This is a genomic window from Pannonibacter phragmitetus DSM 14782 (assembly GCF_000382365.1).
GTDB lineage: Bacteria > Pseudomonadota > Alphaproteobacteria > Rhizobiales > Stappiaceae > Pannonibacter > Pannonibacter phragmitetus.
Genome location: NZ_KB908216.1, coordinates 1 through 57,671, shown reverse-complemented (window position 1 = coordinate 57,671; position 57,671 = coordinate 1). Strand labels below are relative to the sequence as shown.

The 57,671-nt window shown below is 63.8% G+C and carries 45 protein-coding genes and 1 tRNA gene (1 of these 46 running past the window's edge); 26 read left to right on the top strand and 20 right to left on the bottom strand.

Annotated elements, in window-relative coordinates; all coding sequences use genetic code 11:
• Together cas9 and H163_RS0105145 are read right to left on the bottom strand one after the other, a co-directional pair.
• Positions 1-1,513, bottom strand: partial view of a type II CRISPR RNA-guided endonuclease Cas9 gene (cas9, locus tag H163_RS0105155; protein WP_019963486.1) — the beginning only. It extends 1,775 nt beyond the left edge of the window; 1,513 of the gene's 3,288 nt are visible here — the first part of the coding sequence; it begins with the start codon at positions 1,511-1,513; its stop codon lies off the left edge, out of view.
• 459 nt (positions 1,514-1,972) lie between these two features.
• Positions 1,973-3,013: a LacI family DNA-binding transcriptional regulator gene (locus H163_RS0105145; protein WP_019963484.1), complete on the bottom strand. Its 1,041-nt coding sequence runs from the start codon at positions 3,011-3,013 to the stop codon at positions 1,973-1,975.
• A 148-nt stretch (positions 3,014-3,161) separates the two neighbouring features.
• On the opposite strand from H163_RS0105145, the gene H163_RS0105140 reads away from it, so the two are divergent.
• From H163_RS0105140 to H163_RS0105130, 3 genes are all read left to right on the top strand, one after another.
• Positions 3,162-4,112: a dihydrodipicolinate synthase family protein gene (locus tag H163_RS0105140; protein ID WP_019963483.1), complete on the top strand. Its 951-nt coding sequence runs from the start codon at positions 3,162-3,164 to the stop codon at positions 4,110-4,112.
• A gap of 63 nt (positions 4,113-4,175) precedes the next feature.
• Positions 4,176-5,174 (top strand): TAXI family TRAP transporter solute-binding subunit, encoded by a 999-nt coding sequence (locus H163_RS0105135; protein ID WP_019963482.1) that lies wholly within the window; start codon positions 4,176-4,178, stop codon positions 5,172-5,174.
• A 72-nt stretch (positions 5,175-5,246) separates the two neighbouring features.
• Positions 5,247-7,148 (top strand): TRAP transporter permease, encoded by a 1,902-nt coding sequence (locus H163_RS0105130; protein ID WP_019963481.1) that lies wholly within the window; start codon positions 5,247-5,249, stop codon positions 7,146-7,148.
• 51 nt (positions 7,149-7,199) lie between these two features.
• Here H163_RS0105130 and H163_RS0105125 read toward each other — a convergent pair whose 3' ends face one another.
• Together H163_RS0105125 and H163_RS0105120 are read right to left on the bottom strand one after the other, a co-directional pair.
• Positions 7,200-7,964, bottom strand: coding sequence for a DeoR/GlpR family DNA-binding transcription regulator (locus H163_RS0105125; protein WP_019963480.1), 765 nt, complete (start codon positions 7,962-7,964; stop codon positions 7,200-7,202).
• A 150-nt stretch (positions 7,965-8,114) separates the two neighbouring features.
• A complete protein-coding gene (locus tag H163_RS0105120) occupies positions 8,115-11,327 on the bottom strand; it encodes an autotransporter domain-containing protein (RefSeq protein WP_019963479.1) in 3,213 nt (1,070 codons plus the stop codon).
• 416 nt (positions 11,328-11,743) lie between these two features.
• Between H163_RS0105120 and H163_RS0105115 the strand changes: the two genes are divergently transcribed.
• Entirely contained in the window at positions 11,744-12,745 is a 1,002-nt protein-coding gene (locus H163_RS0105115; RefSeq protein WP_019963478.1) for a GNAT family N-acetyltransferase, read from the top strand.
• A gap of 20 nt (positions 12,746-12,765) precedes the next feature.
• The gene (locus H163_RS0105110) at positions 12,766-13,065 is read left to right on the top strand and encodes a hypothetical protein (protein WP_019963477.1); all 300 of its coding nucleotides are present in this window, start codon (positions 12,766-12,768) and stop codon (positions 13,063-13,065) included.
• Between the two features lie 206 nt (positions 13,066-13,271).
• Here the strand turns inward: H163_RS0105110 and H163_RS0105105 are convergent.
• Positions 13,272-13,361 (bottom strand) — tRNA-Ser (locus tag H163_RS0105105).
• A 357-nt stretch (positions 13,362-13,718) separates the two neighbouring features.
• Between H163_RS0105105 and H163_RS0105100 the strand changes: the two genes are divergently transcribed.
• The 6 genes from H163_RS0105100 (at position 13,719) to pabB (ending at position 20,171) form a co-directional block, all read left to right on the top strand.
• Positions 13,719-14,039: a hypothetical protein gene (locus tag H163_RS0105100; protein WP_019963476.1), complete on the top strand. Its 321-nt coding sequence runs from the start codon at positions 13,719-13,721 to the stop codon at positions 14,037-14,039.
• A gap of 64 nt (positions 14,040-14,103) precedes the next feature.
• The gene (gene msrA / locus H163_RS0105095; protein ID WP_019963475.1) at positions 14,104-14,790 is read left to right on the top strand and encodes a peptide-methionine (S)-S-oxide reductase MsrA; all 687 of its coding nucleotides are present in this window, start codon (positions 14,104-14,106) and stop codon (positions 14,788-14,790) included.
• A complete protein-coding gene (locus H163_RS0105090) occupies positions 14,790-15,434 on the top strand; it encodes a hypothetical protein (RefSeq protein WP_019963474.1) in 645 nt (214 codons plus the stop codon). The genes msrA and H163_RS0105090 overlap by 1 nt, the downstream gene beginning before the upstream one ends.
• Before the next feature lie 242 nt (positions 15,435-15,676).
• Positions 15,677-17,191: a methyl-accepting chemotaxis protein gene (locus H163_RS0105085; protein ID WP_019963473.1), complete on the top strand. Its 1,515-nt coding sequence runs from the start codon at positions 15,677-15,679 to the stop codon at positions 17,189-17,191.
• A 70-nt stretch (positions 17,192-17,261) separates the two neighbouring features.
• Positions 17,262-18,236, top strand: coding sequence for a zinc metalloprotease HtpX (locus tag H163_RS0105080; protein WP_019963472.1), 975 nt, complete (start codon positions 17,262-17,264; stop codon positions 18,234-18,236).
• Positions 18,237-18,374: 138 nt separating this feature from the next.
• Positions 18,375-20,171 carry an aminodeoxychorismate synthase component I gene (pabB, locus tag H163_RS0105075; RefSeq protein ID WP_019963471.1) on the top strand — a complete coding sequence of 599 codons (1,797 nt, stop codon included), beginning with the start codon at positions 18,375-18,377 and terminating at the stop codon, positions 20,169-20,171.
• A gap of 122 nt (positions 20,172-20,293) precedes the next feature.
• Here pabB and pheT read toward each other — a convergent pair whose 3' ends face one another.
• The 5 genes from pheT to H163_RS0105050 form a co-directional block, all read right to left on the bottom strand.
• Positions 20,294-22,711, bottom strand: a complete 2,418-nt coding sequence (pheT, locus tag H163_RS0105070) for a phenylalanine--tRNA ligase subunit beta (protein ID WP_019963470.1) — start codon at positions 22,709-22,711, stop codon at positions 20,294-20,296.
• A gap of 72 nt (positions 22,712-22,783) precedes the next feature.
• Entirely contained in the window at positions 22,784-23,866 is a 1,083-nt protein-coding gene (gene pheS, locus H163_RS0105065) for a phenylalanine--tRNA ligase subunit alpha (protein ID WP_019963469.1), read from the bottom strand.
• A gap of 545 nt (positions 23,867-24,411) precedes the next feature.
• Positions 24,412-25,449, bottom strand: coding sequence for a M42 family metallopeptidase (locus tag H163_RS0105060; protein WP_019963468.1), 1,038 nt, complete (start codon positions 25,447-25,449; stop codon positions 24,412-24,414).
• Between the two features lie 188 nt (positions 25,450-25,637).
• Entirely contained in the window at positions 25,638-26,123 is a 486-nt protein-coding gene (gene bfr / locus H163_RS0105055) for a bacterioferritin (RefSeq protein WP_019963467.1), read from the bottom strand.
• 32 nt (positions 26,124-26,155) lie between these two features.
• On the bottom strand, positions 26,156-26,392 hold the full coding sequence (locus H163_RS0105050; protein WP_019963466.1) for a (2Fe-2S)-binding protein: 237 nt from the start codon (positions 26,390-26,392) through the stop codon (positions 26,156-26,158).
• Positions 26,393-26,531: 139 nt separating this feature from the next.
• Between H163_RS0105050 and H163_RS0105045 the strand changes: the two genes are divergently transcribed.
• Complete coding sequence (locus H163_RS0105045) at positions 26,532-27,296, top strand: SDR family NAD(P)-dependent oxidoreductase (RefSeq protein ID WP_019963465.1); 765 nt, start codon at positions 26,532-26,534, stop codon at positions 27,294-27,296.
• A 195-nt stretch (positions 27,297-27,491) separates the two neighbouring features.
• Complete coding sequence (locus H163_RS0105040; protein WP_019963464.1) at positions 27,492-29,207, top strand: methyl-accepting chemotaxis protein; 1,716 nt, start codon at positions 27,492-27,494, stop codon at positions 29,205-29,207.
• A gap of 57 nt (positions 29,208-29,264) precedes the next feature.
• Here the strand turns inward: H163_RS0105040 and H163_RS0105035 are convergent, their stop codons facing one another.
• On the bottom strand, positions 29,265-32,363 hold the full coding sequence (locus H163_RS0105035) for a multidrug efflux RND transporter permease subunit (protein ID WP_019963463.1): 3,099 nt from the start codon (positions 32,361-32,363) through the stop codon (positions 29,265-29,267).
• A gap of 11 nt (positions 32,364-32,374) precedes the next feature.
• Positions 32,375-33,562, bottom strand: a complete 1,188-nt coding sequence (locus H163_RS0105030; protein WP_115336522.1) for an efflux RND transporter periplasmic adaptor subunit — start codon at positions 33,560-33,562, stop codon at positions 32,375-32,377.
• 167 nt (positions 33,563-33,729) lie between these two features.
• On the opposite strand from H163_RS0105030, the gene H163_RS0105025 reads away from it, so the two are divergent.
• The 3 genes from H163_RS0105025 to H163_RS23605 all read left to right on the top strand — a co-directional run bounded on the left by H163_RS0105025 (position 33,730) and on the right by H163_RS23605 (position 38,395).
• On the top strand, positions 33,730-34,413 hold the full coding sequence (locus H163_RS0105025; RefSeq protein WP_019963461.1) for a response regulator: 684 nt from the start codon (positions 33,730-33,732) through the stop codon (positions 34,411-34,413).
• Positions 34,414-34,417: 4 nt separating this feature from the next.
• A complete protein-coding gene (locus tag H163_RS0105020) occupies positions 34,418-35,503 on the top strand; it encodes an ATP-binding protein (protein WP_026355479.1) in 1,086 nt (361 codons plus the stop codon).
• Positions 35,504-35,959: 456 nt separating this feature from the next.
• Positions 35,960-38,395, top strand: coding sequence for a methyl-accepting chemotaxis protein (locus tag H163_RS23605; protein ID WP_019963459.1), 2,436 nt, complete (start codon positions 35,960-35,962; stop codon positions 38,393-38,395).
• A gap of 187 nt (positions 38,396-38,582) precedes the next feature.
• Here the strand turns inward: H163_RS23605 and H163_RS0105010 are convergent, their stop codons facing one another.
• The 5 genes from H163_RS0105010 to H163_RS0104990 form a co-directional block, all read right to left on the bottom strand.
• Entirely contained in the window at positions 38,583-39,380 is a 798-nt protein-coding gene (locus tag H163_RS0105010; protein WP_019963458.1) for an FAD binding domain-containing protein, read from the bottom strand.
• An 86-nt stretch (positions 39,381-39,466) separates the two neighbouring features.
• Positions 39,467-41,830 carry a xanthine dehydrogenase family protein molybdopterin-binding subunit gene (locus H163_RS0105005; RefSeq protein WP_019963457.1) on the bottom strand — a complete coding sequence of 788 codons (2,364 nt, stop codon included), beginning with the start codon at positions 41,828-41,830 and terminating at the stop codon, positions 39,467-39,469.
• 196 nt (positions 41,831-42,026) lie between these two features.
• Positions 42,027-42,515, bottom strand: a complete 489-nt coding sequence (locus tag H163_RS0105000; protein WP_026355478.1) for a (2Fe-2S)-binding protein — start codon at positions 42,513-42,515, stop codon at positions 42,027-42,029.
• A 67-nt stretch (positions 42,516-42,582) separates the two neighbouring features.
• The gene (locus tag H163_RS0104995) at positions 42,583-43,284 is read right to left on the bottom strand and encodes an SRPBCC family protein (protein ID WP_019963455.1); all 702 of its coding nucleotides are present in this window, start codon (positions 43,282-43,284) and stop codon (positions 42,583-42,585) included.
• 365 nt (positions 43,285-43,649) lie between these two features.
• Positions 43,650-44,618, bottom strand: a complete 969-nt coding sequence (locus H163_RS0104990) for a helix-turn-helix domain-containing protein (protein WP_026355477.1) — start codon at positions 44,616-44,618, stop codon at positions 43,650-43,652.
• Between the two features lie 238 nt (positions 44,619-44,856).
• Here H163_RS0104990 and H163_RS0104985 point away from each other — a divergent pair, with 238 nt between their 5' ends.
• Genes H163_RS0104985 through H163_RS0104975 form a run of 3 tightly spaced genes read left to right on the top strand, consistent with a single transcriptional unit; the run spans position 44,857 to position 47,578 of the window.
• Positions 44,857-45,876, top strand: coding sequence for a class I SAM-dependent rRNA methyltransferase (locus H163_RS0104985; protein WP_019963453.1), 1,020 nt, complete (start codon positions 44,857-44,859; stop codon positions 45,874-45,876).
• Positions 45,873-46,706, top strand: coding sequence for a TrmH family RNA methyltransferase (locus H163_RS0104980; protein ID WP_026355476.1), 834 nt, complete (start codon positions 45,873-45,875; stop codon positions 46,704-46,706). The genes H163_RS0104985 and H163_RS0104980 overlap by 4 nt, the downstream gene beginning before the upstream one ends.
• 17 nt (positions 46,707-46,723) lie before the next feature.
• Positions 46,724-47,578: an SDR family oxidoreductase gene (locus H163_RS0104975; protein WP_019963451.1), complete on the top strand. Its 855-nt coding sequence runs from the start codon at positions 46,724-46,726 to the stop codon at positions 47,576-47,578.
• Between the two features lie 26 nt (positions 47,579-47,604).
• Here H163_RS0104975 and H163_RS24775 read toward each other — a convergent pair whose 3' ends face one another.
• Positions 47,605-47,916, bottom strand: coding sequence for a hypothetical protein (locus H163_RS24775; protein WP_169445919.1), 312 nt, complete (start codon positions 47,914-47,916; stop codon positions 47,605-47,607).
• A 1-nt stretch (position 47,917) separates the two neighbouring features.
• Between H163_RS24775 and H163_RS0104970 the strand changes: the two genes are divergently transcribed.
• From H163_RS0104970 to H163_RS23915, 4 genes are all read left to right on the top strand, one after another.
• Positions 47,918-48,382 carry a hypothetical protein gene (locus H163_RS0104970; protein WP_244296035.1) on the top strand — a complete coding sequence of 155 codons (465 nt, stop codon included), beginning with the start codon at positions 47,918-47,920 and terminating at the stop codon, positions 48,380-48,382.
• Between the two features lie 13 nt (positions 48,383-48,395).
• Positions 48,396-50,081: a methyl-accepting chemotaxis protein gene (locus H163_RS0104965; protein ID WP_019963449.1), complete on the top strand. Its 1,686-nt coding sequence runs from the start codon at positions 48,396-48,398 to the stop codon at positions 50,079-50,081.
• A gap of 304 nt (positions 50,082-50,385) precedes the next feature.
• Positions 50,386-51,684 (top strand): putative bifunctional diguanylate cyclase/phosphodiesterase, encoded by a 1,299-nt coding sequence (locus H163_RS22240; RefSeq protein ID WP_208975328.1) that lies wholly within the window; start codon positions 50,386-50,388, stop codon positions 51,682-51,684.
• A 244-nt stretch (positions 51,685-51,928) separates the two neighbouring features.
• Positions 51,929-52,129, top strand: a complete 201-nt coding sequence (locus H163_RS23915) for a cold-shock protein (RefSeq protein ID WP_019963447.1) — start codon at positions 51,929-51,931, stop codon at positions 52,127-52,129.
• Positions 52,130-52,311: 182 nt separating this feature from the next.
• Here H163_RS23915 and H163_RS0104950 read toward each other — a convergent pair whose 3' ends face one another.
• Complete coding sequence (locus tag H163_RS0104950) at positions 52,312-52,782, bottom strand: Lrp/AsnC ligand binding domain-containing protein (RefSeq protein WP_019963446.1); 471 nt, start codon at positions 52,780-52,782, stop codon at positions 52,312-52,314.
• Between the two features lie 123 nt (positions 52,783-52,905).
• On the opposite strand from H163_RS0104950, the gene putA reads away from it, so the two are divergent.
• The 3 genes from putA (at position 52,906) to H163_RS0104935 (ending at position 56,776) form a co-directional block, all read left to right on the top strand.
• Positions 52,906-56,037 carry a bifunctional proline dehydrogenase/L-glutamate gamma-semialdehyde dehydrogenase PutA gene (gene putA / locus H163_RS0104945; protein ID WP_019963445.1) on the top strand — a complete coding sequence of 1,044 codons (3,132 nt, stop codon included), beginning with the start codon at positions 52,906-52,908 and terminating at the stop codon, positions 56,035-56,037.
• A gap of 182 nt (positions 56,038-56,219) precedes the next feature.
• The gene (locus H163_RS0104940) at positions 56,220-56,483 is read left to right on the top strand and encodes a type II toxin-antitoxin system ParD family antitoxin (RefSeq protein ID WP_026355472.1); all 264 of its coding nucleotides are present in this window, start codon (positions 56,220-56,222) and stop codon (positions 56,481-56,483) included.
• Positions 56,465-56,776 carry a type II toxin-antitoxin system RelE/ParE family toxin gene (locus tag H163_RS0104935; protein WP_345702296.1) on the top strand — a complete coding sequence of 104 codons (312 nt, stop codon included), beginning with the start codon at positions 56,465-56,467 and terminating at the stop codon, positions 56,774-56,776. Before H163_RS0104940 ends, H163_RS0104935 begins: the two co-directional genes overlap by 19 nt.
• Before the next feature lie 95 nt (positions 56,777-56,871).
• Here H163_RS0104935 and H163_RS24565 read toward each other — a convergent pair.
• Positions 56,872-57,671, bottom strand: an 800-nt coding sequence (locus H163_RS24565) for a hypothetical protein (RefSeq protein WP_019963442.1), incomplete at its 5' end; no start/stop codon positions are given.

Sequence of the window (57,671 nt, the reverse complement as noted above, 5' to 3'; positions counted from 1 at the left end):
CATGGCGCAACTGGTTCAGGGCGATATGCACCGTGGGATTGGTGAAGCGGCCTTTTTCGATGTCATAGGGATCATCCGGGTTGTTGGTTCCCGGCGGAATGCGGTGCTGCAGGATCTCCTGATAGGGCGGCAGCTCGTCCTCGCCTTCGTCGCTGCCGCCGCCAAGACGGGCATGATCATAGCCGCAGCGCTTCGCCGCCTCGGCCTCGGGGATGACCTCCTCCTTCAGCTCCTCCAGCATGGCCTCCAGTGCCGCCTTGCCCAGCCGCCCGTGGCCTTCCGGCAGGTGGACATTGGCAATGGCCGCCGCCTGTTCACCTTCAATGCCGAACTCACCGCGCAGCCAAGCAAACAGGCGGATGGGGTCTTCCTCCTCCTTCAGCCGCTCGATGATGGCCCATTGCTCCGCCTGGCTGAAGGTGCCCCAGCGCGGGCCGAAGCAGGTCTTGCCGCTCAGCACGGCATAGACTTCATTGCCCTTCAGCTTCGTCCGGCTTTCGCTTTCCTTGTTGAGGCGCTGGTCGGGGCGCAGCTTCAGTACCTTGCGCAGCGCGGCAAAGCTCGCCTCGCGGCTGACCTGCAGCTTCTTCACCAGTGCATTGCGCTGATCCAGCGTCAGCTTCTTGTGCGTCAGGTCCGGCTCGACGATCTCAAGCTCGTTGACCTCCTTGTAGAGGCGGAACTCCTGAAACAGCGGATGCGCCTTCGGCACGCGCTCTTCTTGATTGTTGAAGGAGCATTTGCCCACCTGCGGCTTTTTCAGCGGGCGCTGGAAGAACATGACCGTGAACAGGTGATCGCGCCGTTCGGGCGTCAGAATGTCCGGATAATGGCTGGCCTGCGCCTCCCAGATTCGGTGGAACTCGTCCTCCAGCAGCTGCCGCTCAGGGTAAAAGGCATAGCCCTCCCCCTCCAGATCCAGCGCGCCGGAGCGCAGCCGCACGGTCTGCCCCAGCGCATGGCGCCGGGCGAGCCACTGGCCATAGGTCTGTGCCCCGTCCTGCCGCATGGCGGTGCGCAGCTCCTCGATGCCAAGGGCGATCTTGCCCTTGTTGTTGTCCTTGCGGTCCGTCTTGCGGTTGGACTTGAAGCCCCGCCGCTGGCCAAGGTGATACAGCGCACGGCCAATGTGGAAGAGCGGCAGCTTCTCCTCAAGCGCAAGGGCGCGCAGCGCATAGGGGTTGCGGGTGGGCTGGCCGGAATCGCTGCGGGGGTCAGAGGTTTCCCGCAGCAGCGCCTGCCGTGCAGAGGATGTGTCCGGCATAAGGCCAATCTCGGCCAGTGTGCGCAGCGTTGCCCGCTTGCGCCGCAAGGTCCGGTCCCGCCGCCGCGACATGGCCCGCGCCATCCGCCGCGCTTCCGCCAGCGAAGCATTGGACTTCGGGTCGCGCCCGTCCGAGAAGATCCGCACCCCGGCACCTATAATCCGCACCGGATCGCCATTGCCATCGAGAGCCAGAACGGCCCAGCCGATCGAATTTGTGCCGATGTCGAAGGAGAAGAGGTTCTTCATATGGATATGTTGGGGGTTTTTCAGATTGACAGACAAGCGAAGAGCTCGCTAAGTTTGGTTGTGCTTGCGGCAGTCGATTCCACTCACAGCCGCAAGCACAACTTCTAACCCCAGCGCAAGCCGGTTCAGCCCAGGCGGGAGGTGGAACATGAGATTATATGCCGTATAGTTATACACGGCAGACTTGCATCCTATTGGTTTGAGTTTTCAAGTCAATGGATATGTTGTTCCGGCTGGATTGACGGACGGCTGGTTATGCTGCAATCTATGCGTATATCAGTTCAGAAATCGCGGTCTGGTCGATAACACGCTCTAGACAGCACCAAATAAGGCGGCTCCTCCGGGGGCCGCTTTTTCATTTGCGCAGCAGCCTGCCCCGGGCGGTCTGCAAGCATGGGTGCAGAGCATCGCAGCGCGGCCTGAACTGCGGCGGCTTCCGCCGCCGGTGCTGACGGCGGTTCATTTGCCGCTTTGCGGCGCCGGTGCGGTTGACTTGCGGGGGATCAGGGTGGGGGTGGCCATGCGGATGAGGTCTTGCGGCTTCAGGTCTTCGGCGGCCAGAAGCTCGAAGGCGACGGTGGCTATCTGGTCGAAGGGAACCTTGACCGATGTCAGCGGCGTCGGCAGGTGGCTGACGATGGGTATGTCGTTGTAGCCCGCAAGAGAGACATCGCCGGGCACGGACAGGCCCATGCGGCTGAGGGCTGACATGGCGCCGATGGCCGTGTTGTCATTGATCGCAAAGATGGCAGTCGGGCAGTCGCTCAGCTGCATCAGCGCACGGGCCGCTTCTCCGCCTGATTCGATGCCGAAGGTCGATTCCCGCACCCAGCCGGGGTTCACCTCAAGGCCCGCCTCCGCCATGGCGCTGCGGTAGCCTTCGGTGCGGCCTCTTGCACTGGAGGCGAAGGCCGGACCGGCGATCAGGCCGATCCGCCGGTGGCCGAGGTCGATCAGGTGGCGCGTGGCCAGGTATCCGCCAAGGGCGTCATCGCCAACGGAGGACCGGCACAGCCCGTTGGTGCGCAGGGTGAGCACAAAGGGCACGTTCCGGTCCATCAACTCGCCGGTCAGCTCCTCGCCATCGCGCGCTGTCGCCAGGATCAGGCCATCCACCCCCCGCCGCAGCAGCGCATCGGCGGCGCGTTTGTCGGCTCCGGGCTCGTCTTCGGTTGTTGCCACGATGGTGAAAAGGCCGGCTCTTGCCGCAGCACGGGACAGGGCCTCGTAGACCATCGCCATCACCGTATCCGTCAGCCGCGGAACAATCACACCCACCATGCCGGTCTTGCCGCGCCGCAGCGATGAGGCGGAAACATCCCGCACATAGCCAAGGTCTGCCGCCACCTGCCGGACCCTTCGGGCCGTCTCGCTGTCCGACTTCGGCATGCGCTCATCCAGGAACCGGGAGACGCTGGATTTCGACACACCAGCGGCCTTCGCCACGTCCAGAATCGTGACGCGCGCAGGGGAAGTCACATCACGTTTGTCACTTTTCATCGAATCGCCCTCTGTCCCTCGCGCCAGGATTTTGAGGTTCTACCACTTGACAGCACCAGCGATCAAACAGATATTGGGAACGTTCCCAATATCGTTCCCTTTGCTGATGGACGGCTGTCTGCGGCAAAGTTTGAGGAGGAGAAACTCAATGAACCCGATGGATCTGCGCGGCCTCAGCCCCGCCCCCGTGACCGTGTTTGACCGCGATGGCAACGTCGACTATGCCGCCAATGCCCGTGTTGCCCGTTGGCTGGCCTCAATCAACGGCGTCAAGAGCCTCGTGATCCTTGGCCATGCAGGTGAAGGCACCTTCCTCACCGAGGAAGAGCGCCTGAAGCTCATCGAAGTCTATGTGGAAGCGGTGAACGGCCAGATCCCCATCATTGCCGGCATCACTGGTGAGGGCACCAAGGTGGCAGCAACCGAGGCCCGCAAGTGCAAGGCGGCCGGAGCAACTGGCGCGCTGGTGTATCCGAACCATGGCTGGCTGCGCTTCGGCTACCAGAAGGGCGCTCCGCAGAGCCGGTACAAGGCCATCTGGGAGGAGTCCGGCCTGCAGGAAATCCTGTTCCAGTATCCCGATGCCACCAAGGCCAGCTATGATCTGGACACCCAGCTGGACATCGCCACGCAGGAAGGCGTTGTCGCCACAAAGAACGGCGTGCGTAACATGAAGCGCTGGTACGTCGAAATTCCGCAGCTGAAGAAAGCCAATCCGGATCTGCAGATCCTGTCCTGCCATGACGAATGGCTGCTGCCGACGATGTTTGACGTGGACGGCCTGCTGGTCGGCTACGGCAACATTGCCCCGGAACTGCTCATCGATCTGATCGAGGCCGGCAAGGCGCAGAATTACCCCGAAGCCCGCAAGATCTTCGAGCAGCTTCTGCCCGTCACCCGTGCCGTCTATCACCGCGGTTCGCATATGGAAGGCACCGTGGCGCTGAAGCTCGGCCTTGTCCATCGCGGCGTTCTGGATCATGCCACGATCCGCGAGCCGCTCAAGGACCTCGGCGAAAAGGCAGAGCAGGAAATCTTCGCAGCCTTCGAGGCGGCCGGCATCGGCCGCGTCGATCAGCAGCTTCTGGCCGCAGAATAAGGTACAAAGCCCCCGCAGTGAGGCGCGGGGGCTTTGCCACAGGGGAGCAAGGGAGGAGGAAACATGATCAAGTTTATCAGCGGGCACCTGAAGGCCGGTGCCGGAGCACTCGCCGCAGCGGTTCTTTTCGGGTCGCTGGCTCAGGCCCAGGACATCCGCATCGGCGCCATGCGCGAGGGCACCTCGTGGTATGTCTTTGCTGCCACTCTCGAACAGATGATCGAACCGGTGCTGGGCCCGAATTCCGTCGAGGTGCTGGCGCGCGGCGGCGGTGTGGCCAATCCCATGGTCGTGCAGTCAGGCAAGGCCGAGATCGCCCTGTCCAACGTGGCCTCCGCTGTCTGGGCGCGTGACGGAAATCCGGTTTATGAGGGCGCCTCCGCACCGGATATCCGGGCGCTGGTGGGCGGGCTCAACGATGTCTATATCGGCGTGATTGCACGCAAGGCCTTTGTGGACCAGATGGGCACCAGTGACCTGGAGGCCATTCTCGCCTCCGGCAAACCGGTCCGCATTCTCATCAAGCCGGCAGGCTCAAGTGCTGTGCCCGCCGCACATATGATCCTGGAGGCGCTGGGCTCCAGTGCGCAGAAGATCAAGGCGGACGGCGGCGGCATTGTTCAGCTCGATACGCCGCAGATCCCCGATGTGCTGCGCAACGGCGGTGCCGACATCTACATCGACACCGTGGTCAAGGGGCATCCGACCATTTCCGAAGTGGCCCTGACCACGCCGATGGCCTTCCTCGACATCCCGCAAAAGGCACTGGAGGTGATGGCGGCCAGCGGCATGACGGCGGGCACCTATGGGCCGTGGTTCGATGGCCAGACCGGCGCAACGGCGGGCGCCAATCTGGGCACCATGCTGGTCGCCCATGCCTCGCTCGACGAGGAGAAGGCCTATCTGATCACCAAGACCCTCTGCGAAAATGCCGAGGCTCTGGCGAAATCCCACGCAGCCTGGGCGCAGTTCAAGCCGGAGACGGCCTGGAAGCCCGAGGCGGTCGGGATCGAGCTTCATCCCGGTGCCGTCCGCTACTTCAAGGAACGCGGCTGGATGTAACTCCGCCGCAGCCGGTGCCGTTCCCCGGCACCGGCCACCTGTCTGTTCGCGCCCTGGGAGGAGGTCCGAAAAATGCAAACCCTGTCTGTCCGCTCGGTTGTGAGTTCAACCCGGTTCGTTCTGGGTGTCTTCTTCATCCTGTTTCAGCTCTGGATCATTCTTGTGCCGCAGCAGCCGCTGTTCGAGCGGCCGGCCCATGTCTGCATTGCGCTGATCCTCCTGTTCCTCTGGTCGCCCTTGCAGAGGGATGGCCGCAGCACCTTTCCAAGGGCGCTTGTGGATGCAGCGCTGATCCTGGCAACGCTGGGCGTTGGCGCCTACTACCTCGCCGAATATGACCGGCTGACCACCCGCATGGAAAATGTGTCACCGGTGCTGCCGCAGGACATTGCGGCCGGCTGCGTCTTCGTGCTGCTGCTTCTGGAAGGGGCGCGGCGTGCGGTCGGCATGGTGCTGGTCTGGGTTCTGCTCGCCTTCATCGCCTATGCCTTTTGGGGCAATCTTCTGCCGGGCTGGCTGTCCTTCCGGGGCTTTGACCTGGACGCGGCCATCGAAATCACCACCATGACGACAGCCGGTGTTCTGGGCATCACCACGTCGACATCGGTCAACTTCATCTTCTATTTCATCATGTTCGGCGCGGCCTATGCAGTTGTCGGCGGCGGTCAGCTGTTCATTGATCTGGCGATCCGCATGGCAGGCCGGGCCAATGGCGGCACCGCGAAGGCCGCGATCATTTCCTCCTCCCTGATGGGGTCGATCTCCGGCAGCGCGGTGGCAAACGTGGTCTCGACGGGCGTCCTCACCATTCCGCTCATGAAGAAGACAGGCTTTCCGGACCACCGCGCTGCGGGCATCGAAGCCATCGCGTCAACAGGCGGGCAGATCATGCCGCCGGTCATGGGCGTTGCGGCCTTCATCATGGCCGAGATGCTGAATGTGCCCTATGCACAGGTGGCTCTGGCTGCGCTCATTCCGGCCCTGGCCTTCTATGTTGCATTGCTTCTGGTGGTGGATCTGATGGCGCGCCGTGATGGCCTGCGGGCGATGACGGCGGATGAGGTTGCGGCAACCAAGGCCATCGGCCCGCGCCTGCATCTGCTGCTGCCGCCGCTGATCCTCATCGGGGCGCTGATGAGCGGTTTTTCCGCTGCCTATTCGGCGGTGGTTGCTGCAGCATCCTGCTTCGTGGTGCCGTTCCTGCGCAAAAACACGCGCTACAGCTGGAAGGCCGTGGCCGAAGCGCTCAAGGAAGCGCCGCGCCAGGCTGCGGAGGTTGCCGTGCCGATTGCGGTCATCGGCGTGGTCATTGCTGTGGCCGTACAGTCCAATCTGGCGCTGAAGTTCGCCGGTTCCCTCGCATCCGTCGCTGAGGGCTCCCTGTTTGCTTCCCTGCTGCTGGCCATGGTGGGCTGCATCATCATGGGCATGGGCCTGCCGACGGTTGCCGCCTATATCATCGGTGCGGTGCTGTTCGTCCCGGCCATCAAGGATCTGGGCATTCCGCCCCTCGCGGCGCATATGTTCATCTTCTACTACTGTGTGCTGTCGATGGTGACGCCGCCCGTCGCCCTTGCCTCCTTCGCCGCCGCTGCCGTGGGCAAGGCGCCAGTGATGAAGACCAGCTTCTCTGCCTTCGGCCTGTCGCTGGTGGCCTTCTTCGTGCCCTTCAGCTTCATCTTTGATCCGGCAATCCTGTGGCAGGGCACTGCGGCTGAGATCATTCTGGGCGGTCTGGCGCTCTTTGCATCCACCGCGCTATGGGCCATTGCCTTCGGCGGCTGGTGCGGACGGCCGCTGTCGCTTCAGTCACGGGCGGTCATCGGCGCGCTGGGCCTCACAGCCGTCATCGCGCCCTCCGGCTCACTCTGGTGGATTGGGGCGATTACTGCGGGATGGCTGCTGGTCGCGGCTCTGGCCTTTGCTGCCCGCTCCAGCTCCTCCGGCCTGCTCTTCTCGGCACCTGCCGAATGAACCGGCGAGCCCGCTGTCGAGCGGCGGGCTCAGCGCTGCGGGCCAGGCCCTTTACGTGGCGACAGTGACCTGAACGGCCGCCTTGTCGAGGAGGGCTCGCAAGGGGGGCTCCGGCTCGGCGTCGCAGACGAGTTCGTGGATGCCGTTGAGGCCGGAGAGCTTGACGAGGGCACGGCGGCCGAACTTGCTGTTGTCCACGGCCAGCACGATACGCTCCGACTGGCGCATGGCGGCCTGCACGGCGGCGACTTCCGCGTGGTCGTCGTCGCCGATATCGCCCGCAGAATCGATGCCGCTGACGGAGATCACGGCGCAGTCGAACTTGAACCTGCCGATGAACTCGGGCGTCTCGGCGCGGAACACTCCGGCATCCACCTGCCGCACGAAGCCGCCCGGCACGGCCACGGTGAAATCCGTGCCTTCGCTGAGCAGGGTTGCCACACGCAGGGAATAGGTGACGACCCTGAGGCCCTTGTGGCCGAGCAGGGCGCGGGCCACGGCCTCACAGGTGGTCCCGGCGTCAATGAAAATGGCCGACCCATCCGCAATGCCGCGCGCCACGGCCTCACCGATACGCGCTTTCGCAGCCGCATTTTCCACACGCCGGGCACGCAGCACCAGAGGGTCGACCGGCTGGGCCAGCGCCGCACCGCCATGCAGCCGGCGCACCTTTCCAGCCAGCTCCAGATCCTGCACATCCCGGCGCGCGGTCTGCGTGGTGACATTGAATGCCTGGCTGATGTCTTCCAGGGACAGGTAACGCAGCTTTTCGAGTTGCAGCAGAATTTCCGACTGCCGCCGGGTCTTTTTATCCATTGCCGACCTTCAAGACATAATTCCGGGCTCAGCTGCGTTCCGGCGAAAGCTAACCTTCTGTCCAGGGACAGGCAATGGCAGATGGTGTGAAAAATCAAAACAAACAGGGCGGATTGCTCCGCCCTGCACTGACGTCTGGCCGATGGATGCTTAGAAGCGGATCTTCACACCGGCATTAATGCCATGGGTGCCGCCTTCGGAGGAGAAGCCGCCCGTGTACTTGAGCGACAGGGACGCATTCTCCCGCAGGTTCACATCCACACCGGTCCGGATGAAGGCGGTGTCGCGTGCAACACCTGCGCCCTCGATGCTGAAGGCGCTGCCCCGGTCGAAAGCCAGGGTGGCCTGCGGCTCGCTGCCGAAGGCGTGACGCCAGCCGGCTTCTGCGGAGACACGCGCCAGCGTTTCCCCCAGCTTCAGGTCGGTGAAGGCCCGCAGCCCCAGCGTGGTGAAGGTGGCATCGTAGCCGGATGCCGAACCGGACAGGGCCGCTGCACCGCCGCTTTCGGCAAAGGAGCCGCTGCGCACATGCACATGGGCCAGTCCTGCCAGAGGCTCGAGCGTGACCTTTTCCAGATCGAAGGCATAGGCGGCTTCACCGAACACCTGTGCGGTGGTGCCATTCACCTTGGCCCGCAGGCCGTTGGCGAAGTTGCCGAAGGCAACGGTGCGCTCCGCATCGGCGCGGGAGAAGGAGACGGTGGAGCCGTAGGTGAAGCGCAGCTTGTCGATTGCGGTCGCGCCATAAAGGCCGATGAGCCCGCTGTTGGCATCTGCCGAAGCCGCCACACCCTTGCTTGCGAGGTGGGTGTAGCCATAGCCACCCATGACGCCAAGGCGCGTGGTGCTGTCCACCGCGATGTCCGTGCCGAAGAACACGCCGCCGCTCGTCCGCTTCAGCGTGTCGAGGCCATCACCTCCAGTGCGGCCGACAGCGCCGTAGCTCTGCATCCACGGCTGCCAGCGCCCGTCCGTGAAGCCGGAGGCCGGGGCCCGCATGCGGGACGTGACGGCATCGCGGCTGAACTGGCTTTCCTCTGCCAGCGCTCCTGCCATGGAGGCATAGAATTCGCCCGAAAGCTGCTGGAAGCCATCACGTGCCGTTGTGGCATAGAGAGGCAGCAGGGCATTGAACAGCGGATCGCTGGCGCGCATGCCGTCGATGGCCCCTGCAACCGCCCGGCCGTTGGCGCTGGCCGCCACATCGGCAAAGCGCACGTCATTGCGCAGCAGCTGCAGGCTGATGCTGTTGCCGGTGTAGGTCAGATAGGGGTTGAGGAACGCATAGCTCGAGGTGACGGAGCCGAATGTGCCCGAGATGCCGCCTGCAGCCGAGAAGATGGTGTAGGCAGTCTGCGGCACGATGCTGGTGTTGACCGGCACGAAGTCGAGCGTGCTGTTGTTGATGGTGATCGTGCCTGTGGCTGCCAGCCTGTCGCTGTTGCCGCTCTGGTCCACTTCCACCCGGTAGACCGAGCCCGGATCGAATGTCACGTCACCATTGACGTTCAGCGTGCCGATGGAGTTGCCGGGCGCCAGGACGCCGCCCCGTGCAATCCGCAGTGCACCCGTTGTGCCGGTGCCGCCAAGCGTGCCGCCGTCCAGAACCGTGACCATGGATGAGCTGGCGATGGAGCCATTCACCGACAAGGTGCCGCCGGCGACGGTGGTTCCGCCCGTGTAGGTGTTGACACCGGTGAGGTTCAGCCGTCCTGCGCCTTCCTTGGTCAGCGAGCCCGAGCCGGAAACCGTCCGGGCGATGGTGAGCGAATGGCCGGCGGCTTCCACATCGATGGCACCGCCGGTGCCTTCCAGAACCACGGCGCGGTTCAGCTCGCCCATGCTGGTGCCGGCAACGCGCAGGCGGCCATCGGCAAGGCGCAGCTGGGCGTTTGAGCCGCCAAGGGCTGCATCCTCATCAACGATGACGGTGCCGCCATTCTTGACCAGGGTTTCGCCGATGAAGCTGTGATCGTCGATGCAGTAATCCTGGATGGCCTGCTGGAAGCGCGGATCCTTGCTCATGCAATCGAGCAGCGTCTTCTTTTCGGCCAGCGTCAGACTGGTGAGAAGCGGCATGCCGTCCTCATCGGCAATCTGGCCGAGATAGAGGTCGGTGCGCATGTTGTTGCGCGTCAGGTAGAAGACCTTGTTCTTCTCGTTGAACACGGCAGCTTCCGTGCCCCAGACCAGCCGGGTCTTGTCGGCTGAGCCCTGACCTGCGGCGTATTTCTGCAGGGCCGGGCCAACCCACCTCATGTCATGGGCCGTCAGTTCGTGGTCACTCAGCGGCGTGGTGCCGTTGTTGGCAAAGCCCGTCTGATCAAGGACGCCCACATAGGGGTTGCTGGCGTCACTGGACAGGTCCCACCATTTGCCGAAGGGACGGGAGACAAGGATGTGGTCAATCTTGGCGCGGTCCCAGCTGGGCCAGGTGTTGGTGGCATCCTCGCCGGCGCTGGGCCAGGTGGTGCTGCCGTCGCGCAGGTCATGCGGGGCAAACTGCTCGCGCTCGCCCGGCTTCTGCAGAAGGATGAACTGCTTCTTCAGCAGGTTCATCGTCTGCGGCGTGTTGCTTTGCACCGCATAGGTCTCGGGCACGAACATCGTGTCCGGAATGTCCGAATTGCTCAGCGTGCGGCCGTTGTTGGTGCTGATGAAGCTGTCCAGCTGCGTGCGGTCCACCGCATACTGGGTCAGCAGGTCATAGTAGAAGCTGTTGTTGGAGCGCAGATAGCTGCGCAGCAGAAGCTTCTGCTGGTCGACGTGATGCAGGCCGCGCTCGGAGACATCACCGGCGTTGAAGTCGCCCGTCACGATCAGCGGGCCATCCACGGTTCTGGCCCAGTCGAGCAGGTTGCGCGCTTCCTGAACGCGGCGCACGGATTCGTCCGCATAGTCGAAGTGAACGGAGGCCACGGTCGTCTGCGGCAGCATGTTCTGCGCGTCGAGCTGGATGAAGCTGAAGCGGTTGCCCTGGGTGCCGCTGCCGTTGACACCGCCCGCCGTGCCGCTGAGCCGCGACGTGATGCCGGTGTCACCCGTCTGGGTGCTGGTGTAGGTGCCAAGGCCAAGGCCCTGCAGCATCGGGGGGACCTGCGCTGCATAGGGGCTGTTTGCACGCAGCTCCTGCCAGGCGATGATGTCATACTGACCGTTGGCGAAGAAATTTGACATCTGCGACACATCATTGCGGAATCGTTCGTTCCACGTGTTGAAGGTCAGCAGCCGGAAGGTGCCATCTGCAGCCAGTGCCGGTCCGGCAAGGCTTGCAACCGTGGCACTGCAAATCGCAAGGGTCAGACGCGAAACACTGGCCAGCCGCGCAAGACGGCGCGTGCCAGAAAGTAAACTTTGCGACATTTTTGAATCCTGAGATGACGAAACTTATCAAAAGCGAGGAGATGCTCACCTGATGCTGCCGTTATCTCAGCCAAAAATGTAACTTTGATGACATTTTGCGGGCTGGCCGCTCTCATTGCACGGTTGATGGCTGCTTAAATCATAATCAGGCCGGCAGTCCGGCCGTGCCGGTCTTCCGGCTTCACACCTTGCAACGACCGGAGCTGCCCTGCCGCTGAGGCCTGCCGGAACGGGTGAAAGCACAGGGCGAGCCTCAAGCCCCACCATCCGGCGTTCTTCGGTAATTCTACCCAAAATGTTTCCTTGCCAATGGTGCTGCCGCCGCAAATAGTGCGCCCTCGCACGGGGAGAAATGGCCCCTCGGCATGGTGCTGTTGCAGCGCTGCGCCTTGCGCAGGGCCAGGAGAACATAAGCTGTGCTGGCTGTTCTTGAGAATGAACCAGATGCGCCCGTTGTGCCGGTCTGCGGCGGGGTGCAGATCGAGCGCCTGACGGGCGGGGCGGCGGCTTTCGCGGCTTTCGGTTATCTACGCCTTGCATGCCATCTGTCACCGGTCAGGCCGCCCTGGATTGCCATGGGCGCCCGTGCCGCAGGCGTTCCTGCGGGGCTCGCATTCGGCATTCTGATCCCATCCGGTACGGGTCATCCGCCACAGGCGCAGATGCTGTCGCTTGCCGTGTCCCCGGCGGCCCGGCGCAAGGGAATCGGCTCGGCTCTGGCCCGGGCGTTCATGGAAGAAACACGGAAGGACGGAGCCGCGGAGGTTTGCGTGCGCTACACATCCCGCCTGCAGCGCAGGGCCGCGCTGGAAGGGTGCCTGCGATCGGCCGGGTTCGATGTACCGCAACTTTCGGAACTGATCACCTTCGGCGAGGCCGGGCCGCTGCTTGCGGCGGGGGACGCATGGCCTGCGGTTCAGCGCCGGTTGCGTCAGACCGCATTCCTGACCTTTGACCCCTGGGCGCCCCTGACGGAGGCTGACCGGGCTGCAGTCGGGGACTTGCGGCGGCAGCCGGGCTATGACCCCGGCTTTGATCCTGTACCGGAGGCCGGGCGTTTCGAGCCCGCTTGTTCCATCGTGATCCGCAGAGCGGGTCAGCTTGCCGGCTGGGTTACGGCGGAGACCGGGACCGCCGTACCCCTTGCGGGCTACCGTGACCGGCCGGTCATCGTTTACCGCTCCGCATACATCTCCCGGGAGCTGTGGCAGGGCGGCTGGCTTCTGGGCGGCTACCGGGCGGTCCTTGCGGCGCAGATCGCGCATCACGGCCCTGCCTCGATTGCCCAGTTCTACACCAGCACGCCCCGGAAAATGCAGCTGGTGCGCCGGCGTTTTGGCCCGATCGCCCTGCAGGTTGACGAGCACTGGGTCATGCGCTCAGCCGCCGGCAGGCAGCAAGACCCCTCTCACATTTAACGCAGACGGAAGGCAATCAGATGAAGCCGATTGATCTCTATGAAATGTTCGGTGCCGGTCAGGTGACGCAGGTGCAGAGCCGGCTGAGCGAGGACGCGGCATTCCGGGCGGAGGCCCTTGCAGACCTGAATGATGCGGTCTCGCGCCACTACGGCATCACCCTGCCGCTGCGCCTCGCCGTGGTCGAGACAGAAGAGGGTTTTCAGGTTCTGGCCCCCGTCGAGGATGATGTGCTGAGCGAGGACGAACTGGATCTGGTCGCCGGTGGTGGTGCACAGCAGTGCGCCATCAGTCTGGTTGGCAGCAAACTCAGGACCTGAGCAGCCGCACGCTGCCGGTCTTGGCGGTGCTCCGCCAGTCTGCCAGCTGCGGCGCGGGCTGATGCCGTTTCAGTGAAGACCGAGGGGCGGGGAGAGCGCCTGCTTTTACCGCCCCCAACGCAATGGGCCGGCATGCCAGATGCCGTGAACCCAAGACCGCAGCATCTTTGCTGCGTCCAAACTCATCAGCACTGTCTGGAAGAAAATGGCGGACAGAGAGGGATTCGAACCCTCGATACGGTTTCCCGTATACACGCGTTCCAGGCGTGCGCCTTCAACCACTCGGCCACCTGTCCGTCCGCAGCGGGCTTGCCGCTTGGAGTGGGCGGAATATACCCAGATGGACGCGGAGTGCAAGGACCGGCGGCAAATTTTTTCCGGCTTTTCAGGGCGTTGCTGCTTCGGGGCTGCGATGGGTCGCGGGTTGCTGCAGGAAATGGCGGAAAGCTGCGGTCTTTTGAAGGTGTGCAGGCAGGCTTCGGGCCGTTCAGGGCCGGGGAAAACTTTGCCGTGGCGGCTTCATCCTCTTTGCGGGATGGTCTTTTGGGGCAAAATCTGAAAAAAGCAGTGAGACTGGACTGTGAGGATCAGATGAGGTCCTGGCGGACCGGTGGCCGCAGTGCCCGGCCGTGGAAATGGGAGGCTCTGGACGCATGTATGCCCTCTTGCGCCTGGTGTTGCGACTGGCCGGGTTCTTTCTGCTTGGTGTTGCCGTGGTCGCGGCGGTGGTGGATGGAAGCCGCTCTGTGGCGGCGTCCGGTTTCTCCTTCACGCCGCTGGCGGAAGTCTGGGCCGAGTTCTCTGCCGAAAGCCTCGCCCTTGCCGGCAAGGCTATCGTGACCCATGTGGGGTCCTGGGCGTGGGACTGGGTGATCGGCGCCGTCCTGTCGCTGCCGGTCTGGGCGGTGGCCATGCCTGCGGCCTTTCTGCTGCTGGCGGCGGGATCGGCCCGCACGCGCCGCGAGATCATCTGATGCCGTGAAAGGCTGTCCTGTTCCGGCTGGGCCGCCGCCATCTGTCTCACAGGGAGTGCAAGACATGTCCTTCATGACCATGCTGAGCCGGAAATTCGTTCTGCCAACGGCGGCTGAGGCCCTGCCGGGCCGGGCAGAACCTGTCCGCCTGACGCAGCCGCATGCGGTGCTGGGCCGTCCGCTGACGCCGCCATGGCCGGAAGGCATGCAGGCCGTGTGCTTCGGCATGGGCTGTTTCTGGGGGGCTGAACGGGCTTTCTGGAGCCTTGAAGGAGTCCATGTCACGGCGGCAGGTTATGCCGGCGGGCACACGCCGAACCCGACCTACAACGAGGTCTGCACGGGCCGCACGGCCCATGCGGAGGTGGTGCTGGTGGTGCATGATCCCAGGGTTCTGCCGCTGGCCGCGCTGCTGAAGCTCTTCTGGGAGCGGCATGACCCCACCGAGGGCATGCGCCAGGGCAATGATGTGGGCACGCAATACCGTTCGGTGATCTATCTGCCGGACGAGACCACGCTGGCCGAGGCGGAGGCCTCGCGCGCGGCCTATGCGGGCGATCTGCGGGTGGCCGGGCACACGCGCGCCATCACCACGGAACTGGCCACCGGCGTTCCGTTCTATTTTGCCGAGGACTATCACCAGCAGTATCTGGCGAAAAATCCGAACGGCTACTGCAGCCTGCGCGGCACGGGCGTAGTCTGTTCCCCTGCACCGGCCTTGCCGGAAAGCGCAGAGGAGAGCGGGGCCTGATGCTGGACCGCACCCGGGATATTGCAGCTGGAACTTATCTTTTGACCGGCTGCCCGCAGAACGGGCTGGCAGCGCCCCATGGCGCGCCGCCAGGCGTCATTCTGCGGGCGATGATCCTTGACGGGGTGATCACGGCACGTGCGGCGCTGAAGGGGCAGCCGGACCGGGCGGCCATCGCTGCCGCACGCCGGGAACTCAGGGAAGCGCGCTGGTGCTTCAAGGTGTTCCGCAAGGCCATGGGCCCAGCCTATCCGGCCCGGGCAGCCCGGCTGCAGGCCGCCTCCCGCGCCATGAAGCATCTGGCACGCCTTCTGGCCGCCGAAACGGCACCCGACCCTGCGGTTCTGGCGGAGCTTTCGGCGGCGGCAGACGCGCTGCTGCGCCGCTGCGAGGGGGATGCGGTGTCTTTGGCGCCGTTTCAGGCGGATGGGGCCCGCTGCAAGGCCTATCTGCGCAAGCTGCGGCGCAAGGCTGCTGACGAGACGAAAAGGCCGGATGCCCATTTGCTGCAGGAAGGTGAGGCGGCAGCCCGCTGGCAGCGGCGGCAGGCGCAGATCGCGCTCATCCAGCATGTGCTGGCCTGGGCCGGGCTCCTGCCCGAGGCAGAGGCCGTGGCCACGGCCGAGGCGGTGCAGGGTCCTTGAGGAAATAGTATAAAGGCCGGGCGCAGCGCCCGGCCGGCAAATACTGCCTCCATATGCTTGCAGTTTGCCTCGCATTCACACATCGTTAAGCATGATCAGCCTAGCGTTACCTTGGCTGGGGTGTGTCTTTCGTCCGGCTGGCGGTGCCGTCAGCCTTTCCCCGTCTGAACCTTGTGAAAACCGCTGCCGGATGACGGCTGCTGCGAGCGCGCCCCGGAGGGTGTGCTGAAGGCGAGAACGGCATGATCCGCTACGACAGCCTGCGTGCTGCAGGCTTCAGGCTGCTGATGTTCTTCCTCTGGGCCAATGTTCTGGCCGTGACGGCGGCTGGCTGGTTCAATCCGCAGACCTCTGCCTCCATGGTCTCGGGCGCAGCGCTCATTCTGGGGGCCTGCGCCACGGCCCTGTGGCTGCGGGCAGAGCAGGGCACGGCGGCCCGCATGGCTGCGGCCATCGTCATGGCCTGCCTGTCGCTTCTCCTCATGGCCTCTTTGACGGATGATCCGGCCTTCACGGCCTGGCAGCACCTTGCGCAGCTTTACGGGCTGCTGCTGCTGGCTGTGCTCGCCGCTGCGCTGGACTGGCGCATGACGGCCGCCTATGGCACTGCTACCGCCGCCCTGCATGTTCTGGCTGCGGCCTTTTACCCCTGGGCCATCCCGCCGGAAGGCAGCGGCTGGCCGCAGGTGCTGGCCTATGTGGCTGTGACGGGCCTTTTCACGGGCGCCCTTTGCCGCTTCCTTGCGCATCTTCAGCATCTGGAGCAGGCGGACAACGCCGAACTGGTTGACGCTCAGCGGCGCATCAGTGCGCTTGAGGCGGAGCTGGCAATGACGCGCCGGCCAGAGCCTTCCGTACTCGCCATGCCTCTGCCCGTCCCGGCTTCTCCTGAGCCGCTGCACGAGAGGGGGCTGTCGGCTGCCTCTGCCCTGAAACGGGCCGAGCTGGAAACAGGCCTTGCGCTGATCTCGGGCCAGATCTCGGATCTGCGCCGTCAGGCGGCAGCACTGGCCTCACGCATCGGAGACGGGGCGCAAGGCAGCGCCGGGCTGGGCGGCACCGGCAGCGCCACATCCGGCCGGATCGAGAAGATTGCCAATGCCTCGGGCGAACTGGCCGCCTCTGCCGGCGATATTGCCCGCAAGGTCGCCGGGGCGTCGGGCGCCATCTCCGAGGCGGCACGGGGCACGGAAGTCTCCAGCCAGCGCATCACCAGCCTTGCCGGTTCTGTGGGCCGCATCGGCGAAGTGGTGGGCATGATCCAGGCGATCGCCGGGCAGACCAATCTTCTGGCGCTCAATGCCACCATCGAGGCAGCCCGTGCGGGGGCTGCCGGGCGCGGCTTTGCCGTTGTTGCCTCGGAGGTGAAGGATCTCGCCACCCAGACAGCCAAGGCCACGAGCGACATCACCGCCCAGATCAACGCCATTGCGGCAGAGACAAAGGGCGCGGTCGAGGCCATCGGCGGGATCACGTCCGTCATGGGCACGCTGGATGAAAGCACGGCGGAGATCGCCCGTGCCATCGCCGCACAGGAAGAAACGGCCACCCGCCTTGAGGCAACCGCCCGCGATGTGCTGGATGGCAACAGCCGCCTTGCCGGAGAGACCGGCGCCCTTTTCGCGCTGACGGCCAGCCTCGGCGCGTCGGCCACCTCTTTGCAGCAGGGACTGGCGGAGCTGGAAGCGCAGGCGGCAAAGCTGCGCGATGCGCTGGAAACCGAGGACGGCAGAACCCACGGCGCCTTCGCCGCATGAGGCAAGGCCTCCGCGCAGGTGATTGGCGTCAGGGGATGACTTTGGCAGCCGATGCGCCTACCTATTCTTCATGAGCCAGAACACAGTCCTTGATGCGGCGCTGCGCAGGCGGCGCGGGTTTGAAAACCGGTTGCACACTGCGTTGCTTGCCGCAGGCAGCCTTCTGCTGCTTGTGGTCTGTGCCTATGTGCTGGGCGGGCAGACGGGCGTGTTGTGGGCGCTGGGCGGCGGTGGCTTCATGCTCTACGGAGCGATGAATGTGTCGCCCGCGCTGGTGCTGCGGCTCTACAAGGCGCGGCATCTGCCGGAACATGTGTTTCCCGAGGGCCATCAGGTGCTGACGGTGCTCGCCCGCCGGGCGGGCCTGCCGGCCGTGCCGAAGCTCTATTACGTGCCGAGCCGGATGATGAATGCCTTTGCCGTGGGCCAGGCGGAGGATGCGGCCGTCTGCGTGACGGACGGGCTGATCCGCGGGCTCACCTTGCGCGAATTTGCGGGCGTCATGGCGCATGAGGTCAGCCACATCCGCAACGGCGATGTGCGGGTGATGGCGCTGGCTGATATTGTGGCGCGGCTCACTTCCTCCATGTCTTTCGTGGGTCTGTTCCTGTTCTTCTTCCACATCCCGTCGATGATCGCGGGCGGTGCCGGTGTGCCGTGGCTGCTGATCGTGCTGCTGATGGCAGCGCCCACCGTGGGCACGCTGCTGCAGCTGGCGCTGTCGCGCACAAGGGAGTTTGATGCCGACCTTGGCGCTGCCGAACTGACCGGCGACCCGGACGGCCTTGCCTTTGCCCTGCTGAAGCTGGAGCGGGTGCAGGGGCGCATGTGGGAGGCGATGGCCCTGCCGGGCGCGCGCATTCCCGAGCCGTCGATCCTGCGCAGCCACCCGAAGACCGAAGAGCGGGTGCAGCGCCTGCGCGAACTGAAGCTCCATGGCGATCCGCTGGTCTTCGATCACGGGGCGCCAGTGGCCGGAAAGTCCTTCGTGCCCAATATCGGCAAGCCGCGCTTCCGCGCCCGCGGGCTTGGGGTGTGGTACTGAGCCTGCCGGCTGACGCAGAAGCGGGATGGAATGCCGCTTTGGGGCTTGCCCTTGCGGGATGGGCGCGGCATGTATCCGCCTCCATACCAGACGGATGCTCCCTTGACCGGCACTCACGCGACAGATCCCGGACACTTCTTGGCGCCCTTGCCCGCCGGCACGGTGCTGCTGGTGGATGCGTTGAAGACGGGCAGGGCGAAGTTATTCTCCGCGCCGCGCCGTGTGCTCATCTGCCGCGCACTGCAGGAGGTTCCGGCGTTCCTGGCACAGCTTGAGGCGGCCCGGAAGGACGGCGCGCATCTGGCCGGGTTCTTCGCCTATGAGTTCGGCTTTGCCTTCGAGCCGAAGCTGGCGGCAAGCCATCAGGATACGGGTGAGCTGCTGGCCTGGTTCGGCGTCTACGATGCACCGCAGGACTTGACGCTGGCAGAGGTCTTTGCGCTGCTGGCGCAGGCCTCCGGCGGGGCAGAGGCGTCTGTCTCCGGCTTGAGCTACGACATGGACCGGACGCGTTATGCTGAGGCTTTTTCCGCCGTGCAGCACCATCTGGCGGTGGGGGATATCTATCAGGCAAATCTCACCATGCGGGCCCGTTTTGCCCATCACGGGCCGGTGGAAGCGCAGTTTGCCCGGCTGCTGCGCCGCCAGCCGGTGCCTTATGCAGCTTTCATCAAGCTGGAGGACCGGGCCATCCTCTCTCTGTCGCCGGAGCTGTTTCTGGAGCGCAGGGGCGAGGCGCTGCGCACCCGGCCGATGAAGGGCACTGCTCCGCGCGGGCGTGATACTGCGGAAGACGCCGCGATTGCGGCAAGGCTCGCCAGCGATCCGAAGCAGCGGGCCGAAAACGTCATGATCGCCGATCTCATGCGCAACGACCTGTCGCGGGTGACGGAGGCCGGTTCGGTTGCCGTGCATGATGTCTTTGCGGTGGAGCGTTACCGCAGCCTGCACCAGATGGTCACCGGCGTCTCTGGCCGCCTGCTGCCGGGCATAGAGCTTCCCGCCATCATCGAAGGCCTGTTTCCCTGCGGCTCGATCACGGGCGCGCCGAAGCTCAGCGCCATGCAGATCATCCGGGCGCAGGAAACGGGGCCGCGCGGCGTTTACACCGGCTCCATCGGCGCCATCGCGCCCTCCGGTGATTTCAGCTTCAACGTTGCCATCCGCACGCTGGTGCTGAAAGAGGATGGCACCGGCGAGGCGGGCATCGGCTCGGGCGTGGTGTTCGATTCCGGCGCTGCGCCCGAATATGACGAATGCCTGCTGAAGCTGCGTTTCCTGACCGCGCCGGACGAGAGTTTCGAGCTGATCGAGACGCTGGGCTGGACGCCGGAGGAGTGCTATCTGCTGCTTGCCCGGCATCTGGCGCGGCTCACAGACAGCGCCCGTTACTTCGGCTTTGCCTGCGATCCGGCGGGCATCGAGGCACAGCTTGCAGAGTTGGCCAGGGGCTTCACCGGGCCGCAGCGGGTGCGGTTGCTGCTGGCGGCAGATGGGGCGGTGACACTTACCCATGCGGATTTCGTGCCCACGGCAACGGGCGAAGTCTGGCCCGTCACCCTCTCGTCCACACGCACTTCGGCTGAGGACCGGTTCTTCTTCCACAAGACCACCCGCCGCGCTCTGTATGATGAGAGCCTCAAGACGGCCATGGCAGCAGGGTTCAAGGAAATCCTGTTCGAAAACGAAGATGGCTTTCTGACTGAGGGCAGCTTCACCAACCTCTTCATCGCCCGCCATGGCCGTTTGCTGACGCCCGCTCTGAAGCACGGCGTGCTGCCCGGCACGCTGCGGGCGGCCTTGCTGGACAAGCGCCTGGCCGCAGAAGCCGACCTGACGTGCGCCGATCTCTTCTCTGGGGCTCCTGTCTATGTAGGCAACTCCCTGCGCGGCCTCGTGCGGGTGCAGCTGGTGCTGCCGGAGGAAAAAGCCTGAATTTTCCTGCCTGTGCGCTTGTGCACAAGGCTGGTTTGCGGGAACCAGAGGCCGTTTGCCAAAACAAAGGCCCCGCCGGAGCGGTCTCCGGCGGGGCCTTTTGGGTTCGAGGACTATCCCGGTCAGCCGCGCAGCGTGCCGCCGGTGGCCTTTTCGACGGCAGCGACGATCTTCTTGGCCACGGCTTCGATTTCCTCTTCCGTCAGCGTCTTGGCTTTGGGCTGCAGGGTCACGTCGATGGCGAGCGACTTCTTGCCTTCGCCGACGCCTGCGCCTTCGTAGATGTCGAACAGCGCCACGTCGCTGATCAGCACCTTGTCAGCGCCCTTGGCCGCTTTCAGCAGCTTGTCGGCAGTCACGTCGGCATTCACCACGAAGGCGAAGTCGCGGCGCACCGGCATCAGGTCGGCCACGTCCAGCGCGCCCTTGGAGCGGGTGGGCTTCGCCTTGGATTCCGGCACGGCGTCGAAATGGATCTCGAAGCCGACCATCGGGCCTTCCGCATCCATCAGACCGAGGGTGCGCGGGTGGATCTCGCCGAACACGGCCAGCGCCACCTTCGGACCCAGCTTCAGCGCGCCGGAGCGGCCCGGATGGAACCAGCCCGGGGCACCGGTGAAGACCTGCAGCTTGTCCACCGGCGCGCCGATGGCGGCGAGCACGGCTTCCGCGTCGGCCTTGGCATCGAACACGTCAACGCTCCCGGCTGCGCCCGTCCAGTGGCGGCCGCCGCCGGTCATCTTGGCCGTGCCGCGGCGGATGCCGGCAGCCACCATGCGCTGGCCTTCCGGCGTGTCATCCACGAAGACCTGACCGACCTCGAACAGCGCCACATCGGCAAAGCCACGGTCGGCATTGCGCTGGGCAGCGGCAATGAGGCCCGGCAGCAGGCTGGGGCGCATGTTGGAAAGGTCAGCCGAAATCGGATTGGCCAGTTCCAGCGCCGGATTGCCGCCGCCGAAGGCTTCCGCCTGATCCTTCGAGATGAAGGACCAGGTGACCGCCTCGTCCATGCCGCGCGCGGCCAGCGTGCGGCGGGCGCGGGAGCGGCGGATCTGGCCGGTGGTCAGAACCTTGGCGCCGACAGAGCCGGAGCGCGGCAACGGCACCGGGGCCACACGGTCGAGGCCGACAATGCGCACCACTTCCTCGGCAAGGTCCGCCTTGCCTTCGATGTCCGGACGCCAGCTCGGCGGGGCAACGCGCACCACCTCGCCCTGGCCCGTGGCCCAGAAGCCGAGAGCCTTCAGGATCATGTTGATTTCCACCTTGGAAATCTCCAGCCCGGTCAGGCGCTTCACTTCCGCATAGGGGAATTCGATGATGCGCACGTTCTCCGGCACGGTGCCGGTGGTGACGAGTTCTGAAGCCTCGCCGCCGCACAGGTCGAGCACCAGCTGCGTTGCCATTTCAAGGCCGGGGATCATGAAGTCCGGATCAACGCCGCGCTCGAAGCGGTAGCGCGCATCGGTGTTGACGCCGAGCTTGCGGCCCGTGCGGGCAATGCCGTTCTCGTCCCACAGGGCCGATTCGATCAGCACGTCGACGGTGGTCTCGTCACAGCCGGAATGCTCGCCGCCCAGAATGCCGCCCAGGGATTCGACGCCCTTGTCATCGGCGATGACGCACATGCTGCTGTCGAGCTGATAGGTCTTGCCGTTGAGGCCGAGGATCTCCTCGCCCTCCTTCGCCCGGCGCACCACCAGATTGCCCGCAACCTTGGCCGCGTCGAACACATGCAGCGGGCGGGCCTGATCGAAGGTCATGTAGTTGGTGATGTCCACCAGCGCGTTGATCGGGCGCAGGCCGATGGCCTTCAGCCGGTCCTGCATCCACTTCGGCGAGGGGCCGTTCTTCACGCCGCGCACCAGCCGCAGGCCGAAGGCCTTGCACAGGGCTTCCGTATCGCCGAAGTCGAACGTCACCTGCGTGGGGCAGGGGAAGCTGCCGCGCACCGGGGTGATCTTGCGCTCCTTCAGCTTGCCAAGACCGGCCGCCGCCAGATCGCGGGCAATGCCATAGACGCCCGTGCAGTCCGGACGGTTCGGCGTCAGGCCGATCTCGATCACCGGATCATTGAGGCCGAGATAATCGGCATAGGACATGCCGACCGGCGCATCTTCCGGCAGGTCGATGATGCCGTTGTGCTCTTCCGACAGCTCCAGCTCACGCTCGGAGCACATCATGCCAAAGCTTTCCACGTCGCGGATCTTGCCAACGGACAGGGTGACATCGAGGCCCGGCACATAGTCGCCCGGCAGGCCCAGCACGCCGACAAGGCCGGTGCGGGCATTGGGCGCGCCGCAGACCACCTGCATCAGGGTGCCGGAGCCATTGTCCACCTTCAGCACGCGCAGGCGGTCCGCATTCGGGTGCTGCTCGGCGGAGACGACCCTTGCAATGCGGAAGGGCGCGAGTTTCGCGGCCGGATCAGTGACTTCCTCGACTTCGAGGCCGATCATGGTCAGGCGCTCGACGATCTCGTCCAGCGTTGCCTCGGTCTCCAGATGCTCCTTGAGCCAGGACAGGGTGAATTTCATCGGTGCAATCTCATCTTGTTGCCGCCAGGCTGCCGCCTGAAGGGGCGCCCGGCGCAGTCAGAAAATCAGGTCTCAGCTCGACAGGCCGCCGAACAGGGTCGGCAGGTCGAGGGGGCGGAAGCCGTAGTGCTTCAGCCAGCGCACATCGGCATCGAAGAAGGCGCGCAGGTCCGGCATGCCGTATTTCAGCATGGCGATGCGGTCGATGCCCATGCCCCAGGCAAAGCCCTGATACTCGTCCGGGTCCAGCCCGCAGTTGCGGATGACATTGGGATGCACCATGCCGCAGCCGAGGATTTCCAGCCAGTCATTGCCTTCGCCGAACTTCACCTCCGCGCCGGAGCGGTCGCACTGGATGTCCACTTCCATCGACGGCTCGGTGAAGGGGAAGAACGACGGGCGGAAGCGCATCTTGATGTCGCTCACCTCGAAGAAGGCCTTGCAGAACTCTTCGAGGATCCACTTCAGGTGGCCCATGTGGCTACCCTTGTCGATGACGAGGCCTTCCACCTGATGGAACATCGGCGTGTGGGTCTGGTCACTGTCGCAGCGGTAGGTGCGGCCCGGAATGATGACGCGGATCGGCGGCGTTTGCGAGCGCATGGTGCGGATCTGCACCGGCGAGGTATGGGTGCGCAGCAGCAGGCGTTCGCCGTTTTCCTTCGGGTTGAAGAAGAACGTGTCGTGCATGTCGCGCGCCGGGTGGCCGAGCGGGAAGTTCAGCGCGGTGAAGTTCAGCTCGTCCGTCTCGATGTCCGGGCCTTCGGCAACCGCAAAGCCCATGTCGGCGAAGATGGCAGTCAGTTCGTCGATCACCTGCGCGATCGGATGCACGCGGCCCGTTTCGGCGGGGGCGGCGCGCAGCGGCAGGGTCACGTCCACCCGCTCGCTGGCAAGGCGCGCCTCAAGGGCCGCTTCCTTCAACACCTCCTTGCGGGCGGTGATTTCATCGGTAACGCGGGTCTTCAGGCTGTTCAGCGCCGGGCCCTTGCTCTGGCGCTCTTCCGGGCTCATGGAGCCCAGCGTCTTCATCAGTTCGGAGATGCTGCCCTTCTTGCCGAGGGCGGCAATGCGCACCTCCTCAAGGGCGGCCTCGGTTGCCGCCGCAGCAATGGCTGCGGAAATCTCGGAGTACAGGCTGTCGATATCGGACATGAGCTCTTCGGTCGTTGGTTGGCTGTGGCCGCCGGAGCGGGCCACGGGCTGCAGGCGAATGCAGGGATTGCGGGTCTTTTAGCAGAAAAGGCAGGCGATGCCACAGCCATGCCACAGGGATGTGACGGGCGGCAGGCCTGACGGCGGCCTTGAACGGGGCAGGGGCGGGAAGGTGCGTGCGCCCGGCTCAGGCCGAGCGGCTAAATCGTCCGCAAGCGGAGCCCTGTGCTGCGGTGTTGCGCAGACGGCGCACGGCAAAACGGCGCGCGCAAAGCTCATGCGCGGTGCCAGTCATGTTTGCGATGCAAGGTGCCAGTGTCACGGCCGTTTCATCCCGCAGTCCGGTTTGGAAGCAGCGCGAGTATACGTGCCCGCCGCCCGATGGCAAGCCCGCAGGCCAAAGAACCAGCCGCAGCGTGCCACCGCTGCGGCTGGTGCCGGATCATACCAACTCTCGATGAGCTTGAGTCATCGAGAGTTGGTTAAGCCTGTGCGGCGCTTGAGCAATTTCAAGGCGTGATGCGTCAGCATCGAAAGCCTTGGTATCAGACGCTCTTGAGGTAAGCCGCGATGATGTCGCGGGCGGCTTCCAGGTCCTTGCGGGCGATCATTTCGGTGACCGTGTGGATGTAGCGGGTGCCGACGACGATGCCGACGGCACGGGCACCTGCGGCGGCCTGCTGGGCAGCTGCGCCATCCTGACCGCCCGAGCGCAGCATGGTGCGCTGGTAGGGGATCTTTTCCTTGATGGCCAGGTCCTCGATCTCGCTGACCAGTGCCCGGTCGGCGATGAAGGAACCGTCCTTCACATGCAGGCCGAAACCGCCGCCCATCACCGTGGTGCGGTCCTGCTCCGGCACGCCCGGCGTGTCGCAGGCCAGCGTCACGTCGATGCCGAGGCCGATGTCCGGCTTGATGGCATAGGCCGCCGTGCGGGCGCCGCGCAGGCCCACCTCTTCCTGCGCCGTGAAGGCCACGTGGATCTCGCATTCGTGCTTGGCCTTGCCAAGCGCACGGATCGCCTCGATGCCGAGCCAGCAGGCGATGCGGTTGTCCAGCGCCTTGGAGACGATGCTGTCGCCCATTTCAAGGAAAGGCTCGTCCATGGTCACCATGTCGCCGATGCGCACGATGTCCTTCGTCTTCTCGCCAAGGCCCATGTCGATGACGAATTCATCCGGCTCCGGCACCTTCTTGCGCTCTTCCGGCGAAGAGATATGCACCGGCTTGCCGCCGGGGTTCATCACGCCCTTGAAGTCGCCCTTGTCGGTCGACACCAGCACGCGGCGGGAGAAGAGATTGCGCGGATCAAAGCCGCCGACCGGATGCACATGAACGAAGCCCTTGTCCGTCACATGCGAGACGAGGAAGCCGATCTCGTCCATGTGGCAGAGCAGCATCACCTTGAGCGGCGACTTGGACTTCTTGCGCGGATCGCGCCGGCACAGCAGCGAGCCCATGGCATCGGTGCGCACCTCGTCGAAGAGATCCTTGATCTCGGCTTCGATGAGGGCACGGACCCGGTGCTCATGGCCGGGCACGCCCGGAGTTTCGCAAAGGCGGCGGAGCAGGTCGATATTCATGGAAAGAGGTTCCCGAAGGTGATTTGACGCCTTCAGATTAGGTCATGCCGGAGAGAGACGGAAGTCCCTGCCTTTGGACGGCAGGCCTGTTGGCAGGCGCGTCTTTTCGCTGCCCGGTTCAAAGCAAAACCCCGGCACCGGCGCAGGCCGGAACCGGGGTTGAAACATTCAGCGGAGTTCCGCCTGCCTTATTCGGCAGCGTTCGCCGGCTCTGCCTGCAGCAGGCCGTAGCGCTCGATGCCGATGCGCTCGATCAGTTCCAGCTGGGTTTCGAGGAAGTCGATGTGGCTCTCTTCGTCGCCCATCAGCTGCTCGAACAGGGCCATGGTCACATAGTCACCGGCCTCGTGGCAGACTTCGCGGGCCTCCTTGTAGAGGGCGCGGGCGGAATATTCACCGGCCAGATCGCATTCGACGCATTCCTTCAGGGACTGGCCGATGCGCAGCGGGTCAAGCGTCTGCAGGTTCGGATAGCCTTCGAGGAAGAGGATGCGCTCGATCAGCTTGTCGGCGTGCTGCATCTCCTCGATGGATTCCTCGCGCTCCTTCTTGGCGAGCTTGGTGAAGCCCCAGTCTTCCAGCAGGCGGCCATGCAGCCAGTACTGGTTGACGGCCGTCAGCTCGTGGCGCAGGGCCTTGTTCAGATATTCGATGACCTTGGTATCGCCCTTCATGGCAGCCTCTCTCTCGGTGGTGCTTGTCAGTTTTAGCGGTCTTCTGGCTCGCCTTCCAGTGGCGTTGCCGCTTTTGTTACAGCCTTATCGGCATTCTGGTGAATGATATCAATGACATTCGGGAAACATCCGCCGCAGCGCGGCCGGCAGCCCAGCTTGCGGAACACGGCGCCGGGCGTGGGCAGCCGGGCGTCCGGGTCTGCGCGCATCTCCTCGGCCGCCTGACGCAGCTGCTTGTCGGACAACACATTGCAGGAACAGATGATCATGAACCGGACTTGTCTGGGTTACGGCGCCTGACGTCAATGCGCTGACGCCCCATCTGGCTATCACGCGACCGGCGGGATAAACTAAAGTTTCCACGCCAAGTCAACTTTATCTAGTGCATCTTTCCGTCAAAGGCCAATCATGAGTGAAGCTGTCACATCTGCCGCTGCTCCCCGCCGGGTTCTCGTGCTCACGGGGGCGAGCCGGGGCATTGGCCATGCCACGGTGAAGCGCTTTTCTGCCGATGGCTGGCGGGTGATCACCTGCTCGCGCCACCCCTTTTCGGACAAATGCCCCTGGCCGTCCGGGCCTGAGGATCACATCGAGGTCGATCTGGCAGATCCTGTGAGCCTTGCCGGTGCCATCGAGGAAATCCGCAGCCGGCTGAAGGCCGATGGCTCACGTCTCGACGCACTGGTCAACAATGCCGGCATCAGCCCCAAGGACCAGGGCGGTCAGCGGCTGGATTCCTTCTCCACGCCGCTTGATGTGTGGCACCAGGTGTTCCAGGTGAACTTCTTCGCGCCCATCACGCTGGCGCGGGGGCTTTTTCCGGAATTGAAGACCGCGCAGGGCTCCATCGTCAATGTCACATCGATTGCAGGCGTGAGGGTGCATCCCTTTGCCGGCACGGCCTATGCCACCTCAAAGGCGGCGCTCGCCTCGCTGACACGTGAAATGGCGGCGGATTTCGGGCCGCATGGCATCCGAGTCAACGCCATTGCGCCGGGGGAGATCGATACCTCGATCCTGTCGCCCGGCACGGAAAAGCTGGTGGACGGCCTGCCCCTGCGCCGCCTTGGCCAGCCGGCTGAAGTTGCTGATACAATTCACTTTCTCTGCAGCAGTCCTTCTTCCTATGTCACGGGTGCAGAGATCCACATCAATGGCGGGCAGCATGTCTAGGGCTGGCCTTCATCGTATTCGTCATGGTGAAAATACGGGATATTTGAGTAATAATACGCAGAGGCTGGGGTTGTGCCTTGTCTGCGGGAGAAACTCTGTCCGTGTGCTGCTTTAAGAAGGTTTCGCCGGCTTTTACGCAACGTTAAATAGACTAAAGGATAGTGGTATCAGTATTACTCCCTATAGGCTTTTTCGATGAAGAACCCCTTCTCCCGTTTGCGTATCTCGGCAGCCCTTGCCGTCACCAGCTGCCTCATGGTCGCCGCCTCGCTCGCTGTCGTCGGAACCATCGTTTATTCGGTGATGGTCAGTGGTGCTGCGGATGATGCCGTGACCAAGCAGAACGCCAGTCTGCGTGTTGCGGCGACCATCCTTGAACGGGATGTGCCCGGGGTGAAGGTGACATGGGCAGCGGATGGCAACGTGAGCCGCATTCAGGCCGATGCCATTCCTGAATTCGCAGACCATGCGATGATCGACACGATTGGCCGGATGACGGGTGAGACGGCGACAGTCTTCGTCTGGGATGCGCAGCAGCGGGACTTCATCCGCAAGACAACAAACATCATCAAGGCTGATGGCAATCGGGCGGTCGGCACTCCGCTGGGCCAGAGCGGCGCGGTCTATCCGGTGGTGATGAAGGGGCAGACCTATCGGGGCGAGGCTATCATTCTCGGCAAACCCTATTTCACCATCTATGCACCGGTCATGAGTTCCAGCGGCACGCCGGTTGGTATCCTTTATGCCGGCGTTGAGCGCACGAAGATCATGGCTGGCGTCGATACGATGATGACCCGCCTTGGCATGGCGGTGCTGCCGGTCCTTCTGGTCGCGATTGGCGTTGCCGTGTTCACATCGCGGCACCTGCTGGCTCCGATCACCAAACTGTCTGAAGTGACGGGCCAGATCGCGGCGGACGATCTTGAGGCGGATGTTCCCTTCACGGAGCGGGGCGACCAGATCGGTACGATGGCAAAGGCTGTCGCCACATTGCGCGAGAGCTCGATCGAACGCCGCCGCCTTGCCGAAACCGAAGCCTCTGCCGGTGAGGAGCGTCAGGAACGCCAGCAGCGGATGGAAGATCTGATCGGCAGCTTCCGCCAGCAGATCCAGTCCATGCTGAACGCAGCAGGTGACACGGCACAGGAACTGACGGGAACGGCCAGCAAGCTGGCTGACCTTGCCCGCGCCGGTGCAGCGCGTGCCAGCGACACCGAATTTGCCACCCACGAAACCAGCGGCAACGTGCAGACGGTGGCCAGCGCTGCTGAAGAGCTGTCCGCCTCCATCGGCGAGATCCGCCGTCAGGTGGGCCAGACCACAGGCGTGGTCGGCAAGGCGACCGAAGGCACCCGGGTGACCAACCAGAAGGTTGAAAGCCTTGCCGCTTCCGCAGCCAAGATCGGTGAAGTGGTGACACTCATCCAGGCCATTGCCGAGCAGACGAACCTGCTGGCACTGAATGCCACGATCGAGGCCGCCCGCGCGGGCGAGGCCGGCAAGGGCTTTGCGGTCGTGGCCGCTGAAGTGAAGGGGCTGGCCAACCAGACCTCCAAGGCAACGGAAGAGATCGCAGGGCAGATTGCGGCCATTCAGTCGGCCACCGAAGAGGCGGTCGATGCCATTGGCGCCATCACCCGCACCATGGAAGAGGTCAACAGCTACACCTCCGCCATTGCCTCTGCCGTCGAGCAGCAGGGCGCCGCGACCTCGGAAATCTCGCGCAATGTGCAGAGGGCTTCCGCCGGCACGCAGTCGGTTGCGCGCAATATGAACGAACTGGCCCGCACGGTTGATCACACCGCAGAATCCGCCGACCACGTGCTCGGCGCTTCCGCCGATCTGGCTGGCCATACCGATCTGCTCCGCAGGGAGATCGAAGGCTTCCTGACGAAGGTCGCCGCTGCCTGATCCCGAACCGCAGCCTTCCCGGATACGCATCGCAGCTGTCCGGGAAGGCTGCATCTCTCATCCGGCTTCCGCCTGCGTCTTGCGGCCGGCCAGCCGCATGATGACGACGAAGAACACAGGCACGAAGAGGACCGCCAGGACGGTGCCCGATATCATGCCGCCGAAAAGGCCGGTGCCCAGTGCGTTCTGGGTTTCGGAGCTTGGCCCCTTGGCGATCACCAGAGGCAGGATGCCGAGGGTGAAGGCAAGCGAGGTCATGACGATGGGCCGCAGCCGCAGGCGTGCCGCCTCGACAGCTGCCTCATGCAGGCTCGCCCCTTCGCCGCGCAGCTTGCGGGCGAACTCCACGATCAGCACGGCATTCTTGGCAGAAAGGCCGATCAGTGTGATCAGGCCGACCTTGAAGAACACATCGTTGTCGAACCCCCGCAAATGCACTGCAATCACGGCACCCAGCACGCCGAGCGGCACGACCAGCATCACCGAGAGCGGAATGGTCCAGCTTTCGTAAAGGGCTGCCAGAACCAGGAACACGACAAGGAAGGAGAGGGCGACAAGCAGCGGTGCCTGTGCGCCTGACTGGCGCTCCTGAAAGGACTGGCCGGTCCACTCCACCGAAAAGCCGGACGGAAGCTGTGACGCAAGGCGCTCGATCTCCTGCATCGCCGCACCGCTCGATACGCCGCTCGCGGCCTCTGCGGAGATGCTGAGCGAGGGGTAGCCGTTGAATCGGTTGAGCTGGAGCGGGCTCACCGACCATTCCGGCGTCACCATTTCGGAGAGCGGCACCATGCCGCCCCGGTCGTTGCGGACGTGGAGCTTCAGAATGTCTTCGACCTGCATGCGGTCCCTGGCCTGTGCCTGCAGGACGACCTGCTGCAGATATCCGGCGCGCGGGAAGTCGTTGACATAGGTCGAGCTCATGGTCGCGGCGAGCAGGTCGCTGATGGCGGAAAAGGGAACGCCGAGGGCGCCGGCCTTTTGCCGGTCGATGCGCAGGTTCACGCTGGGCCCGCTTGGCAGGCCATCAACGCGGGCATTTCTCAGGAGCTTGCTCTGGTCAGAGAGGCCGATGAGCTGATCTGCCGCCGCCTGCAGCGCGGCCGCGCCGCGTCCGCCCCGGTCGGCGAGGCGCAGGGTGACGCCCGAGGTTGTGCCCAGTTCCTCGATGGCAGGCGGCTTCATGATGAGAACCTCGCCTTCCACCGCGTCCTGCATCGCCTGTTCGGCTGCGGCCATTTCGGCGGCGGTGCTGCCGCTTCGCGCGTCCCAATCGCGCAGCGTGGTGAAGGCCATGGCCGCGTTTGCGCCCGAGCCGGAAAAGCCGAAGCCCATGATGGACAGATTGTTGTCAATGTCAGGACGTGTTGCCGCATGCGCATCGAAGAGCTGGACGAGCTCCCGCGTCCGCTCGGATGTTGCATCGGCCGGCAGCGTGAAGGAGGTCATGAATGTTCCCTGATCCTCTTCCGGAACAAAGGCGGTCGGCAATGTGCTGTATCCCAGGGCCAGGGCGCCGGTGAGGGCGCCATAGATCAGCATGACGCGGGCCGTGCGGTTCACCAGCCAGCCCGCCCAGACCGTGTAGCGCGCCGTCAGCCGGTCGAAGCCCCGGTTGAACCCGGCAAAGAAGCCCTTGCGCTCGTGATGCGGTGCGACCGGCTTCAGGATCGTTGCGCAGAGGGCAGGCGTCAGGCTGAGTGCGAGGAAGGCCGAAAACAGGATCGAGACCGCCAGCGACACCGTGAACTGCCGGTAGATCGCCCCGACAGAACCGCTGGCAAGGCCCATGGGCAGGAACACGGCCGTAAGCACCAGGGTGATGCCGATGACCGCGCCGGTGATTTCCCGCATGGCGCGGCGGGTTGCCTCGCGCGGGCTCAGCCCTTCGCTGGCCATGAGCCGCTCGACATTTTCGACGACGACGATGGCATCATCCACGATGATGCCGATCGCCAGCACCATGCCGAACATGGTCAGCACGTTGATCGAATAGCCAATCGCCCACATCACGGCAAAGGTGCCCAAAAGCGCGATGGGCGCGACGATGGCCGGGATCAGCGTGTAACGGATGTTCTGAAGAAACAGCAGCATGATGAGGAACACCAGGCCCATCGCTTCGGCCAGCGTCTGAACGACCTTGGTGATCGAGAGCTTCACGAAAGGTGCCGTGTCGTAGGAGACAGCGTAGGCAACGCCTTCCGGCATCGAGGGGGCAAGCGCAGCAAGGCGCGCCCGCACGCCTTCCGAAGTGCTGATGGCGTTGGCACCGGGAGCAAGCTGAATGGCGGCGGCCGTCGCCGGCTTTCCGCCGTCGAAGATCGAGAACCCCATGGTCTGTGCACCGATCTCGATCCTTGCGATATCGCCCAGTGTCAGTTTCGAGCCATCGGGATTGGAGCGCAGCACGATGGCAGCGAACTCCTCAGGTGTCTTCAGCTGCCCGTCGAGGCTGAGCGGAACGCTGACCGCCTGACCGGGAAGAGCGGGCGCCTCGCCCAGCCGTCCGGGAGAAACCTGGACATTCTGCGACTGGATGGCCTGCGTGATCTCGGCCATGGAGACCGAGTAGGCAGCAAGCAGGGAGGGATCAAGCCACACGCGCATGGCGGCTTGCGAGCCGAAGGACTGCACGCGGCCAACGCCGGGCACCTGCTTCAGTTCCAGCGCCAGCTGGCGCACGAGATAGTCATCCAGCGCCAGCGGGTCTGTCTTTCCTCCTTCAGAGCGCAGGGACACAATCATCAGGAAGCCGGATGTGGCAGCCTCCACGGACAGGCCCGCCCGGCGGACAGGTTCCGGCAGGCGCGGCTCGATGGCCTTCAGACGGTTCTGGACATCGATCTGCGCCAGTTCCGGGTCTGTACCCGGCTTGAAGGTGACGTTGATGGTGGCCGTACCGGAGGAGTCCGACGAGGAATCGAAGTAAAGCAGGTTCTTCACCGCCGTCAGCTCACGCTCGATGGGGGCCGTGATGCTGTCGTTGATGGTTCGGGGGCTGGCGCCCGTGTAGGTGGCGCTGATGCTGATGCTCGGCGGTGCAATCACCGGGAAGCGGGAAACCGGCAGCTGCGGGATCGCAGCGAGACCGGCAAGCACGATGAAGATGGCGATGACCCAGGCAAAGACCGGGCGCTCGATGAAAAACTGAGGCATGAACGGTCTTCTCAGATGTGGGGTTCGGGAACGGATGGCTGGTAGGGGACGGGGTCCAGCGGCGCGCCAGACCCGGCGCGGTCCTGACCCCGTACCACGACCGTCTCGCCCGCCTTCAGGCCGGACAGGATCACGTAGCGGCCTCCGGTCAGCGCACCCAGTTCGACAGGGCGGCTGCTGGCTGTGTTCCCGGCTTCCAGCACGATGATGCGCGGCTCTCCCGATGGATCCCGCAGAACGGCTTCCTGCGGCACGGTCAGAGCCTGCGGATAAATGGCGCTGGGCACACGGGCACGAAGATACATGCCCGGCAGCAGCTGGCGGTCCGGGTTGGGCACTTCCAGGCGCATGGCAATGTTGCCTGTCCCCTGATCCACCGTGCTGTCAGAGAACAGAAGCTTGCCCTTGAAGCCATAGGGCTTGCCCGTCAGGGTCAGAATGTCGACGGGCAGGCTGTCCGCAATTTCGCCTCTCCTGTCTTCGTCCATCTCTTCCAGCTGTTCCCGGCGCATGGAGGGCTGGCGGACATCCAGATAGACGCTGTCGATCTGCTGGACTGTCGCAAGCGCTGTTGCCGTGCCGCTGGACGCTAGGCCGCCCTCGGTGATCAGGGCCTGACCTATCCGCCCCGCGATGGGGCTGCGAACGGTCGCATTGGCCAGTTCGAGTTTGCGGCGTGTCAGGTTGGCCCTTGCCTCTGCCGCATTGGCCCGTGCCCGCGCCAGATCGGTTGTTGCATCTCCCAGCGCTGCGGTGCTGGCCGTGTGTGTCGCCGCCAGCGCGGTTATCCGGTCGTATTTGGAAAGCGCGTTGACGAGTTCCGCTTCCGCCCGCGCGAGCACGGCAGCCGCAGCTTCAACATCTGCAGCAAAAGGCGCGGGGTCGATCTGAAACAGCGGCTGACCGGCCACGACATCCGAGCCTTGGGTGAAGAACACCTTCTGCACGATGCCGGTGACCTGGGGCCGGATTTCGGCCGTGCGCACCGCCGATACCCGGCCGGGAAGCTCGTCGTAAACCACCACGCGGCCAGGCTGAACCGTCTGCACGGCAATGCGGACAGCAGCTGCTGTCGCACCGGCGGGTGTCTGGGCCGCTGCGCTGCCCGCCTTCTGGCCATCTGTATCGTCCGAGCAGGCGGCAAGGCAGAGCACTGTTGCAGCAATGAAAGCATGTGTCAGCGTGTGGCGAAGGCGCATGGCTGAGGTCATCCCTTGTGCCGCCCTCCGTATCAGGCGGCTTCGGCACCTCTATCGGCCCGCCGGGTTGGCGCTGTGTGGAGACTGTGTTGCGGTTTGATGGAGAGGAGCCCTGCGCGCTCGACGCCAGCCGCGCCTGATGGCATCAATGGCATAAGGAGAATGCCATGACAGCCCTGGTTCTGATTGCCGAAGACGACGAAGAGATTTCCGCGATTCTGGATGCCTATCTCGTCCGGGAAGGCTTCCGGACCGTGCAGGCCCGTGATGGCCGGACGGCGCTTGATCTGCATCTCGCGCTGAAGCCCGATCTCGTGCTTCTCGATGTCACCATGCCCCGGCTTGATGGCTGGGAGGTGCTGGCGGAGCTGCGGCGCAGGGGCAATACGCCTGCCATCATGATCACCGCGCTCGACAAGGATATCGACCGGCTGCAGGGCCTGCGCATCGGGGCAGACGATTATGTCGTCAAGCCGTTCAATCCGATTGAGGTTGTTGCCCGCGCCAAGGCCGTTCTTCGCCGCTCGGGCCTGGCCTCGGCCGCAGGGGTTCTGCGTGCCGGCAATCTTGCCATCGATCTTGATGCCTACGAGGTAAGCTTTGATGATGGAGCCGGGCCTGTGCGGCTGTCTCTGACACTGACGGAGTTCCGCATCCTCGCGCATATGGCCCGCAGTCCCGCCCGCGTCTTCACCAGAAGCGAGCTGGTGGATGCCTGCCTGCCCGGGTCCGATGCGCTGGACCGCACGGTGGACAGCCACCTCAGCAAGTTGCGCAAGAAGCTGGAACAGGCTGGTGCCACCGGCCTGCTGCCCGGGGTGCGCGGCATCGGCTACCGGTTGTCGGCGTGACATCATGAGAGCGCGAAGCGGATTGAGCCGCCAGATCCTCATCGCCATGTCGGCCATCACGGTGATGGCCGGCTTGCTGGTGTTCTTCGGATCCTATCTCACCTACAGCGTCATCATTGCCCTGTATCCGGCACCTGAGGATCTGGACAGCTGGCTTACGGTCACTGATCTGGTCATCCTCGGCTGTGTTATTCTTCCCGCGCTTGCGATTGCAGCCTTTGTTTCCCTGCGCCTGTCGCGCAGGATTCTCGCGCCCCTTGAATCGCTGGCCCGCAGTGCGCGCGAGATCACGGCCGGTGACCTCTCCTCACGCGCTTCAGCCGGAGACAAGGCACTCGGAGAAACGGCTGCGCTGATTGGTGACTTCAACACGATGGCACAGCGCCTTCAGGACATGGCGGCAGAAATGGCCCTGTGGAACGCGACCATCGCCCATGAACTGCGCACGCCGCTGACCATCCTGAAGGGCCGCTTGCAGGGCATGATTGATGGCGTTTTCGAGCCGGATGAAAAGTCGCTGCAGGGGCTGATCCAGCAGGTGGACGGGCTTGCCCGTCTGGTGGAAGATCTGCGGACGGTGACATTGGCCGGAAGCGGTCACCTGGATCTGCAGATCGAGCCGGTTCATCTCGCGCAGGAAATCGCGAGCGTGGCCAATCTTGTCGCGCATGACTTCCGGGCAGCCGGTTTCCGGCTGGAACTCGCTCTGGAGGACCTGGTGGTTGCCGTTGATGCAACGCGGATCCGGCAGGCGCTGCTGGCGCTGCTCACCAATGCGCGGCGCTATGCCGTGCGCGGCCGGATTACGGTCAGCCTTGCCGGGGTGGACGGCCGGATCGTCTTGTCTGTCGCAGATGAGGGGCCGGGGCTGCCACCTGATATTGTCTCCCGTGGCTTCGTGCCTTTTGTCCGTGGGGATCCGGTCCGCTCTCGTGAGCTTGGCGGCAGTGGCCTCGGGCTATCCGTGGTGCGCGCCATTGTGGAGGCGCACGGCGGACGTCTTAGCTACCGGACCGGACCGGATGGCGGGGCGCTGTTCGAGATGGTGCTCCTGAAGAAGAAGCCTTCTGCCGCATTTGACGGTATGTGAGGGCGGTGCAGCGTTTGAGGCCCTCCGGGCAGCCGCAAAGTTGTGGATGCTGCCATTGAGCGGGAGCGGATCAGGACAGTGCTGCGGCGCAGTATCGGGCTGGGCCAAGCTTAAAACCTTACATTGTCATTTTTCTCAATAAAGTCGCCATTGGGCGCAAACTGCGTCTGACGCAGGTGCAGTCTGGTTTTTCTGTTTGAGACAATGGCGCCAATTGCGTTGTCATTCGTCTATCTCTGAGAAATTTACGTTTAGATTTTGACGTTATCTATTTTTTCATGGTGTTATCCGCAAAAAAATTAGTAATATCCATGTATTTTCAAATGAAAATACATGATTCACGATTTGAATGTCATATAAATTTCATGATATTTAGGTCCCGGATTAAGATCCGGTTCATTCAATGATGTGATCCAGTGCGCCGGGAGATGAAACTCTTCGGAGCAAACGGATATCATGGGCAGACTATCCCTTTCCTTCACCAACCTCTCGTTCCTGTACAAGGTCTGGGGCGGCTTTGGTGCGATTCTGGTTCTGACTGCGCTTGTCGGCGGCCTCGGCATTGTCACGCTGACGGGTCTTTCGCAGCGCAGCGAGATCGCTGATGAGGCACTGGCCACGATCACCGAGCTGAAGGCGCTGTCGGCCGCACGCGAGGCCTTCCTGCGGCAGCCGGATGCAGATGGTGCGGTTCAGGTTGCGGCGGCGCTCAGGTCTCTGGATGCGACGCTGGAGGGCCTTGCCAGATCGCTCGTCAGCAATCCGCAGCCTCTGCAGAATGTTGCCTCTGCCCGTGGCATGGTTGCCGAATTCGGTACGACATTCTCATCTGTCGAGCAGGACACCCAGTCACTGAAGGACAAGCTGGAAGTGATCGAGCGCGCAACGGCGCAGCTCGACAGCCTGACCCGCACCATCGCCAACGAACTGCAGCGCCAGCAGCGTGATGCGGCGGACGCGGCCACGTTGAGCACGTCGTCTCAGGAAGACCTGCGTCAGCTCGGCAGGATCGCGCAGGACATGCAGGACCGCGTTGCCTTCCTTCATCCGATGTTCGGCATGGGCGCCGAATTCAAGCTGAGCGAAGTCACGCCGGAACTGCGGGCGCAGATTGGCGAAACGCTCGATACGATCAAGAGCCAGGCTGAAAAGCTTGAGGGCTCCCGGTTCAAGGTCGTGCAGGGAGGACTGCTTGAGCAAGCTACTGCCCTGCATGCTGTTCTGCCGGTGATGCTGGACGAAACCAACCTCTTCAACCGCATGGGCCAGAAGAAGGAAGTGGCAGACCGGATCGGCGCCCTGACCACCCGGATCATGGACGCCCGCTTTGCCATCTATGGGGCGCTGGACCGGGCACTGGATGACGCCAACGGCCTGCAGCAGAAACTGGCTGCCCTGACCCGGATCGGCCAGCAGGCGCTCGAAATCTCCGGCTCGATATCCAGCGTCAAGACGGACACCACCAGCTTCGTTGCCGACATGGGCGATACGGACCCCAATGCGGTGGAAGCGGAAATCGACATGCTGAGCATGCATGCCATGCAGCTGGACGGGGCCTCGGCCTATGTGCCTGCCGCGGCCAGTGCGATCGCCTCCATGCCGCAGGCGCTCGATGACTACGCCAGCGCTTTCACGGCCATCCGGGAGGCGAGATCCAGTCTGGAGGCCAACCGTGCGGAACTGGACCGTTTGAGTGTCTTGCTGCAGACCACAGCGACCGACCTCGCCCGGGCCCAGTCTGCGGCCAACCGCGCCGCAGGGCAGCGCGCCGTTACCACCATTGCTGTAGCGGTCATTGCGGCCATCGCGCTTGGCCTTGCCCTTGCGATCGGCCTCAACCGTCTGATCACACGCCCGATCCGTGCCATGACCAGCTTCATGCGCCGTCTGGCCAATGGTGACACATCTGCAGACGTGCCCGGCCTCGGCCGTGGCGATGAGATCGGCGGCATGGCGCAGGCGGTGCAGGTCTTCAAGGACAACGCGCTGGAGCGGCTTCGCCTCGAGCAGGAGCGGGCCGCCAGCCAGGCTGTCAGCATGGCGCGTCAGCAGAAGGTGGACGCGCTGATCTCCGGCTTCCGTGCTACGGCGCAGAACCTGATTACGTCTGTCGGCAGCACGGCCGGCAATCTGGACGCCACGGCACAGCGCCTTGCCGTCATCGCCCGCGAAAGCTCGGAAAGCGCCAGCCAGACGGCCAGTGCCTCGGAAGCGGCGCTGGCTGGCATGGACAGTGCGGCTGCTGCAGCCGAGCAGCTGTCCATGTCCGTGCAGGAGATCGGCAACCAGGTTTCCCGCACCACCCAGGTGGTCAGCCGTGCAACGCATGCCACGCAGGAAACCAGCGCCAAGGTGGACGGGCTTGCATCAGCGGCGGCCAAGATCGGCGAGGTGATCACCCTCATTCAGGCTATCGCTGCCCAGACCAACCTTCTGGCCCTCAACGCCACCATCGAGGCGGCTCGAGCCGGGGAGGCAGGCAAGGGCTTTGCCGTTGTGGCTTCCGAGGTGAAGGAGCTGGCCAACCAGACGTCCAAGGCAACCGAAGAGATCGCCGCTCAGGTCAATGCCATCCAGCATGCTACAAGCGATTCTGTCGCCGCCATCACCGGCATCAGTGAGACCATGGGGCAGGTAGACAGCTACACGGGCGCCATCGCCACGGCCATGACCCAGCAGAACTCGGCCACCTCGCACATCTCCCGCAGCGTACGGCAGGTGGCGGACAGCTCTTCGGCTGTTGCCGGAAACATCCAGGAACTGTCCAATGCGGTTGCCGAAACCAGCAGCTCCGCTGATGTGCTGCTGAACGCTTCCGAAGAGCTGAACAGCAAGACGCGCATGCTCAAGGACGAAGTCGACCGCTTCCTCGCCGAGGTTGCGGCGGCGTGAGACGGGGGAGGGCCCCCCAATCTCAGTGTCATCCCCACGAAGGTGGGGATCCAGTATCCACGGTATTGGCCATTTCTGGCACAGGGCTTACTGGATCCCGGTCTTGCCGCGAGGCGGCAAACCGGGATGACGGCCTGAAGGTTGATCAGTTGCCCGAAGCGGGGCGGTGCCCCGCTTCGGTCTTGCCTCAAGCCGCAGCGACGGCGCGCTTGGCCATGACGGTGACGAGGTTTGCGCGGTACTCCGCAGAGCCGTGGATGTCAGAGAGCATGTCATCCGCCTCGAGGGCAATACCGGCAACGGCATCTGCCGACCACTTGGCCGCAAGGGCCGATTCCATGGCCTCTGCCCGGAACACGCCGCCCTGACCGGCGCCGGTGACGGCCACGCGCACGGAGCCATCTTTGTGGCGGGCGACGAATACGCCGGCCATGGCATAGCGGGAGGCCGGGTTCGGGTATTTGGCGTAGGCCGACTTCTCCGGAACCTTGAAGCTGATGGCGGTGATGATCTCGCCGTCTTCCAGTGCCGTTTCGAACATGCCCACGAAGAAGTCTGCGGCGGCAATGTCCCGCTTGTCCGTGTGGACGGTGGCATCCAGCGCCAGCACAGCGGAGGGATAGTCCGCTGCCGGGTCATTGTTGGCGACGGAGCCGCCAATCGTGCCCATGTGGCGCACATGCGGATCGCCGATGCCGCCCGCAAGGCTGGCAAGGCCGGGGATCAGGCGGCGGACCAGATCGGAACCGGCCACATCGGCATGCTTGGTGCCTGCACCGATACGCAGCGTGCCACCGCTTTCGGTGATGCCCTTCAGCTCGGCCATCTGGCCGATGTCAACGAGGTCACTCGGCGCGGCAAGGCGCTGCTTCATGGTGGGGATCAGGGTCTGGCCACCGGCCAGAAGCTTGCCGTCATCCGCCTTGGCGATCAGGCTGGCAGCATCTGCGACCGAAGCGGCCCGGTGATAGCTTGTCTCATACATCGTGTTCGTTCTCCTCAAAGGAAAGCGTCAGCAGAGGGCAGGGCCGGGTGCAGCCATGGGGCGCGCCCGGTCCCGCTTATGTCATGTCACTCAGCTGCCAGAGGCTGGCTGGCGTTGCGGATCGCCTCCCACACCCGCTGGGGCGTGGCGGGCATGGCAAGGTCGCGGATGCCGAGCGCATCCGTGATGGCGTTGATGACGGCCGGGGGCGAGCCGATGGCACCGGCCTCGCCGCAGCCCTTCATGCCGAGCGGGTTGCCCGGGCAGATGGTCTCGGTCGTCAGCAAGGTGTAGGACGGCACGTCATCGGCGCGCGGCATGGCGTAATCCATGAAGGAGCCGGTCAGAAGCTGGCCGCCCTCGTCATAGGCGGCATTTTCCAGCAGTGCCTGGCCGATGCCCTGCGTCAGCCCGCCATGCACCTGGCCTTCCACGATCATCGGATTGATGATCTTGCCGAAGTCATCGGCGGCGACGAAGTTGATGATGGCTGTCTTGCCGGTTTCCGGGTCGATCTCCACCTCGCACACATAGGTGCCTGCCGGGAAGGTGAAGTTGGTGGGATCGTAGAACGCCCCTTCCTTCAGCCCCGGTTCCATGCCAGCTGGCAGATTGTGGGCGGTGTAGGCCGCCAGCGCCACCTGGAAGAAGGGCAGGGACTTGTCGGTGCCGGCCACCTTCAGTTCGCCGCCTTCAAACACCACATCGCCTTCGGCGGCTTCCATCAGATGGGCGGCGATCTTCTTGGCCTTGGCCTCCACCTTGTCCAGCGCCTTGACGATAGCCGACATGCCGACCGCGCCGGAGCGCGAGCCATAGGTGCCCATGCCGAACTGCACCTTGTCCGTGTCGCCATGGACGATGGACACGGTGTCCGTATCGACGCCAAAGCGCTCGGCGACGAGCTGGGCAAAGGTCGTCTCGTGGCCCTGGCCATGGCTGTGCGAGCCGGTGAGCACCTCGATGGTGCCGACCGGATTGACCCGCACTTCCGCCGATTCCCACAGGCCGACGCCTGCACCCAGCGAGCCGACAGCCGCTGACGGGGCAATGCCGCAGGCCTCGATGTAGCAGGACAGGCCGATGCCGCGCAGCTTGCCCTTGCGGGCCGCTTCCGCCTTGCGGGCGGGGAAACCGGCATAGTCGATGGCCTTCAGCGCAGCATCCAGCGTCGCGTCATAGTCGCCCGCGTCATAGCACATGATGACGGGCGTCTGATGCGGGAAGCTGCGGATGAAGTTGCGGCGGCGGAACTCGGCCGGGTCGAGCCCAACCTCGCGCGCTGCCGTCTCCATCATGCGCTCGATCAGATAGGTGGCTTCCGGCCGTCCCGCACCACGATAGGCATCGACCGGCGTGGTGTTGGTATAGACGGCCTTCACGTTGCAGTGGATGGCCGGGATATCATACTGGCCCGAAAGCAGCGTCGCGTAGAGATAGGTCGGAACGGAGGAGGAGAACAACGACATGTAGGCGCCGAGGTTCGCCACCGTGCTGACCCTGAGGCCGATGACCTTGTGATTGGCATCGAGCGCCAGTTCCGCATGGGAGCGGTGATCGCGGCCATGGGCGTCGGTGAGGAAGGCTTCCGTGCGGTCGCAGACCCATTTCACCGGACGGCCCGTGCGCTTGGAGGCCCACAGGCAGACCATCTCTTCCGGGTAGATGTAGATCTTGGAGCCGAAACCGCCGCCCACATCCGGCGCGATCACGCGCAGTTTGTGCTCGGGCGCGATGTTGTAGAAGGCGGAGAGCACCAGACGCGCCACATGCGGGTTCTGCGAGGTGGTGTGCAGGGTGAAATGCTCTTCGGCACTGTCATAGTCGGCGAGCGCGGCGCGTGGCTCCATCGGGTTGGGCACCAGCCGGTTGTTGGTGATGTCCATCCGCGTCACATGGGCGGCCTTCTCGAAGGCGGCATTGGTGGCGGCTTCATCGCCGATCACCCAGTCATAGATCAGATTGCCCGGCGCTTCCGGATGCAGCTGCGGCGCGCCTGGTTCAAGGGCGGCGACCGGATCGATCGCCACCGGCAGTTCCTCATAGGACACGAGGACCGCCTCGGCCGCATCGCGGGCTTGCCCTAGCGTTTCGGCGATGACCACGGCCACCGCCTGACCGGCATAGCGCACGGTCTCCGGCTCCAGTGCCCGCCAGGCGCCCATCTTCATCGGGCTGCCGTCGCGCGAGTGGATCATCCAGCCGCAGATCAGATTGCCGACGCCATCACCCACCAGCTGCTCGCCGGTCAGCACTGCCTCGACGCCTTCCATCTCCAGCGCAGCGCTGACGTCGATGCCGGTGATACGGGCGTGGGCGTGGGGTGAACGCACGAAGGCCGCATAGGTCATGCGCGGTGCGGTCATGTCATCCGTGTACCGGCCCTTGCCGGTGATGAAACGCTTGTCTTCCTTGCGCAGCGCACGTGCGCCAATGCCTTGAACTCCCATGGCACAACTCCCTCAGACAGGTTTCCTGCCGGGCTTTTGCCCGTAGGCCGTTTCCTTGTTCCGCAGTGCCGGACACCGCCTCCTCACGGCATTTGTCCGGCTCTCCGGCTTGTCATGTGCCGCGCAGGTTTCGCGTCCGCGCGGATGGGGATGCTCGGCGGCGCCTTGAGAGGCTCAAGCGCCGCAAGGGCCGGTCTTATTCGGCTGCGGTCCGCAGGCCGGCCATCTGGTCAGCAGCCGCCTTGATGGCCTTGACGATGTTGTGATAGCCGGTGCAGCGGCAGATGTTGCCTTCCAGCTCGTTGCGGATCGTGGCCTCATCCAGATTTGCGCCATGCCGCTCGATCATGTCCACGGCGGCCATGATCATGCCGGGTGTGCAGAAGCCGCACTGCAGGCCATGATGCTCGCGGAAGGCCGCCTGCACGGGATGCAGCTCGTTGCCATTGGCAAGGCCTTCGATGGTGGTCACCGTGGCACCTTCCGCCTGTGCGGCCAGCATGGTGCAGGACTTCACGGCCTTGCCGTTCACATGCACCACGCAGGCCCCGCATTGGGACGTGTCGCAGCCCACATGGGTGCCGGTCAGGCCCTGCGCCTCGCGCAGATAGTGAACGAGCAGGGTCCGGTCCTCGACAGCGGCCGAGACCTTCTTGCCGTTCACGGTCATTGACACTTTTGCCATTCATACCTCCCTCAATTGTTCCCGCTCTCCGGTCGCGTCACCAGCGGGCTAAAAGATGTTCTGCTCCTTACCTGCTCATGATGGCGAGGATGACGATGATCGCCGCCAGTGCGGCGAGACCCCAGACCATCGGCCCGCCAAAACTTCCCTTCACCGCCGCAGCTTCGACTGTCTCCTCAGCCTCATGCACGGCGTGTCCGATCGTTTTCTCCACGTCCTCAACCGCATGGACAACGGCGTCGCCCGCCTGTTCCATCGCAATCGACCGGGCTTCTTCCAGCGTGCCCGCGTCCGGTTCACCGTCTTCGGCCGTTGCCGTGGCAGCCGCGTTTCCGGCAACCATCTGCGAGAAATTGCCGAAGAACTCGTCGGCCATCTTGCGGGCGGTGCTGTCGATCAGGCGGCTGCCCAGCTGGGCCAGCTTGCCGCCCACCTGTGCCTTCACGGTGTAACTGAGAATGGTGTCCCCGCCGTCTTCGGCAAGATGCACGTCGGCGGATCCCTTTGCAAAACCGGCAACGCCGCCCTTGCCTTCACCGGCGATGGTGTAGCTTTCCGGCGGGTTGAGATTTTCAAGCGTGACCGCGCCCTTAAACTTGGCCTTCACGGGGCCGATCTTGGCGGTGACGGCCGCCGTCATTTCCGTGGGCGAGGTCATCTCCAGGCTGTCGCAGCCCGGAATGCATGCTTTCAGCACGTCCGGATCGTTCAGGGCATTCCAGACATCGGTTCGCGGTGCCGGGATGCGGTATTCCCCTGTCATGTCCATCGTGTTTCGTGCCTCTCTCTCCTCGGGGGCAGGCTTGCCGCAGCGCTGGCGCCTATCACGGCTTGCCGTCCGCAGCCTGCCCTTCCCATATGGCTCTTGTCTTGCGTCTTCCCAAGGGTGCCGGACTGGAACGCAGCTGGCAAGCCCATGGAGAGAAAGAAGAAAGATTGCGGCCAGAGCCTGGCAGATGTCACCGTCGCGCGCCTGGTCCACCCCTTGCCACATTGCGCCCCGCCCTGAGCCGCCGGGCTGCCATCTGCCCGGCCAAGGACCTGAAGTGTGCGCTGCTCCGGCATAAGGGAAAAGACCTGTGCGGCAATAAAACATGCCGGATCTGTCGCAGATTTGAGACAGGTACGGGAGGGTCAGCCGTCGAGGCCGAGCTGGCCCATCTTACGGTACATGGTGGCCCGGCTGATGCCGAGGTCACGGGCGGCGGCCGAGACATTGCCTTTCGCCCGGGCGAGTGCCCGGCGCAGTGCGGCCTTTTCCGCGGCGCGTGGGTCCTCCTCCGCTGCCGAGCCGAGATAGGCGGCTGCGCCGGGCGCAGAGGCAAGGATGGCGTCGGTCAGGCCCAGCATCTTGCGGGCAAGACGGGTCGCGCCGGTGATCACATCATCGGGATCCAGCGCCAGAAGAGAAACGCCGCCGTGTCCGTGGCCCTTGGCCACGACAATCCGGCAGCCGGGATAGGCCATCCGGAACAGATCGCTCTCCATGGCACGGGCACTTTCCGTGACCACCATCCCGAGCACCTGCGCATAGGCGAGGGTGAGGTCGCGCCTGCAGCTGGAAATGTCCAGCACCGCGGCAAGGTCGCCAAGATGATCGAAGATCGGGGCGGCAATGCAGCTTATTTCCGTGTTGCTGACGCGGAAATGCTGATCCTGATGCACGATCACCAGGCGTTTCTCGATGGCGCATGTGCCAATGCCATTGGTGCCCTGCTGCGCCTCGCTCCACACGCCGCCAGCCGTCAGGCCCCAGCGCGCAAATTCGCTCTGATCGCCGGGCGCTTCGCGGGTCTCCAGCAACAGGCCCTCCTTGTCACTCAGCAGGATGCTGCAGCCGCTGGGCGCAAGCGTTGCATTCAGCCTGTCGAGGGCAGGCACGGCGATCTCCAGCAGGCTTCCCATCCGGTCGCGCGCTTGTGCCAGCGTGTGTTCTTCCACCCGCACCGCAGGCTGGTCCAGATTGGGATCAAGGCCGTGATACAACATCGAGCGGCGCCAGGAAGCAGCAACAAGCGAATGTGCAGCGCAGCCGTTGTTCTCGACTGTTTCCCGCACCCTGTCAGCGTGCCTGCGCGTGGGATCATGAGAACCTGGCAGCATCTAACTCTCCCAATACATGCATGCATCATGCACCCTGCATGGGCACAGCCGATCAAATTCGCACCAGCTTGTCAAAGTAATTTCTGTAGGAATTTCAATCCCAAGTCCAGTAAGCTGTGTCCCTTAGGGCAGTTTTCGCGGGGCGCATAAATCAGGGTTAGCCGATTGACCGCAGGCCCGCTCCGCCCTAATGGCTGAGACAATACCGTGTTATCGAGACTTCCGGAAAGTTTTGCCCGTGGCCCAGGCCCCTCAAACCCCGCAAACGCCCGCCGCCGCCGTTGAAACCGGCCATGCTTCCCTGCCAGAGCGCGGGGCTGCCGTTTCCGCTGCGGCCCGCCCGGGGCTGCCGCCTGCGGCCCGCTGGCCGGTGATCCTCGAAACGGCCGGGTGGAAGGACTATGCTCTGCTGGACATGGGGCGCGGGCAGAAGCTGGAGCGCTATGGCCGCTTCACCGTCGTCCGGCCCGAACCGCAGGCGATGGGCCTGCCGCGCCTGAAGCAGGCGGTCTGGGACCGTGCGGATGCGGTCTTCACCGGTGACGTGGACGAGGAAGGTCCCGGCCGCTGGAAGTTTGCCGGCAGTGTGCCCGAGACCTGGGAAATGGCCTATGGGCCGGCGCGTTACTTCGGCCGCTTCATGTCCTTCCGCCATGTGGGCGTGTTCCCCGAGCAGGCCCCGCACTGGGACTGGGTGATGGAAAAGGTCCGCGAGGCGCGCGCCGCCGAACCTGGCCGTCAGGTGAAGGTGCTGAACCTCTTCGGCTACACCGGCCTTGCCTCGCTGCTGCCCGCTGCCGCTGGCGCCCATGTCACCCATGTGGATGCCTCCAAGAAGGCGATTGCCTACGCCCGCGAAAATCAGGATCTGTCCGGCCTCGGCGATCTGCCGATCCGCTGGATCCTCGAAGACGCCAGCAAGTTTGTGGCCCGCGAGGTGCGGCGTGGCAGCACCTATGACGGCATCATCCTTGATCCGCCGAAATATGGCCGCGGCCCCAAGGGCGAGGTTTGGGACCTGTTCGTCAACCTGCCGGAAATGCTGGACATGCTGCGCCAGCTGCTGTCTCCCAACGCGCTCTTCATGATCCTGACAGCCTATGCCATCCGCGCCTCTTTCCTCTCCGTCCATGAGCTGATGGCCGAAACCCTGTCGAAGCAGGGCGGCCTGCTGGAATCCGGCGAGCTTGTCATCCGTGAGGAAAAGGGCGAGCGCTGCCTGTCCACATCCCTCTTTTCCCGCTGGAGCGGCGCATGAGCGAGCAAAGACCCCGCATGGGGGCGGTGAAGCAGATCACCAGCCATTCCAATCCGATCATCAAGGAAATCAAGGGCCTCGTCGCGATGCGCAAGCACCGCACGCAGTCCGGTCTCTTCGTGGCGGAAGGGTTGAAGCTGGCGACGGATGCGCTCGATGCCGGGTGGACTGTCCGCTATCTGGCGCTGGGGCCGGAAGCGCGGGACAACCCGATTGCGCAGAAGGCAGCCGCTACGGCCAAGTCGCGCGGCGCGCTGATCCTGGAGGTGAACACGCCCATTCTGGAGGCGATCACCCGCAAGGAAAACCCGCAGATGGTGGTTGGCGTTTACGAGCAGCAGCTGACACCGCTGGAGCGCATCGACCCGGCCCTGTCTACCGTCTGGATCGCCCTCGACCGGGTGCGCGATCCGGGCAATCTGGGCACCATCATCCGCACGGCGGACGCGGTGGGGGCTTCCGGCGTGATCCTCATCGGTGACTGTACCGACCCCTTCGCGGTGGAAGCGGTGCGCGCCACCATGGGCTCGCTGTTCCATGTGCCGCTGGTCAAGACCTCTGCAGACGCTTTCAAGACGATGATGGCGAAATGGCCGGGCACGGTGGCGGGCACCCACCTTGCCGGTTCCGTCGATTACCGGACGGTGGACTACCGCGAGCCGGCGCTGCTCATCATGGGCAACGAGCAGCAGGGCCTTTCCGATGACCTGGCTGCCGCCTGCAAGACGCTGGTGCGCATTCCGCAGGCCGGGCAGGCGGACAGCCTCAATCTGGCGGTCGCCACCGGCATCACGCTTTACGAGATCCGCCGCAAGAAACTGAGCCTCTGAGCATCAGGGAGAAGCCCATGCGCCTGTTCATCTTCGGAGTTGGCTATTCCTCGAAGGCTTTCGTGGAGCGTGTCCGGCACCGCTGCAGCTGGATCGGCGGCACCACGCGCTCGCAGGCCAAGGCGGAGCAGCTGAAGGCGCTGGGCGTCGAGCCCTTTCTGTTTGACGGCACGCAACCGGGTGAGGGCATTCGTGAGGCTCTGGCCAGCGCAACCCACGTGCTCCAGTCGATTGCGCCGGATGAGGCAGGCGATCCGGTGCTGGTGCATCACGGCGCGGATGTTGCCGCAGGCCGTCCGCAGTGGATTGGCTATCTTTCCACCGTGGGTGTTTATGGCGACCATGATGGCGCCTGGGTGGATGAAGACACGCCCTGCCGCCCGGTGTCACGCCGGTCGGTGCAGCGCGTGGCGGCTGAAAACGCCTGGCTGGAATTTGCCGCGAAGACGGAGCTGCCGGTGCAGATCTTCCGTCTGTCCGGCATCTACGGGCCCGGCCGCAATGCGCTCATCAACCTGCGCGACGGTACGGCCAGACGGCTTGTGAAGCCGGGTCAGGTGTTCAACCGCATCCGTGTCGAGGACATTGCGGGTGCGTTGGAAGCGTCGCTCGCGCAGCCGAAAACGCGCATTTACAATGTGACGGATGATGAGCCCGCGCCGCCGCAGGATGTGGTCACGTACGGGGCGGAGCTTTTGGGGATACAACCGCCACCGGAGCAAGATTTTGAAACGGCGGAGCTTTCGCCTATGGCGCGTTCTTTTTATGGCGAGAACAAGCGCGTTTCAAACGAGCGCCTTAAGCAGGAACTTGGATACCGGTTCCTCTATGAAAACTATCGAGTGTCGTTGCGTCATTTGCTTGAATTTTGATTATTGTCATATTTGACGATGCGTGATCAGCGAGAGTTGCGTGCAATTTTCATCTGTTTGACTTCAGATTGAACATTTTTGACATAGTGTGCTTTTAAATTGGTCGTTGTGACCTTTAGCTGTGCAGCTTCATTCATTCTTAACTGGCTTATTTCAGCCTTGTGCATGTAAAAATGCACGAGGCTCATTATGAAAAACGTTTGCGCCGCCGCGGTTCTTGTTTTGATTGCAACTGGGTTGCATTCTGCTGCCCAGGCGCAGCCTGCCGCTCCCGATCCTGCGTCTCTGATCACCCCTGCCGTGATTGAGAGCGTGAGGGAGGCGCTGGGCAATCCCATTGTGCCGCTTTCGATCAAGGCGCAGAACGGCAAGCGCGGCACGATCTCGCAGGCGGAGATTGATACGCTTGACAAGCAATGGGTGGACGAGCGCAAGGCGAGCGACAAGCCCCTGATCGCGGCGACGCTGTCTGCCCCGCTGTCCACCTATCTTTTGCGCATGCAGGCGGGAAGCCTGGGCCTCTATGCCGAGATTTTCGTGATGGATGCGAATGGGCTCAACGTTGGCCAGAGCAGCATCACCAGTGACTACTGGCAAGGTGATGAGGCCAAGTTCCAGAAGACATTCCCTCTCGGTGCCGATGCCATTTTCATTGATGAGGCGGAATGGAACGAAGAGCTCAAGGTCTGGCTGTCCCAGCTGAATGTCACGATCGCCGATCCCGAAAGCGGAAAGCCCATCGGCGCTGCCACCATTGAAATTAACCTGACCGAGCTCGAGCGCCGCTCTGGTACCGGCAGCTGACGGGAGGCTGAGAATGCTGAAGAATCTTTCTGTTGGCCAAAAGGGCATTGCTGCCTTCGCCGGTTTGTCGCTGATCAGCCTCGCGGCGGGCCTTACCACCTACTACAAGACCGTCGCCGCCGCCGACGCGGTGACGGCCATGTCGCGCCACTATCAGGTTGCCACGCAGATCGACAACCTTGAGGTGTCCGTCATTGAGGAAAACCTTGAACTGAAAGTCTTCCTGCTGACAGGAGACCGGGAGGCTCTTGCCCGTGCAAAGGCCATGGGAGAGGAGGTCAAGGGACTGCTCGCCACGCTTGGCAGCAGTGTCGCGGATGTCTCCCCATCCGATTCCGGTCTGGTGTCAGACATCTCATCGACATTGAATGCCTGGCAGGTGCAGTTTGTCGACGCGCAGATCCAGAACATGCGCACGCCGGAGACAGTGGATCTTGCCCGGGCCATGGAACTGTCGGGTGAAGGCAACGCGCTTCAGGCCAAGGCCACTGAGGCCATCCGGGCGCTTGAAGAGACAATCGACGCGAAGATCGGGAGGCTGGCTGAAATCGAGAAGGCAGCCTTGTCCGATGCACGGACAATCGCGCTGGGCAGCGCTGGGCTGATGCTGTTCGTGGCCATGCTTTTCGGCTACCTGAACTTCCGGCTGGTTTCGCGGCCCTTGAAGACCCTGTCGGTCGTGCTGGGGCGTCTTGCCAGTGGTGATCTGAACGCACAGGTGAACCTGAGCGGCCGGCGTGACGAGATTGGCGACATGGCCGGCGCCATGGAGATCTTCCGCGAGAACATGCTGCGGACCCGCGATCTGGAAGCTGCTGCAGAGCACCAGCGTGCCGAGGCCGAAGAAGCGCGCAAGCGCGGCATGGGAGCTGTTGCCAACTCCTTCGAGCAAGCCGTGCTTTCCATCTCCGACGAGATGATTGGCGGGCTGACGAACCTCAAGGGCACGGCCTCCTCTCTGGCCACCATCGCCAGCGAGACAAACCGTCAGGCTGCGTCCGTCGCCGAGGCTTCCCAGCACACGACGAACAACGTCAACACGGTTGCCAGTGCCACGGAAGAGCTGTCGGCTTCCATCGCCGAGATCAACGAGCAGGTGCACTCCGCCTCGAAGGTTGCTGCCAAGGCGGAGACCGAGGTGGACCGTTCCAATCAGGCGGTCGGCAAACTGCAGGATGTGGTGGTTCGCATTGGTGATGTGACGCGTCTCATCAATGACATCGCCAACCAGACCAACCTGCTGGCCCTGAATGCCACCATCGAGGCTGCCCGTGCGGGTGAGGCTGGCCGGGGCTTTGCCGTTGTCGCTAGCGAGGTGAAGGCGCTGGCAGAGCAGACAGCCAAGGCGACGGAAGAAATCGACAGCCAGATCTCCGAGATGCGCGTGGCTGCATCCGAGTCCATTGAGGCGACGGCTGCCGTGGCTGAAATGGTGAAGCTGATTTCCGAACGTACCACGGCCATGGCTGCGGCGACCGAGCAGCAAAATGCAGCCACCAACGAGATCGCCCGCAACGTCTCGCAAGCTGCCAGCAGCACCCATGGCGTGACGGACTCCATCGGCACTGTGAGCAACTCGGCGCAGCAGACGGGGGTCATCAGTGAAGACATGCGCCAGGCTATCGAGGAGCTGCATGACCGGTCGGCCCGCATGCGTCGGGCAATGACGGACTTCCTCAATCAGGTGCGTGCCGCCTGAGGATGGGCAGAAAGCGGACGGCCGGGCTGGAAAGCCCGGCCGTTTTTCATTTTTGCAGTGCGTGCATGGGCTTGTGCAGTCTGTTGATCGGCCTTTTAGGAGAAGATTGTAATATTTTTACTTTTTGAATAGATAAAATGCCTTGATCAAAAAAACATGCGGCCGGGAATTGCCTAAGATTTTAAGCAAAATTTTCAGAAATCTGGATCTTTCTCGTGCGGATGTTTCTGAATGGACGCCCGCCGGCCGGTACAACCTGCGAATCCGGCTGCTGATCGTCTATGGAGGAGCGGTTACTGTTGCGGTGAGCGCGGCCTGGTGCGTGTTCTATCTTCTCTACGGCGCCCTGTTTCACGCGACCTATGCCGGGCTTTCCGCCCTTTCGGGTGCCGTGATGATGCTCCTTGCGTTACGCTTTCATTTGAGAGCGGCCGCCATTGTCATGTCTCATGCGGTGCTTGTGACAACATTGCTCGGGAGTTTCTTCGACGTGCCGCCTGACGGGCAGGTCCGTGCCGTGCATTTCAACCTTTTCCCGATCGTTGCCGCCACTTTTCTGGTCTTCAGCCATGAGGGCCTTTATCTGCGTGTGCTGCTGCCGGCCTTCGGCGTTCTGTCGTTTTTGGTGATCTCGCTGGGTATGGCTCCGCTGCCTCCGCAGGAACTTGTCAGTCCGGTTGCCGGCTTGACGGCCGTCGTCTGGCTGCACACCATCACCGGCATCTTGGGTCTCTGCGTGGTTGCCATTGCACTTCAGACCAGCGTAAGCGCCCGCCATGCCATGGAGGGAGAGATCCGCAGGGCGATCGCCCGGGGGGAATTCCATCTCCAGTATCAGCCTCAGGCCGATGCGGGAGGGCGGATCCTGGGCGCCGAAGCTCTGCTTCGCTGGAAGCACGGCAAGAAAGGCAACATCCCGCCGGGTGAGTTCATCCCGCTGGCGGAGGAAACGGGGCTGATCATTCCCATCGGCGAATGGGTGCTGCGCACGGCCTGTGCCCAGCTTGCAGCATGGGCTGCCTCTCCGCTGACAGCCCGGCTGACGGTGTCCGTCAATGTCAGTGCTTCGCAGTTCCGCCAGCCGGATTTCGTCGAGCAGGTGCGCAGCATTGTGCGGCTGAGCGGCGCACGTCCCGAACTTTTGAAGCTGGAACTGACAGAAAGCGCCCTTGCCGAAGATGCTGAGATTGCCGGCAGCAAGATGCGGGCGCTCAAGGAACTGGGCATCAGCTGGTCGCTGGATGATTTCGGCACGGGCTATTCCTCGCTCAGCACCCTGAAGCAGTTGCCGTTTGACCAGCTGAAGATCGACCAGTCCTTCGTCCGTGACCTCCTGAACGATGACCGCAACCTGGCGATTGTCAGCACCATCCTTCAGCTTGGCCAGAGCCTTGGGCTCGAGATCATCGCCGAGGGCGTCGAGACTCAAGCGCAGTTCGCCCTGCTGCAGCAGGCAGGCTGCTCCAGTTTCCAGGGCTATCTGTTCAGCCGCCCGGTTTCTCCAGGCAGTCTTGCGGATCTCATCGAGCAGGGCCCCGCCGGTTTGCGCCGAACCGTTCCGGATTTTGCACCTATGCGCGCGGCTGAGCTCGCCACCACTTGACATTGCCCCTCCCAAGGCCCATCTGTGTATCCGTGCAGCAATGCCGCAGCCCCGCGAAAGGGTGCGGAGAAGAGGCCGTTAGGCTTCTGTTAACCACGCAAGTGAGAAGCTGACACAAGGCAGTCACCAGTCAAGCCTGACAAAAGGTGACGATCCTCCAATGACAACTGTCATCGAGCCGTCGAAAAAGCCAGCTATAGAGCTGGCCGATGACCTATGATGTGACGTAAAGAAAGAAGAAAAAATGGACCACGGAAATGTAAAGTGGTTTGACATGCACCGGGGAATTGGTGCGATCGAACCTCAGGAAGGGGACGACGTCCTCGTTGATCTGGCGAGCCTGCGCCGTTCCGGCATCGGCAGCCTGCATGAAGGCCAGCTTGTTGCCTTCGACATGGCCTTCCGCGCCGGCCGCAGCATGGCCGAACATGTGAAAGTGCTGTAAGCCGCCGCATTCCTGCGGCTTGCAGCTTGTTCCTTGCCCTCGCGTTTCTGCCTGTGGATGGATGACGTTTCTGGAAGACGGACTGATGCAACGTTCGCCCGGAAATGCCTGCAGGATTACCATCAGAAACGCGCAAGGCTCCCCCGGCGGTCTCACCGGCCGCCGCCCAGCCTCCCTCCCTCTCAAATCGGCAGAACGTGGGTGTCCTTGACATCCTCCATCACCGCGTAGGTGTGCGTTTCGCGCACGCCCGGCAGGTTCAGGATCACCTCTGCCAGAAACTGCCGGTAGTGGGTCATGTCGCGCACGCGGCTTTTGATGAGATAATCAAAGCCGCCTGCGACCATGTGGCATTCCAGCACTTCGGCCGAGCGGGCCACCGCTGACGCAAAGGCGTCGAACACGTCCGCCGTCGTCTTGTCCAGCTTCACCTCCACGAACACCAGCAGCCCGAGATTGAGCTTCTGCGGGTTCAGCTCTGCGGTGAAGCGCAGGATGTAGCCCTCGCGGATCAGCCGTTTCATCCGCTCGGAGGTGGCGGTGGCGGACAGGCCGATCTTTTCGGCCAGATCCGTGTTGGTGATCCGCCCATCCTCCTGCAGTGCGCCCAGGATTTTGCGGTCGATCCGGTCGAGATCCGGAATATTCTCCATCAAGAGGCCTCACTTCCAGAAAATATCAGGTTTCATAACCTGTCTTTGGCGAAAACCAAAGCAGGATTACAGGTAATCTGGCGGAAAGCCCTGTTGCGCCCTGCGCCTGCCGGAGATCCGATCTTGAAGCCTGCGTCTGCCCCGCTTGCCCCTGCTCTCACCGCTTCCCCTTTTCGCGCGGAGTTCGCCCCCGATGATGGCGCACTGGTGCGCCGCATGCTGGCGGAAACCCGCCTTGCTGCTGATGCGGAAGCGCGGATCGACGCGAAGGCCACGGCCTATATCGAAGAGATGCGCGGCGCCCGTTCTGGTCTTGGCGGCGTCGAAGACTTCATGCGGGAGTTCGGCCTCACCACCCGCGAGGGCCTTGCCATGATGGTGCTGGCCGAGGCGCTGCTGCGCGTGCCGGATGCGGCCACCGCCGACAAGCTGATCGAGGACAAGCTGGCCGCCGCCAAATTCGGCGAGGGGGAAGGGCGCAAGTCCGACACCTGGCTTGTGTCCGCCTCTTCCTGGGCGCTGGGTGTCACCTCGCGGCTGCTGCATCCGGGCGACACGCCGGACAGCATCCTCACCAGCCTTGTGCGCCGCATCGGCATGCCGGCCGTGCGCACGGCGACGCGGCAGGCCATGCGTCTTCTCGGCCACCAGTTCGTGCTGGGCGAAACCATCGAGGATGCGCTGAAACGGGCCAAGGTTCTGGAGCCGAAGGGCTACCGCTTCTCCTATGACATGCTGGGCGAGGGTGCGCGCACGCAGGCCGATGCGGAACGCTATTTCCGCTCCTATGCGGCCGCCATCGAGGCCATCGGCAAGGCGGCCGGATCCCGCCCCCTGCCGGACCGGCCGGGCATTTCCGTCAAGCTTTCGGCGCTGCATCCGCGCTATGAGGCGGTGAAGGAAGAGCGGGTGATGACCGAGCTGCTGCCCCGCGTGCTGGACCTTGCCCGCATGGCCCGCGCCCATGACCTCAACTTCACCATTGACGCCGAAGAGGCCGACCGGCTGGAGCTATCGCTGGACCTGATTGCCCGGCTTGTAGCTGACCCGGTGCTGGACGGCTGGAACGGTTTCGGCCTTGCTGTGCAGGCCTATCAGAAGCGCGGGCAGGAGGTCATTAGCTGGCTTATTGATCTGGCGCGCCTTCACAACCGCCGCCTGATGGTGCGGCTCGTCAAGGGCGCCTATTGGGATACGGAGATCAAGCGGGCGCAGGAGCGGGGGCTTGCAGACTATCCCGTCTTCAGCCGCAAGGCCGCGACGGACCTGTCCTATCTCGCCTGCGCCCGCCGTCTGCTGGCCGCGCGCGATGTCATCTATCCGCAGTTCGCCACCCACAATGCGCTCACTGTCGCCCAGATCCAGGAGATGGCGGGCAAGCCGGAAGGCTTCGAGTTCCAGCGCCTGCATGGCATGGGCGAAAGCCTCTACAAGGCGGTGGTGGAGCGCGACGGTTATCCCTGCCGCATCTATGCGCCCGTCGGCGGGCATAAGGATCTGCTGGCCTATCTGGTGCGCCGCCTGCTGGAAAACGGTGCCAATTCCTCCTTCGTGTCCATCGTCGGGGATGCCAGCATTCCCGCAGCAGACTTGCTGAAGCGCCCTGCGGAGTTGCTCGAAGGCGGCGAGCGTGCCCGCAACCGCTCCATCGCGCTGCCCGCCGATCTCTATGCGCCCACCCGCCGCAATGCCGCCGGGCTGGAGCTGGGCGTGGAAATAGAGCGCAACGCGCTGCTGTCCGGCATGGCGCGTCAGAGCTTCCCGGCTGTCACCGCCCGTCCGCTGGTGCCGGGCCATGAGGGGGCCGCCCGCCCGCGTGCCCTGCTGTCGCCCATCGACGGCAGCCTTGTGGCCGGTGAAGTGACCGAGGCGGACGCGAAGCTGGCGGCAGCGGCCATGGAGGTTGCGGCCAAGGGCTTTGAAAGCTGGTCCCGCACGCCGGTGGAAGACCGTGCTGCCGCGCTGGACCGGATGGCGGATCTGATGGAAGAAAACCGCGACCGGCTGATGGCGCTGCTGGCCGCCGAAGCCGGCAAGACCCTGACTGATGGCATTGCCGAAATCCGCGAGGCGGTGGACTTCTGCCGCTATTATGCCGCGGAGGCACGCGGGCTCTTCGGCGAAGGCCGCCTGATGCCCGGGCCGACGGGCGAGGAGAACCGCTACCGCCTGCGCGGGCGCGGCGTCTTCGTCTGCATTTCGCCCTGGAATTTCCCGCTCGCCATCTTCCTCGGGCAGGTGGCCGCCGCGCTTGTCGCGGGCAATGCGGTGGTGGCCAAGCCCGCCGAGCAGACGCCGCTGATCGCCCATGAGGCGGTGCGCCTGTTCCATGCTGCCGGTGTGCCGGAAACCGCGCTGCTCTATGTGCCGGGCGACGGCGCAGTGGGCGCAGCGCTGACCTCCCATCCGCAGGTGGCGGGGGTTGCCTTCACGGGCTCAACGGAAACGGCCTGGGCCATCAACAGCGCCCTTGCCGCCCGGCGCGGGCCCATCGTGCCGCTGATTGCGGAAACCGGTGGCATCAATGCCATGCTGGTGGATGCCACCGCCCTGCCGGAACAGGTCTGCGATGATGTGGTCACCTCCGCCTTCCGCTCCGCCGGGCAGCGCTGCTCGGCCCTGCGGCTTTTGTTCCTGCAGGAGGATGTGGCGGATCACTTGCTGGAGATGATCGAAGGCTCGGCGCGCGAGCTTACTCTCGGCGACCCGCGTCTTGCTGAAACCGATATCGGCCCGGTGATCGACCGTGAAGCGCGGGACAACATTCTCACCCATGTGCGGGTGATGGAATCGGCCGGGCGGCTGAAATTCTCCGGCAAGGAGCCGGACGTGACCCTTGCCGGTGGCACCTATGTGGCCCCGCAGATCATCGAACTGGAACGGCCCGAGGACCTGACGCGCGAAGTCTTCGGCCCGGTGCTGCATGTGGTGCGCTACAAGGCAAAGGACTTCGGCGCCATGCTGGAAAAGATCGCTGCCTCAGGCTACGGCCTGACGCTCGGCGTCCATTCCCGCATCGACGCCACGGTGAAGCAGGTGGTGGACCGGCTGCCGGTGGGCAATGTCTATGTCAACCGCAACATCATCGGTGCCGTCGTCGGCACCCAGCCCTTCGGCGGCGCGGGCCTCTCCGGCACCGGCCCCAAGGCCGGCGGCCCGGCCTATCTGCAGCGCTTCGCCCTCGAACAGGTCATCTCCCTCAACACCGCCGCCTCCGGCGGCAACGCCAGCCTGCTGGCCCATTCGGGGGAGTAGGGGAGCCATGTGTCTCCCGGTGAGCTTGTCTCACCGGGACGGCATAGCCCTGCGGCGCACCGGCCTTTGCAAGGCGTGGTGGGCCGGCATCCCGGAGCCTGCCATAAAACGCTCCCTCTGGCATTGCGCCAATCTGCATCATAAGTATGATGAAGTATGATCATGCTGCAGGAGGTTCCGTCATGGGCGCTGTCGAACGAATGACGATTACCGTGCCGGCTGAGATGGCCGAGACATTGCGCCAGACGGTAGCGTCGGGCGAATATGCCTCGGCCAGCGAAGTGGTCCGGGAGGCTCTTCGTGCCTGGACCCGGAGCCGGGACACGGAGCGGCAGGATCTGGAGGCCTTGCGGGAGGCGATCAAGGCTGGGCTGGACAGCGGGCCGGGCCTCCCGGCGGATCAGGTGTTCGCAGAGCTTCGTGCAAGATATGCAGTGAAGCCCTGATCCATGGCGCGGCTGATCATCCTGCCAGCCGCCATGGCCATCTGATCGAGATTGGTGACTTCATCGCCCAGGACAATCCTGCCCGGGCACTGTCCTTTGTGGCCGAAATCGAAGCCAGGATGCTTCAGGCTGCTGAACGTCCGGATGGTTTCCCTGCCCGGGACGATCTGTGCAAGGGGCTGCGTTCAGCCCGGCATGGGCGCTATCTGATTTTCTTCCTCGATGCTGGTGAGGAGGTACGGGTTGTGCGGGTTCTCCACGCCATGCGAGATCTGCCGGATCTGCCGGGTTGAGCCCTCAGGGCCTGCCATTTTCAGCCGCCCCCTCACCCCCCTGCGGCGCACAGGCCTTTGCGCGGCTTGCCGGATCAGGCAGGCAGCAGCGGCGTTCAGGTCTTCTGTCCGCCGCCACTCCAGTCGGCAAAGAAGGCCCCAAGGTGGCCAAATGCGGTCACTGTGGCCAGTCCCTTGTCCAGGGCTTCCTTCACCGCCCCGGTGGACTGCCTCTCAAGCGTCCATTTTTCAGATATGCCGAACTCGTTCTGGGATGTTGCTGCGGTGTAGGAGAGATTGAGGCCTTCAACCTCGTCCGGGTCTTCAATCCTGAGCGTGCCATTGGCCACCGCATCACGCAGTTTCTGAAACTCCTCGGTCTTGCCTTCCCGTTCCAGTTGGGCCGCATCTCGGGCCAAACGATAGAGAAAATCCTGAACGAGCTGTTCCTGTTCGGAGTCGGTGGGACCTGTCCCGCCAATGCCGCCTCTGTCGACAATCCTGTGTTGCTCGATCAAGTGCTCGAAGTCGAAACCCTTGAAGCCGCCAGCGGCTGCGTCCTTGAGAACCTTCAGCGGTTCGAAGGAGCCATCTGTCTTGCCGGAGCCCGGAGCCTGGGTGAAGAGGGCCTTGCCTGCCTCTCCGGTTCTGGAGGCGGTGCCGCCCTTCTGTGCCGTGAGGATTTCCTGCAGCTTGTCGGCCACTTCCTTGTCGGAGCCCATCCGGGACAGGGCTTCCTGTGCCTGCCGGGACAGGTCGACAATGGCGGCCGGGTTGCCGGCGGCGGCGCCAGCCTGTTCTGTGCCAGAGCGCCCGCCCGGCTGCCGCCCTTCCGCCTCCGCCGCGCCGGACTTGCGCAGCGAACTCAGCAGATCTGACCCCGAACGCGGGAGACCGGAAGCAATCTGTGTCATGG

What these genes read in the sequence shown, in the direction of transcription:
- msrA (WP_019963475.1), top strand. Translation starts at nt 14,104, where the DNA reads ATGTCCTTCATGACCATGCTGAGCCGGAAATTCGTTCTGCCAACGGCG.
- pheS (WP_019963469.1), bottom strand. Translation starts at nt 23,866, where the DNA reads ATGTCCGATATCGACAGCCTGTACTCCGAGATTTCCGCAGCCATTGCT.
- H163_RS0105020 (WP_026355479.1), top strand. Translation starts at nt 34,418, where the DNA reads ATGAGAGCGCGAAGCGGATTGAGCCGCCAGATCCTCATCGCCATGTCG.
- H163_RS0104975 (WP_019963451.1), top strand. Translation starts at nt 46,724, where the DNA reads ATGCGCCTGTTCATCTTCGGAGTTGGCTATTCCTCGAAGGCTTTCGTG.
- H163_RS0105080 (WP_019963472.1), top strand. Translation starts at nt 17,262, where the DNA reads ATGAGCCAGAACACAGTCCTTGATGCGGCGCTGCGCAGGCGGCGCGGG.
- H163_RS0105130 (WP_019963481.1), top strand. Translation starts at nt 5,247, where the DNA reads ATGCAAACCCTGTCTGTCCGCTCGGTTGTGAGTTCAACCCGGTTCGTT.
- H163_RS0105145 (WP_019963484.1), bottom strand. Translation starts at nt 3,013, where the DNA reads ATGAAAAGTGACAAACGTGATGTGACTTCCCCTGCGCGCGTCACGATT.
- H163_RS0104995 (WP_019963455.1), bottom strand. Translation starts at nt 43,284, where the DNA reads ATGGACATGACAGGGGAATACCGCATCCCGGCACCGCGAACCGATGTC.
- H163_RS0105060 (WP_019963468.1), bottom strand. Translation starts at nt 25,449, where the DNA reads ATGAATATCGACCTGCTCCGCCGCCTTTGCGAAACTCCGGGCGTGCCC.
- H163_RS0105050 (WP_019963466.1), bottom strand. Translation starts at nt 26,392, where the DNA reads ATGATCATCTGTTCCTGCAATGTGTTGTCCGACAAGCAGCTGCGTCAG.
- H163_RS0105040 (WP_019963464.1), top strand. Translation starts at nt 27,492, where the DNA reads ATGAAGAACCCCTTCTCCCGTTTGCGTATCTCGGCAGCCCTTGCCGTC.
- bfr (WP_019963467.1), bottom strand. Translation starts at nt 26,123, where the DNA reads ATGAAGGGCGATACCAAGGTCATCGAATATCTGAACAAGGCCCTGCGC.
- H163_RS0105045 (WP_019963465.1), top strand. Translation starts at nt 26,532, where the DNA reads ATGAGTGAAGCTGTCACATCTGCCGCTGCTCCCCGCCGGGTTCTCGTG.
- H163_RS0105005 (WP_019963457.1), bottom strand. Translation starts at nt 41,830, where the DNA reads ATGGGAGTTCAAGGCATTGGCGCACGTGCGCTGCGCAAGGAAGACAAG.
- H163_RS0105000 (WP_026355478.1), bottom strand. Translation starts at nt 42,515, where the DNA reads ATGGCAAAAGTGTCAATGACCGTGAACGGCAAGAAGGTCTCGGCCGCT.
- H163_RS0104980 (WP_026355476.1), top strand. Translation starts at nt 45,873, where the DNA reads ATGAGCGAGCAAAGACCCCGCATGGGGGCGGTGAAGCAGATCACCAGC.
- H163_RS0104950 (WP_019963446.1), bottom strand. Translation starts at nt 52,782, where the DNA reads ATGGAGAATATTCCGGATCTCGACCGGATCGACCGCAAAATCCTGGGC.
- H163_RS0105010 (WP_019963458.1), bottom strand. Translation starts at nt 39,380, where the DNA reads ATGTATGAGACAAGCTATCACCGGGCCGCTTCGGTCGCAGATGCTGCC.
- H163_RS0104990 (WP_026355477.1), bottom strand. Translation starts at nt 44,618, where the DNA reads ATGCTGCCAGGTTCTCATGATCCCACGCGCAGGCACGCTGACAGGGTG.
- H163_RS23915 (WP_019963447.1), top strand. Translation starts at nt 51,929, where the DNA reads ATGGACCACGGAAATGTAAAGTGGTTTGACATGCACCGGGGAATTGGT.
- pheT (WP_019963470.1), bottom strand. Translation starts at nt 22,711, where the DNA reads ATGAAATTCACCCTGTCCTGGCTCAAGGAGCATCTGGAGACCGAGGCA.
- H163_RS0104940 (WP_026355472.1), top strand. Translation starts at nt 56,220, where the DNA reads ATGGGCGCTGTCGAACGAATGACGATTACCGTGCCGGCTGAGATGGCC.
- H163_RS0104965 (WP_019963449.1), top strand. Translation starts at nt 48,396, where the DNA reads ATGCTGAAGAATCTTTCTGTTGGCCAAAAGGGCATTGCTGCCTTCGCC.
- H163_RS23605 (WP_019963459.1), top strand. Translation starts at nt 35,960, where the DNA reads ATGGGCAGACTATCCCTTTCCTTCACCAACCTCTCGTTCCTGTACAAG.
- H163_RS0105025 (WP_019963461.1), top strand. Translation starts at nt 33,730, where the DNA reads ATGACAGCCCTGGTTCTGATTGCCGAAGACGACGAAGAGATTTCCGCG.
- H163_RS0105120 (WP_019963479.1), bottom strand. Translation starts at nt 11,327, where the DNA reads ATGTCGCAAAGTTTACTTTCTGGCACGCGCCGTCTTGCGCGGCTGGCC.
- H163_RS0105090 (WP_019963474.1), top strand. Translation starts at nt 14,790, where the DNA reads ATGCTGGACCGCACCCGGGATATTGCAGCTGGAACTTATCTTTTGACC.
- H163_RS0105135 (WP_019963482.1), top strand. Translation starts at nt 4,176, where the DNA reads ATGATCAAGTTTATCAGCGGGCACCTGAAGGCCGGTGCCGGAGCACTC.
- H163_RS0105100 (WP_019963476.1), top strand. Translation starts at nt 13,719, where the DNA reads ATGTATGCCCTCTTGCGCCTGGTGTTGCGACTGGCCGGGTTCTTTCTG.
- H163_RS24775 (WP_169445919.1), bottom strand. Translation starts at nt 47,916, where the DNA reads ATGGGATTGCCCAGCGCCTCCCTCACGCTCTCAATCACGGCAGGGGTG.
- H163_RS0105035 (WP_019963463.1), bottom strand. Translation starts at nt 32,363, where the DNA reads ATGCCTCAGTTTTTCATCGAGCGCCCGGTCTTTGCCTGGGTCATCGCC.
- H163_RS0105110 (WP_019963477.1), top strand. Translation starts at nt 12,766, where the DNA reads ATGAAGCCGATTGATCTCTATGAAATGTTCGGTGCCGGTCAGGTGACG.
- H163_RS0105085 (WP_019963473.1), top strand. Translation starts at nt 15,677, where the DNA reads ATGATCCGCTACGACAGCCTGCGTGCTGCAGGCTTCAGGCTGCTGATG.
- H163_RS0105125 (WP_019963480.1), bottom strand. Translation starts at nt 7,964, where the DNA reads ATGGATAAAAAGACCCGGCGGCAGTCGGAAATTCTGCTGCAACTCGAA.
- H163_RS0105140 (WP_019963483.1), top strand. Translation starts at nt 3,162, where the DNA reads ATGAACCCGATGGATCTGCGCGGCCTCAGCCCCGCCCCCGTGACCGTG.
- H163_RS0105030 (WP_115336522.1), bottom strand. Translation starts at nt 33,562, where the DNA reads ATGCGCCTTCGCCACACGCTGACACATGCTTTCATTGCTGCAACAGTG.